This is a genomic window from Paenibacillus sp. TSM33 (assembly GCF_056099025.1).
On the sequence record NZ_JBLZXB010000008.1, the window covers coordinates 57,539 to 115,047 of the forward strand.

The following is a 57,509-nucleotide window of genomic DNA, read 5'->3' on the forward strand; positions in this document are numbered from 1 at the left end:
ACAAGATCATCCCAACGAATGCTGGTGAACTGGTTATTTATCGACAGCCGGAGCAAGGAAAAAGGTACATTCTAGCGGCTGATACTGCTAAGGGTAAGGAAGATGGCGACTATGATGCTGCTTACGTAATTGAGGAGCGCACAGGGGAAATGTGCGCAGCTCTGCATGGCAAATGGGACACCGACTTGTATGGTAAAAAGCTTAACACACTTGGTTTGTATTACCACATGGCACTATTAGCCGTGGAGAACAACAACACTGGGGAATCCGTCCTGAATACGTTGTTCAATACTTGCCACTATCCGTTGTTGTTCATGCACAAGAAGAGTTTAGGCTGGAATACCAACCAAGCGACCCGACCAGTCATGATAAGTGATTTCAAAGAAGCGATTCGGGACCAGCTCTATGATATCTACTGCCCCGAACTGTACAGCGAGTGCATGACGTTGATAGACAAGAATGGCAGAGCTGAGGCAGACAGTGGGTGCCATGACGATAGAATTCTTGCGTATTCCATTGCCTTGCAGGTGCGACAAGTAGCTGATAAATGGTTTGAATGGTTCAAGAAGAAACAGCAGCAGCGGGCAGAGTCCCGTGATGATTACAACGAGGAAGTGGGGTGGATTTAAACAATGAGTGAAGGAAATGCACAGTGGTTTCAGATCAGCAAGGCGGACGACGAACGGCATATACCGTCCAGTGCTCAATTGCCTGATTTATTTGATGATCTGTACGATCTTCACGGTCTGTTACCCTTCGCACTCGGCAATGACCCTGCTTCCTGCAAGCTGTTGGTCAAAAACTCAAATATCATACCTCAGTGCATTGAGGCGTACAAGCGTAACATAGCCGGTTATGGCATTGCTTTAGAGTATTTGCCAGGAGAGAGCGACGAAACTGCACTGGATGAATGGAACAAGGCTGAAAAGTTCCTTGAAACATGCAATCTGGAGGATACCCCGGACGAAATCATCAGCCAGTTGATTGACGATTTGGAAAGTACGGGGATGGCTCATGTCGAGGTAGCTTGGCCTGTAGGTTCGGAGTTCCCGACCATTTTCCGAATGAACCCGAAATATGTCCGCTGTACGAAGGAAAGTAACAAGGCGACTATCAAACGCAAGCGGCGTATCAGCTCCACAAAGCAAGTAGAGGAGTTTTCACAGGAGATTTACGCCCGACGTTATGCTATGAAGCGCAATACATCTGTCGTGTGGTTCCGACTGTTTGGGACGGAGGCAGAGGGAGGAAGGGAGGAAAATCAGATCATCCCGCTTCGTATCGGTCATGACGGCCCCTATGGGGAGCCGCGCTGGTTTGGCAATGCGCCTGGTGTGGTCGGCAGCCGGGAAGCTGAGGAATTGAATGTGAATTACTTTAGCAACGGACGGATGCTGTCCATGCTCTTGACTGTTACCAACGGCAAGCTGACCAAGCAATCTCTGGAACTGCTTAAAAATGTGAGAGGTTCCAACTCACAGGGCGGCATTCTCTATTTAGAGGCAAAAGGGGAAGAGACAGGCGGCCCGATGGACGAAAAGGTTGAAAAAGTGCAGATCAAGTTGGACAAGCTGAACGATCTACTTCAGCAGGATGCTCTTTTCCTCGAATACGGCAAGGAAAAGAAGACTGATATCTTGTCGGCCTTCCGTCTGCCTCCAATCTTGGTCGGTCAAAGTTCAGACTATAACCGCGCCACAGCCGATGCAGCTCTACGGTTTGCAGAGGAACAGGTTTTTGAGCCATACCGCAAGTGGATTATGGCAGAGATATTTAATAAACGCCTGTTCCCGGCTATGGACATTTTTCGAGTGCGTGCTGTGTTGAGAGGGCCGAAGATCATTGACCCTGCGGATCGCAAAGCTATGCTGGACTTTATCGCTGACCGGGGCATTATGCTGGTGCGGGATCTGATTCCGATTGCCGAGGATGTACTTGGCACAACGATTGATGAGACCAAGTTCAGCGAGGAATATCTGGATACGCCGATTGCGAAGCTTGCAGCCAGTCAGCCCACATTGCTTGAACCAGAGCCAGACACGGACACAGACGACATGCAAAATCGTATTGCTACAATTGCCAAGCGCTTGTTAAAACAGGCTGACAAGGAGGCAGCTTTGCATGTGTGAGTCTTGTTGGGCGTTGATCGCCAAAGCCGACGATGACGAATTTCTTGATAGCCTTGAGCTTAGCTATGTTGAGCGTAAGGTACTTGAGGAATTGTACAAGCAGGGCGAGGAAAAGATCATTGAGATTTTGGAGCTACAGGGGCAAGCCCTTCATGATGCCATATCAGAACTAAGCGAGGATGCCCTGGGCGACATTGGCGAGCTGGGTAAGGTGCTTATTGCTTTGCACACTACAGATGTGTTTGCCGAGCTGTTCGAGCAAGCCATACAGGAGGCTTTTGAACCGCTGTTTCATTTGGCCGGGGAAACAGAGCTGTCCGCGTTGGACAAGGAAAAGGTATGGAGCACTAGCAACAAGGCTGCTGGCCGCTTTACCAAGAAGCTAAAAAAGCTGGTTCCAGACATGAACAAAGCTTCTACGGATGTGTTGCTGCGTAGCTTCGGCAAAGCCATTGAGGAAGGGGCTACACCTTCCGAGCGGGCATTACTAGTGCAGGAGGTTAGTGCACAAGCGGCCAGCGGGGAAGATGGTCCATTTAGTATGCAGCGTGCGCAGCGGGTATCACGTACCATGAGCACCGCAGCCGCCAACGGTGGCAAGCTGGAAGGCTGGAAGCAGTCGGAAATCGCTAAGGGAAAGAAGTGGCGGTCTGCTGCTGGCACACGTACTCGCAAGAGCCATCGAAAGGCCAATGGTCAAGTGGTACCGTTGGATGAACCGTTTAAAGTGGGGGACAGCAATCTGATGTATCCCGGTGATCCGTCCGGGGAGGCGAAGGAAATCGTAAACTGTCGCTGTACGATGCAGTTGGTACTGGATTAATTAAGAGGGGAGGTGAAAGAGAACATGACCTTTAAATTGAAGGATGCAAAGATTACTCATATTTCGCTGGTTGATAAAGGAGCCAACGGTGTTCCATTTGCAATCATTAAATCTGCCGGGAAAAATGCCATCCAGAAGCAAGTACAGATTGCGAAAGTTGACGATGCCAAAAGGGTTGTAATAGGCGTGGTATACCAGCCGGACGTGGCTGACGCTCACGGGGATCAGATGGATGCGGAGGAAATTGAGAAGGCTGCCCATCTCTTCATGGAGAAACAGCATACTTATAACATCGATAAGCAACATGATTTAGACACGGACAAAGGCTATGTAGTCGAATCCTATATTGCTCCTTGTGACATGGAGATTGGTGAACAAACTATTATTAAAGGCTCCTGGGTGGCCGGGGTAAAGGTAACGGATGACGACACTTGGGATGATATTCAGAAAGGCGAGATTACCGGCTTCTCGATGTGGGGTGTCGGTAAGCGTGAAGAGATTGGGGATGACGGGGAGGTATCTAAAGGGCTCTTGAGTAAAATCGTTAAAGCGCTCGGTGCAATGGGATTGATTGAGAAAGGCGCAGTCGCTGACAAATACAATAAGAACCGTAAGAACCGCGAATTTTGGGCTGCTCAGGATGCCTTGAATGCGGTTCTTTTTCGTTGGGATAGTTGGGAGAGCGGCATGGAGAGCGACCCTGAATTAATCCGTGAAGCCCTTCAGGACTTTGTGGACATCGCTCAGGAAGTGCTCGTTCAAGAGGATATTGTAAAGGCAATCGGAAGCCCACCTGAACAGATCGCCAAGGCTGGAAAGAAGATCTCTGCCGACAATCTGAAACACATCGATGATGCCATTGCTTCATTAACCGAATTAAAAATAAAAACTGCTCCTGCTGAAGAAGCTGAGCCTAAGGAGGACGACGATTTGAACACAGAAGATATTGCAAAGGCTGTACAAGCTGCCGTAGCACCAATTGCCAAACAGGTAGAAGCCCTGTCGACGCAGGTTACTGAATTAAAGAAACAAGAAGGGGAAGAGCCTGGGCAGCCAGCAGGAACAGAACCACCTGCTGAACCGCAAACAAACGCGCTGACTGACGCGATTACCAAGGCACTAGCACCGCTGACTGAGCAGGTCCAAGCGCTGGCTACTGACGTACAAGTTGTAAAGAACAGCCGTGGTGGTTCCGCTCAAGGCGGTATCGTAGACGAAATTCAAAAATCTACTGGCGGCGTAAGCTTTGGCGGCCTGCTTTAATACCAAAAAGGGAGACTAGCAAATATGAGAACAAACGGACAAATCATCAAATCCACTATTACGAGCACGTTGGATCAAACAGCCCTGAACTATGAGCAGGTGGACAAGTTTACCGAAATGGCTTATGAATCTACGGAGTTTCTAAAGGGGATTCGTACGATTAATAAGCTCAGCTCTAAAGGTACAATTGACAAAATCGGTGTGACTGGCCGTAACCTGCGCAGCAAAAAAGAAAATATTATGGCTGACAATACGCCTACCCCAACATTACCGCAAGTTCCGTATGCCGTAGAGCCAGTTGTTTTGCCATTCGAAATCACCGAGGAATTTATCCGTCAAACCGCTCGTGTGCGTGGTCAGAATGGTGAGGATATTATTATGGCAGCCATGACCAAAAACTATGGTGAAAATATGCAGGATATTGGGTTTAACGGAGACACTGCTACGCCGAATACTGACCCGGATTATGCTTTCCTAAGTATGAATAACGGTTGGTTGAAACATGCGAAGACCAAAGGCAATTACATTGATTGGACGACGTTGAAAGACCCTCAGAAAAAGGGTGTACTGTTTGAACTGGAACGTGCGATTCCAACACGTCTGCGTACTGGTGGTGTATTCAAGTATTTTATGCACCCGAATACCTTTTCTAAGCGGCTTCAGGCTTTGGCTGAGAAGGACACCAGTGCATCCATTCAATTGCAAATTATGGGCGGAGTGAAGAAGGTGAACAGCTATGAGGTTGAGGAAGTAGCTCATATGCCTGAAGGAGCTATCATCTTTACGTATCAGCAGAACTTTGTCTTGGTCAATACGTACGATATGCAAATTCGTAAAACTACCGAGGGCAGAGAGGCCATCTATGCAGACAAGCGTTTCTACGCTATCCATTCCGATTACGACTCTATCTTCGAAGAGCCAGGGGCAGTTGCATATGTCGAAGGGGTGACGTTCTGATGGCATATATCACGTACCGAGGAGAGAACACTTCTTTAATGCTTTACGGCATCCGGTTCCCGGCCAAAGTCCCGGTGCAGGTTGAACAAGGTGAGGTCGTTAAAAAGCTACGTGAACGCTCGGATTTTGATATCAAGGAAGAAAAGGTTATTCCGCTGGAAGAGCTGACCATCGTCCAACTTAAAGACAAGGCTAAGGCTGCCAACATTGAAGGATTCGGCAGCATGAACAAGTCTGATCTAATTGCTGCTTTACGTGGCGGTGGTAAGCCTTCCGATAATACGCCACCTGCAGATAATCTGTCGAAACCGGAAGGGGCTGACAATAAAAGTGCTGACGCCAACAATCCTCCAACAGCGTAGCCGGGTAACCCCGATCCAAGAGGCACCGGCTGAGCTGCTACAGCAATACATTGATGACGCGCAAGTACGTATTGAATTGTATCTGCCAATTCCCTTCCCGGCCGAACCTGATAAGCAGATTATGCTGGCTTGGACCAAGCTGGCGGAGGGATTGGCATTGCAGGACAGCGAGGAATATCTTGCATCCGTGGCGCGTAATTATGCGTCCGAGAGCGATGGTGCTTGGACGTACACCCGTCAGGCTGTGGAAGGCAAAACAACGGGTAATGCTGATGTGGACGCTATCCTGTTTCTGTGGGTGAAAAAGCAGACTGGACCGGATGATGGTAACATCACCGCATACGTGCTATGAATCACCGGTTTAAAACGCCATTGGCCGTGTATCGTGTTGGTCAAAAACGAGATGATGACGACCTGTTCGACGATCGGAAATCCGGTAAGATAACTGACGTAAAATGCTTTGTCGTGACAACTACGACGGAAGCCAAAGCAGATTCTAAGCCGGTAATGTACATCGTCAAAAAGACGATAGGTATTCCGAAACAAGCTGATGTTAAACTAAGTGACGAAGTGGTGCTGCTAGGCCGCCGATACTTGGTGATCGACTCCATTCCGCGTCGTTACTGGCGCGAGCTGCTTGTAACATGTGAGGTGAAGGGAAATGACCATTCATGATTTCGATGGACTGGCCCGGCGGTTCCGTCGTATAGCTGATGAAGGGATGGAACGTATTTTGCGTAACATCGCGGAGGCAGCTGGGGAAACGTTGCTCAATCTAATTATTGATGAGATCGACCGACAGAACCTGATCGACACCGGAGCCATGTGGCAGTCCTTTTCCCGTGGCGACAATAACAACGTGTGGGAATGGGATGTAGACCGTAACGCGATCACATTGGAGCTTGGTTCCAATCTTCCCTATGCCCAACTTGTGAATGATGGTTACACCATTGAGAAGAAACATTTTGTGCCGGGTTACTGGAATGGTGGCGGCTCATTTGTCTATGATCCGTCAGCCAAGACTGGGTTTATGGCAAAGCCGCGCAGCTTCATCGGCAGGCATTATTTTGATATTGCTGTCGAGCACCTTGAGGGAGGAATGAACCAACTCATCATGCGGCGGTTAGAGGTTGAGCTGGAAAGGATGTTGCGCTGATGATGGATGTTGGTTTAAAAGCCTGGGCCGAGATTGTGCGACGGGTGTATCCTGAACTTTCTATCTTGCGGGATCGGTCTAAATGGCTGGCTGGTGATTTTAAACTGCCTGCCGTGTTTATCGAGACGGATCTTGTTTCGGACAAGGTTCACACGCCGCGAGCTGATCGGATCATTGAAGATGTGGGGCTGGTGTTCCACTATGACAAGGAACGAGCGGACGAGCAGGACGAGGGGGAGCCTATACCGCTTGATCTTGACCTGTTGTTCCTCTACTTGCGGCAGCAACGGTTTAACGTAGCATCCAAGCGTTTTGGGGTTGTGCTGGTCATTGAGCCGCCACGGACCCGGAAAAAGGCCGACCAAGTAGAGGTCACCTTTAGGTACTCGTATTTGCTCAGTGTACCGAAGCCACCGGTCAATGACGATGGCAGCCCAATTCAGAAGATTAACAATTTTTATATCAGTCACAACGGGGAGGAATTTGACGCATGACTGACGATTTAAACAAACGAAATAAGCAGGAATGGATAGAGAGCGCAGCGATCTTGAAGGCAGAGCCTTACGAGATTGCGGGCGCTCTTTTTGATTGCGCTGCTGACGTTTTACTTTCGCGGGCAGAAGTGGAGCAAAGACTGGATGCGTATTTGCATCCGGTCAAAGAAGCCCCTGCTTCTGTGCCTGTTAAACTAGAAGTACCACAAGTGAAAAAACCAAAGGAGGAAACGCCAAATGACAATTCAGCGGGTTAGGCCCAGCGCGTACATTGAATTGCTAGTAAAGGCACGGTCTCGGGTTGTTCCAACAACTGGTCGTGTACTAATACCGTATCAGGCCGAATGGGGCGCACCGAACCAAGCCGTAGATATGGCTAATGATTCGGAGCGCCTGAAGGAGTCCGGCAAGCTTGTTGATGTATTGGAGCTTGCTGCCGAAAGCGGGGCGACTGTTATTGGCTACCGGGTTACAAACGGGGAAGAAAAGGCTGCATCTGTCGCTGTTGCTGACAGCTACACTATTGAGGCACGTTATCCAGGGACACGAGGCAATGATTTCGAATACATGGTGCGTCCGGCTCTTATCGATGACACCAAGAAGGAGATCGTAGTCCGCGACACCAAGGGCGTGTATGACACGGAAACGTATCTAGTGGCTGACAAGGCCGCTGCTGTGGAAGCTCTTAAAAAGTCCGCTATGGTCCGTTTTAAAGATACTGGAGCTGCTGTCCTTGCAGACGTGGCTTACACCAAATTGGATGGCGGTACAACTGGCACGGCCGCATTGGCAGCCACCGACTGGAATCGTGTCTTTAACCGGGTGTACGGCCTGACGTTCGATACTATTTACCTCTCTGCTGTTGATCCGGCTGTACAAGCTGCCGCCAAACAATGGCTGCTAGATCGACGCGATAAGGGTCATAAGCTGGCCACGTTGGTTGTCGCTGGCCCGGCAGCTACGGACGGCGACATTGAGGCACACAACGCACGTTCACGGGCCATGAATGCCCGTTATGTAATTAATTGCTCGTTGGCTGGTGAACACACCAACGGCAAGACCTACACATCCGTCGAATGGGCTGCATGGGTGGCTGGGCTGGTAGCTGGTACGCCTGCCAATAAGTCATTTACAGGTGTCAAGGTTCCGATGACGCTGGCTAAAGTGGACTGGAGTCATAGCGAAGTGTTGAAAGGACTTGCAGAAGGTACGCTGATGGCCACGCGTGATGGGTACGACTACGTTATCGAGCAGGCCATCAACACACTGACCACGCTCGGACCAAATGAGCGTGAGGACTTCGGTAAAATTCGTGTCTCGGCCACAATTGACCAGGTGATGAATGATATCTATGATGCGGGCAAGAAGTGGAAAGCCAAGCTGGATAATGATAAGGAAGGACGCGGTATGTTTATTTCTGCAGTTCTGGAGTACCTCAAAATCCGTGCTCAACAGAAGGCCATTGCAGACAAATTCAGTTTTGGAGAAAACCCTAACAAGACAAGCGAAAATGATTATGCGTATTTCGTACTTGCCGCTAAACCGTTGGATGCTATCGAGATTTTCTATATTGATTGGGAGGTGGAATAATAGATGGAACGCGAACTCATTGGGCGAAATCTCTCGCTCCAAGACGACAACGGCGAGGACATTCATACTGTCAAAGAGGTTGAAGTCAAGCTCACCACGGAAACGCTGGATATCGTCAGAGCACGCCGTATGACGAAAACAAAGCAACTGACAGGTTATGAAATCCCGGTCAAAATCGTCATGTCCAAATTAGAATCACGGCTGCGTTACCGACTGCTGGAGGATTTTAAAGCGGGCAGGACCATGTTTTTGGCACGCATCACAGGCGGTCTTGAAGACCGAATCACTGGCAACACAGAGAAAGTGTTGATTACTGGTGTCCACATCCACGGAGAAATGGACATCTTGATTGCTAAAATTGATGATAACAACGGCATCGATATTACTTTAGAGGGCACGGCGACGGACTTCGATTTTGTTGAAAAGTTCCCGGATTATATGTGGGAGTAAGAGGGCGATTTATTCGCTCTCTTTTTGTTTTTTAAAATACAACCAATATGGAGGAAACAACAATGAGCAACCAACAAAACTACAAAAACGATAGATTGCAGAAGTACCTTTCCAAAGCGAAAGAAGACCGTAAAGACGACTTTATCTCAGTACCGGTTGATGGTGAGGATTGGTCTATAAAACGTTTGACTACATTGGAAACCCGTCGGGTTTATGAACTTGCTTACGACGAAGACGGAAAACCAACATCTCCCTTTTACACAGAAGTTGACGTGATGATCGTCAAAGCTACTGAACACGAATTTGATTGGAATAACAAAGACCTGTTAAAAGCATACGGTGCAACGAGTAAATTTGAACTGCCACCGCGCATTTTGGATGATGCGGATGATTATGCTGCACTCAGCAAGGCTGTACGTAATTTTAAAGAGACTCAGGAATCGCTTTTGGCCGAAGCAAAAAACTCATCCGGCGAGACGGAGAAGCGAGCTGGGTAGCCCACTTTTGGGTGAATCAGAAAAAGCTGCCTTCTGAGGTCTTGCCGTATGAAGTAGACGAACAGCGCCAGTATTATTTTTGCCTGGCTGCGTCGATGATCGCTGAGGAAGAAATGGCCCGTCTAAATAGGAAATAACCATGTCGAAACAGGAAGGGGGTGGGAACAATAGCAACTACGTCAGTTACGGTGCCATTTGAGGCACGGGATATGATAACCGGCACTGTCCGAAATATGCGTCGTATGCTTCAGGGCGCTCACGATGATCTGATGAATTTTCGCCGGGCTTCGGGCAACATGTTTGATGATTTTGTATCCGGTAGCCGCCGAGCGAGGGAATCTGCGGACGATCTAGGCAGACGGATCAATGGCGCGTCCGATGAAGTACGGCGTATGAATCAGATCCACCTGGACGATATCTTTCGTCGTGCACGTGCTGGAGCTGATGATCTTAGGCGTTCTGCTGATCGAGCGGATTCGGAAATACGAAGTATCCGGGACGCCCATGTTAAGCTACGGGCCGAGGATTCGATTAGTCCAGTCGTTGACCAGGTATCCGACAAAATTTCAGCGCTGGCAGCGTTGGCAGGTGGGATTGTGCTCGGTAGCGGTATAAGTGACTCTATGTTTGGGGGCGTGTCCGACTACAGCCGTGAGGCGGCGCGAAGTGCAGCATACATGCCAGAAAACTATCGTCAGCAAAGCCTTAGCACGGTGGATGATTTAGTTAAAAAGGCCATTATTCCAGATCGAGTAGAAGGCACCCGACAACTTGCCGATGCAGCTCCTTTAGTACAGGACAAATCCAAGATGAGTGACTTCGTTAGTGCGTCTGCTAAAATCCAGTACATTCGCCCGGATGCCGGAGCTGAGGAAGTACAGCGGTCGCTGTCTCAAACGTCGAACAGTTTTAAAGAATCCTACAGTCAAGTCGCTGATAGCATGATGTATGCCTATAAGGAGGTAGGTGACAAGCAACAGGATCTGTTCGATACGTTTTGGGAGTACAGTCCATACTTTGCAAGCAGCGGCACCGATTCAGCGCAAATGGCAAATTTTTTAACGAAAACTGTCCAGAATGGCGCATTTAACTTCGACAAGCCTGCCGACTTTTTCAAGGAGACGTTTGGTGTCAAAGCTCTGAATACAGGGGATATGGCGAATTACTTTATCAGTCGCGGAGCAGGCAAGGATGAAGCCCAACGTCAGGCGACGGCTTTTACAGACGATATCAATTCAGGTGACAAACAGCGTGCTCAAGGAGCCATAGCGGCATTGGTTGGCGATTTGGCTAGTCAAACGCGGAGCCAATTAAAACAATCCCTTGTAACTTTGGGTTCTGGCGCTGGTGAAGACAACGCTGATTCCATTCTGAAGACGTTCGGCACGGCGTTTCAAAAAGCACCAAACATGAAGGGCACCACTGATAATTTGCTTCGTAAGCAGCAGGCAGCGGACCCAATGACGGAAATGAAGCAAACTCGTGCTGAAATGAGCTTGCAAATGCAAGAGATTGGAACCAATATTTCTCAAGCAGCCCTTCCAGCTATGAAGGAATTTAACGCCTTGCTAGTGCAGAATAAGGATAACATTCAAACGCTTGGTACGGGGATAACCAATACGATAACTGGAGCGACTAGCATCTACAAAGATCATTTCAGAGCTATAAACACTGTACTAATGGGGCTGGCTGCTGTACTGGTAGCTAAGAAATTATGGGCCTTTGCACAAGGTGTAAAGAAGTTCAACGATGATCTTTCTACTGCTGCTAAATGGGTAGGAGAGAAGGGAAAAGCGGGTGCAAATGCGACAGGGAGGGGAGTCAAAGCCGGTTGGAACTGGATTCGGCGTAAACCTCCTGAACCTCCAGCTCCACCGCCCGAGGAAACACCAGCCCAACGAGCTGCCCGAATACGGGAGCGGATGGGTGGACGCGGTATTAGACGCCAATTGAGCGGAAACCGTAACCCTGATGACCGTATTGGTGGTTTACGCTCTGTTGCTTCCATGACTGTTAACGCCACAAAAGTCTATATAAATGGCACTGTGTCGGGTGGTGGAGACGGCGGGGCAGATGATGGCGGTGGCGATAGTGGCGACCGTGACAGAGATCGCCGCCGTAGAAGAAACCGTCGTGGAGGGCGTAGGGGAGCGGGAGGCGGTAGACGTCGTATACGCATTAATGGTCCTCGTCCCACTCCACCCCCTGATCTTAACCCAAGTCCTCGCGGATCGCGTGACAATCCATGGCGTGTTCGTCGACCTGCTCCACCAAATCCACCGCCACCACCGAGTCCGCCTTCTGGCGGTGGCCGTTTGCGAGGCTTCCTGAAAGGAGCAGGTAAAGCGGCTAAAGTTGGCGGTATTGTGGGTACGGTAGCAAGCGTAGCAGCCGGTGCATATGACCTTTACCAAGCATCAAAGGATAAGGGCTTGCGTGAGGCTGTATCTACGCAAGGCGGTGCTATGGTTGGCCGTGTAGCCGGAGGTGCTATTGGCGGGGCTTTTGGGTCTGTTCTTGGACCACTCGGCACAATGGCCGGTGCATACATCGGGAATATCGTAGGGGAGAAGATCGGGAAATTTGCCGATGAAAGCGGATTGACCCGGAAAGTGGTGGATGGTGCGGTTGGAATCTTTAATTCTGCCAAGGATACCTGGACTGGCGTGAAGAACTGGTTCACGGGCGACAAGAAGGAAGAGAAGCCCGGCCCCCCTCCTGAAGCAAAAATTACGATCAACAATCTGACTGAGCAGAAGCAGAAGCGTCTTCAGCAGATTGGCGACGATGTGCGCAAAAGCATAGTCGATAAAGGTCTTAAAGAGGGACTAAAAACCGTTGCTGAGCAACCAGAAGTTAAACAGCGCCTTAATGCACTTAAAAATGCGTGGGGTGTTGTCTGGAAAATGGGTGACAGCAGCAAAGCCCAGAAAAGTATTAAAGATGTAGGAACTGCTTCTAAGAGCAGCGCGGATGAGGTGGCCAAAGGGGCAGCAAAAAATAAACAGAGTTTTAATAGTGTCAGCGCTGTGGCTAAATCGGTCGTGGACAAAACAAGACAGTATTTGTTGTCACTCAAAAATGTTTCATCCCAGGGCAATAGCTGGGGAAGTGATCTTATGTCCCGTTTTATTGCTGGTATGCGCGACCAGTTCCCAACACTATCCTCTGTTGTCAGTAGTGTTGCCGTCGTCCTTAAAAAGATGAAGGATGCGAAAGACGCTAATTCTGGCGGCGGTGGAATTACACCGAAACCTAAGCCAAAACCATATGCTCAAGGTGGATATATCAATCGTCCGCACGTCGGCTTGGTCGGCGAAGCTGGTCCGGAAATGATCATTCCGCTGTCAGCCAGCCGCCGCAGTCGGGGCCGCGAGCTTTGGGAACGAGCTGGAATAATCATGGGTGTACGTCCTTATGCAAACGGCGGCCAAGTCGGACGGCCAAGCCTGATAGGTGCGTCCAGTATGATGCCAATGGCACAGATGCTTAATCCATCAGCTTCGACTGCCCCGAAGTCTGTCAGCATTGAGAATATTAATATTGATTTTGGTGAACTCGCGAAAGGAATAACCAACTTTGTAGAGTTTGCAAAAATGCTTAGTAGTCCGCAAGGTCGAGCTCTGATCCGCAAGGTGGTTGGCGAAGAGGTATTGAAAGCATTAGAGAATGGAGGATAAGCAATGCTGGCACTATCGCAAGGCAAGATCCGTCTTACCTTCCCGATCACCCCGGCAGAGATTCAAATAACCGGAGGCAACGAAGTTGAAACCTTCACCGTCATTACCAGACAGGAGCGCACAGGGAAACCCATTTCCAAGGTGAAACGGGTTTCTTTTTCTGCCATTCTTCCGCGCTATTGGGAAGAAATTTGGGAGACGGATAGCAAACAGACGGTCACCTATAAAACACCAGAAGTAACGTGGAAGCTGCTGGAGCAATGGAAAGGTAAGCCGGTTGTGATCAATTTTGAGAACCTGTTTAGCCAAACGATGCTATTTGAAAGCATGGATCAGACTTATAAGGATGGTCAGGCTAATCTACATGTAACGTACTCTTTTGTAGAGTACAAGCCCGTTAAGATCGTTTCCTACTCTAATTCCAAGCAGGTTCTCAAGCCAGGTACGGTTATTACCAAATCGTCCAAAAGCCGCCCGAACACAACGGGCAAGAAGGACAAAAAGAACGAAAAGAAAAAAGATGATAAAAAAAAGAAGGCCAAGGATAAAAGCAAAAAAGCCAAGGAGGACCCGAACGCTAGGGGCGCTTTTGACTATACCAGTTCCAAAAAGCGAATATCAGACAAGGTTTCCAAGGCTAAAGGGAAGTGATGTATTATGGACGGCTTTGCGGCTGTATATGGCAAGGAGAACGCCCGGCAGATGCTGACGGAGGGCATCGAGGAAGTGTCCTGGTCTTCTGGCCGTGATGAGATTGCCCGCAGCGCTACGGTACGACTTCGCAATGCGAGCAATATAAAGGTAGCTGGTATGCTGATGTGCTTTTCGCAAAAGGTCGGTGATGCTCTTTATCATCACAAAAACCAATTTTTTCACGGACCTATTATCAAATACGAGCAGGACGAATTTACAAACGCTTGGGAAATTGAGGCGCGGGAGATCGGCTGGTATTTGAGCAAGAACAAGGGTACGAGGCCATACCTTAAAGGAGAGGCTGGAGCGGAGTTGCAACGATACATCAAGAGCACGGGCATTGACTTTCGCTGCCCTGCTCTCGGCTTTAATTTGGACGAGCGTTATGGGACTATGGCCCATTCGGAAATTATCCTCGACGTATTGCAAAAGGCATATGAGCGTAGCGGCTACCGTTATTATATAGACCTTGTTAGGACGGAAAAAAGCTTTTATCTGCAGGTGATGCGCGAAGGGACCAATACCAAGGTCCCTATTTTTGTACCCAAACAGATGACCTCCAGCACGGCAGGATACAGCATCGAGGAAACTTATACAGTCATAACCGCGCAGAAATGGAAGGATGATAAGATCGCTTCTGCTGTTACTAAAACGGCAGCGGGTGCAGTGAAGGCAATGGGCCGAATGGAAGAGATCATCGAGGTTGGTGAGGATGAAAAGCCGGAGACCATCGCTGCTCAGCGGTTAAAGGTTTTGTCCGCTGCCAAACAGATCAAGAAAATTACAGTTCGGCACACGGACCATACGTTATCCGGCTTACGCTCCGGTTGGCTTGTCCTGACTAAGAGCGATCATACCTCAAAGTGGATTGTCGTCACGGCTGATAGCAGCTACAAAAATGGAACATATACCGTCACGTTGGAACTGGAAAGGAGGGAATAGCCGTGCTGAATGAAGCGCTCAAGCTTCTAAAAGATCAAACCAAAAACAAAATCGACGCACGGGACACCGAAAGGGCTACGCTTCTAAGTTGGCCCGGTAGCCCGTCAATACAAGTGGATGGTGACCCGGCACCTTTTCCAGCGGATAAACTGGTGTTTGCTGAGTATTTGTTGAATCGGGAAGTTAAAGCGGATTTCATAGCTGCTGAATATCTGGAGGGTGATGAAGCCAAAGGCAGCGTTACAGGCGTATTGGCTAACGGTGTGGTGTATGAAACAGGTGAACCTTACAAGCAGACTCCACGGACATCGTTACGTGGCAAACTGGTTATTCCTAGCCCTTTGCAGGTCGGTGATCGTCTGATTGTCTCCAGACTGAGCGGACAGCGGTACTATGTTCATGGAAAGGATGTGGGGGCTGGTGGCTGATGATGAAACGTTATTCCCCGATCTTGATCTTTCCACACTTGACGAGGTGGAGCTGACGGAGACAGTAGCATCTGAAACCAAATGGACGTATGTGATCGACTATCGCACGCGGCAGATGGCCACCACAGATGATGGACGTCCCAAGAAGACAGCCACCTATGCTGAATATTTAGTGCAGACGGCGATGAAAATCCTGAACACCGAGCGATTTCAATATGTGGTGTACGACGCTGATATTGGCGTCGAACGATCTGAATGGGCCAATTGGGAGGACGTTGAAATTAAACGCGACATCGAGGAAGCTTTGGCAGCTCATACGGAAATCACTCAAGCCGAGGTGCTGTCTATGGAGCGAGACGGCCAAAACATGCACCTACGAATTAAATTAACCGGGTTGATCGGAGAAACAGAACTGGAGGAGGCGATTGAACTGTGAATGTTAAGTTAACGGATCTGCCGGCGCTTCCTCCAATGGCAATTTTGGAGGAAACCCCCGAGGAAGTATACCGCCGATGGGTTAACCGTGCGATTACATTGGCACAGGAAAAAGGCTTGCCCCCGCCTCCTACTGATCCGGGAGAATATTTCTATGATCTGTGGTACCCGATAGCTATGGAATATTCCGAACAGCAGGAACTGTTAACGTATGCTTTCCTTCAGGGCTTCCCCATTTGGGCAGATGGCGAATTTCTGGATGGTCACGGGTGGTCGGATGGAATGCCTCGTAAAGCGGGCGAGGACGATGATACGTACCGATTGCGAATGCTTGAGCGTGCGTTTACTGAGGAAGGCAGCGGGCGTCGAAAGGATTATGAGACATGGGCAAAGGAGCTGGAGGGTGTTGGTGGTGCTGTGGCCGTGGAGAAGGCGCGAAGTGATGTGTCCATAGACCTGTATTTGACTGACCTGCAGGGTGAGCCTGTAACAGAAGAATTTGCTGCTAAGGTGAAGGCGGATATGTGGGAAACCAAGCGGATTGCCGGGCATGATCTGGCTGTACATCCTGCCCCAGTATTCACGTTGCAAGTAGCTGCGAAACTAAATACAGTTCTTCCGCTTCCAGAATTGGTGGAACCCATTAGGAAACGGATTGCCGACTACGCCATTGGTAGAACAAAGCTTGTCTTTAATTACGTAGGTGCTGCTTTGTTGGTCAAGGGCGTGGAGGATTATGAAAATCTCACGCTTAATGGAGCGACCAAAGACGTTGAGGTTCCAGTAACGTCCGTAGTAAAAATTGAGGTGAACCTGACATGATACCTCTGCGCTATCGGGAAATGTTGCCGCCGCACATGTATGAGATCGACATGGCCGAGCGGCATTTTGGTGTTATGGAGCTGGTGGTGGATGAGCGTGAAAAATCAATTGACGATCTGGGCAATCAGTTTATCTTACAACGGGCTACTTGGTCGCTACTGATATGGGAATGGATATATTTCCGACAAGAGCAAATTGGGACATTGGAGCAGCGGCGTGACGCGATACGTCGTAAACGTTGGGCAAAGCGGCCATTTACGCTGTCCACGTTGCGGCTAATCGGCAGGAAGTACGGTAATCTGTTGGACGTACAAGAGGACTTTCTAAAAAAGACTATTCTATTTGTCTATGCTGTTGATACCCCACTTGATGTAAAAAGCCTGATGGAAGACTTTGAGTACATTCGACCTGTCCACATCAATAAGGCTTCGCCCTCATTTAACATTGCATTTCATCATACGTTCAAGATCCGTTCCCGTATCCGATTACGTTCCAGAGTTCGCTTTTTCGGCGGGCAGCCTTGGTATCTGGATGGTGTGGAGCTATTAGATGGAATTGCTTCTTTGTCCGGATGGACCGGTGAACGCCAACGATATCGGAATAGATTGGAACTGAAGGTTCGACATCCAATTGAGAATCGACAGGAAGGCATTGTAAAGGTCCGGCAGAATTATTGGCTGCTGAATGGTAGTGTTATGCTCGATGGAAGCCGATTACTAAGCTCTACCGAAAAAATAGAAACTGTATAGGAGGTAACAATGGCTGAACAAGTATTAACGGTAACAACTGCCTACGCAAGAGAACAGATGGCCCGAGCGCGGGCCGAAGGCGGTACACTAACGAAGGTGACCAAGATGGCTTTTGGCGCTGGTGGAGTGGATGCGGCGGGCAAGCCGCTTCCCTTGGACGGAACAGAGCAGTCCTTAAAGTCTGAGTTGCTGCAAAAGGACATTTCCAGTTTTGAATTTATTGCCCCTGCAACTATTCGGTATGTCTGCTCGCTTGCAGAAAACGAGCTGGCCGGGAAGACGATTAATGAGCTGGCGTTGGTTGATTCGGCGGGCAAGGTAACTGCTGTTCGCACCATGACTAATAAAATTAAGGACAGCGATATGGAGTTTATATTCGAAATTGATGATATCTACTAAGGAGGAAATGGACGATGGCAATTAAGGAACCGCGAAAGTTTGTCACTTCGGATCAAGGCCATGCAGATGTCCTCAACATCCCAATCACAACGCTTTATGAAAACGACCAGGCGTTGGCTGCACAGATTGAAAACATTAAAAACGATCCGGCCGGAAATGACATTGCATCCAAGGCTGCACTGGACAATCACATTTCTGATACCAACTTACATGTAACTGCCGTCAAGCAAGCGACGTGGAATGCGGCAGAGGGAAATGCCAAGAAGTATACAGAGCAGTATGCAGCACCCAAGGCGCATACGCATCCTGCATCGGATCTGCCTTCCGCATCAACACAGGCGCGCGGAATTGTGCAGATTAATACATCGGTAAGCAGCACTTCTACAGATCAGGCAGCTGCGCCGATCGCGGTCAAGACGGCATATGATCGAGCCAATGAAGCATACAGCCGGGCAGACCAAGCTTTTACGCAAGCCGTTGATCTTAAAAATAAAATCGTAGGCGCGATCAACGGCAAATTTGGAGGCGCCAGTTCTGACATGAGTAGCGATCAGATAGCAGCAGCAATCACAAATGCACCTGTAAAACGATTCGCGAGCGGTACGTTCAATGGGCAGAGCGCTACATCCATCGGTATTAGTAGTGGTGCAGATTTATCCCTGGCAGCATCAGGTTTAGGTTTTTCTCCTATCGGGATATTTTTTAGAGTGGAATTGCGTGACACATCCAACAGAATTTTTTTAAGCGGAACAGTATACGATGTAAAATCGTTTGGAAGACAAGCTCTGGAAGACGGAGGCTTCAACAATCGGATTAATTCTCCTTACCTAACTCCACAAAACGGTGGTTTTGTCGTGAATGTATCAAGTGGAACGCTGCGAACTGGTGGCGGCGGCTCGCAGGCTGTTTTAAAAGCTTTTGAATGGTGGGCATTCGAATAATAGAAAGGGTGATTTATATGAAAATTGGACCAAAGGTTTACTGGAGAAAATCAAGCGGTGAGGTTATTTTTATGACTTCCCAAGTCGAATCAGAGTCAGCACGTGAGACCACTAAAGAGGATGATATGGGCTTTTATCCTCAGTTAAAAGGATACGATCCTGAACAGGTAGACGTCCTCAAACTTGAGTTTGATAAGTATACTGAAGACTTCTACCACGCGACCAGTTACAGAGTGAATCCAGATACTAAGACAATGGAATTCACATACCCGTCTAAGAGTGGCAGTGACTCGCCCCCTACGAAACCTCTTACGGATCAGGTAGCGGAGCTTAAACTGGCTGATTTGGACAATAAAGAAGCCATAGCCGGGCTTATTCAGCTAGTTATGTCACAGACCGATGCTAAATAGAATCCGGGAGCGGGTTCTACTTTTTATTCTCACGCAGTTCATGAGGGGAGGTGAAAAAATCATGAATGAGCAGATTAAAAAAGCTTTTGCGACGACACTTGTACATCTTATCCTTGCTGGCCGCCGTGAAATTGAGGATGTACCAGTAGGATTGCGAGACTTGGTTAAAGCAGACTTGGGCATTACTGAGCCTTCACAGGCAACTCTGACAGCTACACAGGCGGCAGAACAACCAACAGAACAAGAAGCGTAAGCGGTGTGTCCAATCGGATGCGCTATTTTTATGCCCTCGGAGTGGTCGGGGGCTTTATTTTTTAAGGGGGAAAAGGTAGTGAGCCAAATAAAAATATTTGGCAGCACCGTATGGACCGCAATCGTTGGGACATCGGAAAAGGAGGCGGCGGCAGGGGGAGTGACGGCGCTGACTGGTCTGATTGTTACATTTTTGGGTGGGTGGGACAAGCCGCTTCAGGTGCTGCTTATAGCAATGTTGCTGGATTACGTTTCTGGCGTAATTGCTGCTTTGAAAAATAAAAAGATGGATAGCGACGTGATGTTTTGGGGAGGTATCCGCAAAGTTACTGTGTTGATGGTGGTTGGATTATCTGCGCAAATGGATGATTGGTTACAACCAGGAGCTCCTCTTTTTAGGACAGCAGCCATTTACTTTTACGCTGGCCGTGAAGGATTATCATTAGCTGAAAACTTGGGAGCAATGGGCATCCCGCTTCCGTTCAAGCTAAAAAGTTTCTTGAAGCAGCTTAACGAGAAAGGAGATGGACAGGATGGTACAACTGACGCTGGAACAGATACAAAAAAAGTCTCTTAATCGACTTGTCGGGTTGAATCCAGTTTTTAAGATTGTAGTGGAAAAATTAATTGAGCGCTGCTATGCCCGTGGTGTTTGGATAGTAATTACTCAAGGACTCCGCACATATGCGGAACAGGATGCTCTCTATGCCCAGGGACGGAATGGAGATAAGCGTCCTAGAGTAACCAAAGCCCGAGGCGGTTACAGCAATCATAATTTTGGATTCGCTGCCGATTTTGCGTTGTTGCTTCGGGATGGCCGAACAGTGAGCTGGGATACGCTGCGTGATGATGATAAGGATTCGCTACCTGACTGGTCGGAAGTGGTCGAAGAAGCAAAGAAACTTGGGCTTGAGTGGGGAGGAGACTGGCGTACATTCAAGGACATGCCTCACCTACAAATGGCCTTTGGCTTGTCTACAGCAGACTTTCGGTCAGGTAAACGACCAAGTCAGGCGCAGCTTAATGCTGTGTTGTTCAGATTGAACAAAATGAATATGGAGGATGAGGAAATGACAGCAGAAGAAAAAGCAGCGTTTAAGGCATTACAGAAACGTGTGATCGCACTTGAATCTGCAAACAAACTTACAAAGGTTCCAGCGTGGGCCGAGCAAGCCTGTATTAATGCTAAAGTTGCAGGAATGCTGGACACGGCAAATGACGGTAGCTACGACTTTTACCGTATGATCACATTGCTTGACCGAGCTGGAGTATTCAAGAAGGGAGGCGTTGCATAATGACAGACTGGAAACGTAAATTGTCCAGCCGTAAGTTCTGGGCGTTACTGGCCGCATTGATCACGAGCTTGCTAACTGCTTTTGGTGCGAACAATGATACAGTTATTCAGATGACTGGCGTTATCGGTGCATTCGGCGCAGTGATTGCTTACATTCTAGCCGAGGCTTATGTAGATGGTAAGTCGGCTGAAACATCTACCACTGACGATTTGTAAATTTACAAACGTTTGGAAATACGAAGCACCCTGCTGGCGTAATGCCGGCGGGGTGTTTTTTTTTTTTTTTTTGTTTACAGAAGTGTGTTAGCAGAAGACAAAGTATTATCTGAAAAATAAAGTTGTAGACTTAGAAGATAAAGTACCAGACTGTCGAGAGCATTAAGCTAACGGTAGTATAGCTCAGTGGTTCCATTACAAAAACAGATGTAGTATATTTTCATAAATACGCTGAAAGGAGTTGTTAAAATGATCACGGTTTATACTGATAGATATAAAGAAGAAGTCATTAAACTAATATTGCATGTACAGAATGTTGAGTATAGTGTAGGGATTAGTGTCGAAGACCAACCAGATATACTAGATATTCAATCGAGTTATATTGAGGGTGGAGGGAACTTTTGGGTAGCGTTAAACGATAACGGTGAGGTTGTAGGTTCTATCGGTTTGCAAAAGAAAACTAACGATGTTGCCGTACTAAAGAAATTTTTTGTTTATAAAGATTACCGAGGCAAAGAACTAGGGATAGGAACAGGACTTTACGAAGCTTTGCTTGATTTTGTGGAGAAACACCGGTTTTCTAAGGTGATTTTGGACACTCCATCTAAAGCCACCAGGTCACACAGCTTTTACAAAAAGGTTGGCTTTAAGGAGATTGCTAAAGAGGACTTGCAAATTCAATATGATTACCCTGATAGGGATTCACTTATTTTTGAATTAGACCTATCTGATAAATGATTTTGAACTAACGGGGAACGTTAGTTCAATGAAACAGCGACAGTCTAGGACTTTATTTTTTCGTCCTTTGCTGTCGCTGTTTAATTTCTAAGGTCAGTCTAAAACTTATTTTATTGAGCCTGACGGTATGACAATTCGAAAAGCGTTTTGAATGAAGAATCCAGTCTATTAACTTTATTTTCTAATGACAGAGAGCCCTTATGACAAACGTAGCCTTTCCACACGATTCGCAAAAAAGATATTGACAATTGGTTAATTGCTGGGCAAAAATAGTAAAAGGTTATAAAATACTGGAATTTTTATGCGAGGGGTGGATATGGCATGGAACATACACCTACGATTCGAGCAGAATTAGACAGATTCCTACAACAAGAAGGTTTGAGCATGACGGAGTTTGGACATATAGCAGGCATGAATAGGGGAGCGGTAAGCGCCATTGTGTCAGGGAATAAGTCTATGTCTATTAACCAGCTTGACCTAATTACTGAGGCTATGGGCTTACCAGAAGGTCACTTTTATGATCTGTTTATAGAAAACTTTATCATCGACCATCCTCCAAATATGAGGCGAATCGAGCCATTTTTGTTTCGCTGTGCAGAGTTGGATAAGTTGGATGCGATCCGTCGAGTAGTGGGAGCCATCATGGATAATCTACTGTATTCACCCAAGCTATTTGAAATTGCAGAAGGGTTGTTGGCGCAGGGACGACATGAGGCTGCGTTGGTGCTCTATGAGGGAGTAGCTGAAGCGGAAAAATATCAACATTCTGAACGTTTGGCAGTCTGTCAATATCGCATATTCACGATTCAGATTGGAGACGATCAAAGCCAGAATCTTAAAGCTGCCACACTATTTGAACCCTTCGTGGAACGTCTGGATGAGATAGACCAGCTTGACGCGTTGAAGGATTTAGCTAACGTGTACAGGTCTTTGCGTAAATGGGACAAGGTTGACGAAATAGCTAAATTAATGAGAGCTAAAGCGGAAATTCAATATAATTTGAAACACGAACACAAGATTCGGGAATGTGAATCTACTAACAAGCTAACACGTCCTTTGTTTGTATACATTTCCTATGCTGATCTGCTGTGTGCAGGTGTCTGCGAAGCCCAAGGCGATTATCAACAAGCTCTAGATTATACATACACCTACGCTAATTTAGATTGGGTAAAAGAGACGGATGAGGATACCCGTCACTGGATTAACTTATTCAAAGGCTGGGCGCAAGCTAACGCTGTCGCAAATAAGCTATTATCTGGAGATATAAACGCCTTATATGATTATGTTGAATACATTGGTGCACCATCAGATACATCTGAACAAGATAAGGTTGCCCAACTGTTGAACATTATGATGACGGCAAACCGATACCAGATAGACGTAAGTGATATACTTCAGCGTTTTGAAACGGATGTTAATTCACTTTTGCAATTTCCGCAATCTAATGACATATATACGAAACAAGTTATACCAGAACAGTATGCACGTTTGAGTTATGAATTAGCATATTATCATTTATATCGAGGTACATACGACGATGGCTTCAAATACTTGATGTATTCAATGGTAAGTTATCATAGACTAAATAATGAGACTTATTTCATAAAATGTTTGGTGTTATTTGAGCGTTATCGAGCTTATGCAGTATCCGAAACCAAGGCAGCATATTTAGAATTTATTGAAAGGGTGTGGATAGCTGATGTTAAGAAAAATGGCGCTATTGATCGTCGCAGCTAGTTTTTTGTTTATCGTGACTATACCTGCTCAGACTCATAGCCACCATCAGAATATCGTACTTTTCGATCAACAAGGAGGGGCTTAAACGTAAGCAAATAAATTCCCCGCTAACCTTAATTGCTTGGCGGGGAATTTTTTACTTGCAGGAATTTACCACCATGCGCCGAATGAATTACTGAGGTGATCAGCATGAACCATACATATAAAGTATTAAAGTCGGATATCGAACTATTTGCAGCTGCATTAAGCCAGGTGAGAGTATATGTTGTACAGCCGTTAGGTGAGGATTTTATATCGGTTATAGACTATGGCGGCACTATAGAAAAGTTTTCGCCCGATACGATTAAGATTGCCGGAGCGTATTATATGCGGAATCAGTTTGAATTTAGAGTAGATATGAAAGGACCTACCAGATTGTAGTCGGTAGTCTCTTTAAGGTAAACCATAACAAAAAAATAGGAGGGGAAAATGATGAAGAAAAGAATATTTCTGTTCTCTATTTTATCTTTAGCTATAGTAACTACAGTAGGTGCTGCTTCAGCCTCACCAAGTACAACTAGCAATAACTCCATAATTAATCAAAGATCGGGCGGAAGCGCAACTGTAAGAGAATCCTTTAGTGTCCCTAAAGGATGGGGTCATGTTAAACTTTGTATGAAGAATCACTCTGATCATCCAGTAAAGGTAAGTTTAACTCACAGCGGTTCAAACAAAATATATATTAAAGGATTAGTAATCGCTCCTCACGACACAGTGGCTTGGAAATCTACTGACCAAGGTTTCAGCGAGGGTTTGCGTTCTGGAGACTACATACTTCAGTGGAGAGGCAGCGATTATAAAGTTGATGGAGAAACATGGGGAATAGCTGTTTCACAGCCTAGAAACCTCTGAATGATCCTAACTATACAACTTGTCCCACTAGCCATTGGGTGGGGGGAATTATGTGTTGTTCAAGCCAACAAACGAATTAATCCCCTTAATTGGTTGGTGAACTTTTTTCCTGGTTCAGTTTGAATTTAGAGTAGATGTGAAAAAGGACTCCGCTGGTATGTAACCAGTATGGAGTCCTTTGTTGTTTATTTAGTTGAATACTCGCTAACATCAAACGTAAGGATTTTGTTGAAGATTACGTAGTCTTTACGGGTACTAAATGGACCTTTGTTATTATTGTGCTTATCAATAGCATAAGATGCTGTACCTGATCCAGATTGTTTACCTTCGTACCAAGAAATGAAAGAGTTTACTTCTTTCATGCTCAGGTCGAATTCCTTCTCCAGCCCTGTATCCAGTGTCACAACCAAAATTGCGCGGTCACCACTTGGTTGTGTTGGTTCGGTTGGATCTGTAGGATTAGACGGATCAGGATTAGGACTTGGTGTAGGATTCGGTGTTGGTGTTGGCTCCACAGGATCAGGAGTTTGTGTTGCAGGATCGTACCCCCACATTTCCATTTCATGAATTGATAAATTAACCTGTCCCCCTGAGCCTCCATTGTTTTTTGACACATTTATTCTATATATCTTAAACGGTTGATCGTTTGAAATAACAAACTCGTTTTTTCCGGGCTTATAATCTTTGAGATAACTATAGTCTGCTTTGGAATCAAGTACTGTCCAGTCATTTCCGTTAATTGAGCCTTCAAAAGTCCAAGTACCTGGTAATTCTGCACCAACGCCATGGTTGTTAGTTTGGTAACCACCGTAATAAAGTACATATTTATTTACAACTTTTGGACTATCAAATTCATAAGATAACCAACCTGATGTAGAGGATGTCCCCCATGAAGTATAGTTTCCATTCACACTATAACTAGGAATCCCATCAAAGGCTCTTAAGCCTTCTAGACCTCCGAAAGCAGCACTATAAGTCACTTTACCTGAAGGGCTAGTGTTTGACGTCATTTTAGGTATTAGATTGGTCGCTTCTGGGGTCGCGGCATGCGTTACTTGTGCGAACCAAGGAAGTAAAAATAGAGAAAGTAGAATTGGTAATAGTCTTTTCATGGATATTCCCCTTTTTGTTTTATTTGCTCTGCAATAATATAAAAACAAAATAGGAATATCTAAACATTTATGTCTATATATTCAAAATAAAGTTTAATGGTGGATTTTAATTTTTATTATGCGACAAGCTATGCGATACTTCGACATGACTCTCCAATTAGTATAAAGAAGGCTAATTACTATGGAGGTGTCATATGATAAAAAGGATCGCAAAAGGATTAATTGTGTTTTTATTAGCTGCTATTTTTTCCGTTCAAGGTGTCTATGCTGAACCGGCAGCAATCAACCAACAAGCAACCGGGTATACGTTGGAGATTCCAAGTTCACGGTATCCTGAAACCGGGGCGCATATTAGAGATGCAATAGCAGCCGGACATTCTGCTGTATGTACGATTGATCGGGACGGAGCCGAAGAAAATCGAAGGGAGTCCTTGAAGGGGTATCCGACTAAAAAAGGGTATGATCGTGACGAATGGCCAATGGCAATGTGCGCTGAAGGCGGGGCAGGTGCTGATATCAGATACATAACCCCTAGTGATAACCGGGGAGCAGGATCATGGGTAAGTCATCAGTTAGATAAGTATGCTGATGGTACAAAGGTAAGATTCATAGTGAAATAAAGACAAGGACTCAACTAGTGTAGAAGCTGGTATGAGTCCTTTTTAATGTCCAATAAAAAATAAAAATGCAAATATTTAGATTATATTTATAGATCAGCAAGTTTATGTTTAGACAGACTTTTAAGAATGATTTATCTTCGTAATAGTTCAATATACTGCTAGGAGGAGATCGAGTGATAAGTAAAATTAAAGCATTATGGAGTATTTTAATTGTAGTGATAGTGTTCATGAATATGCCAGCTATTGAGGTAAAAGCAGAGGCTGTAAGCGATGAATGGTCGATTAAAACGACTATAGAAAATCCTAAGGCGGTAAGTGCTGTTTCTGAATTGAATGGTAAGATATATATGTTCGGAGGTTCTTCAGGATCAAACCCTTATAAGGATGTACAAATTTATGATCCGAAAAATAATATATGGGCCTCAGGAAGTAACATGCCTACGGCTCGTGCTGCGGCAACTTCCGTTGTTTATGGAAATGATATTTATGTTATCGGTGGCTATACAGGTAATGCTTTTAGCTGGACAGGAGGCTCCTCAGTAAATAATGTTGAAGTTTACAATACCCAGACAGATACATGGAGCGTTAAAAAAGCTATGCCACAGGCTTTAGGTTCGTTGACAAGCGTCTTATATAAGGGAAAGATTTATGTGTTTGGTGGGATGACAACAAATACACTTTCAGTTGCTACTGTCCAAGTATACGATCCAGCTTCCGACAGCTGGTCAACAAAGAAACCCATGCCGAATACAATTCATGGGTCCTCTGCAGTTGTACATAAGGACAAAATCTATCTTGTAGCAGGTAGACATATTGATAATAGTTCGAATGTTTCACTAAACACATTTCTTGAATATGATGCCGATAACGATAACTGGTCAACTAAGCCCAATCTTCTGACAGCACGTGGAGGGGCCCAAGCTGTCATTTATTCCAATAAAGTATTTGCTGTTGCTGGAAAAACTGAAGCAGGTGGACGTAGTTATGAACTTAATACAGTAGAATCCTTTGATTTTGAACAGAATAAATGGTCTCCTGAGGCTAGTTTAAAGCAAGCCAGAAGCGGGGCAGGGGCTATAACATTAGGTGGACAGATTTACGTTATCGGAGGAAGTCAGAGCACATTATCTAATTCTCCGGTTAATACTATAGAAGTATTCGGAAAGATTGATAGTTCCACACCAGCTCCCGAACCAACCGATCCATCTCAACCAACTGGGGACCGTGCAATCCTTGTAGTCACTATGACAACTGGTTTGGAAAAGGAATTTGACCTAAGCATGAAAGAGGTCAATGACTTTATCTCCTGGTACGAAGGCAAACAGGCTGGTTCTGGATCGGCTTCATATGCAATCAATAAACACGATAACAATAAAGGTCCATTCAGCAGCCGTAAGGACTACATGCTTTATGATCGTATCCTCACGTTTGAAGTAAGTGAATACTCTAAATAAATATAAAAAGCTCTGCTAACCTTAATGGGTCGGCAGAGCTTTTTAGTTGAGAGTTTTGATAACTACAATAAAAGAAACAACGGTAGGCTAGGACGAGAAAATATGCCCTAGACTGTCGCTGCTTCATCTGTTTCATTGAACTAACGTTTCCCGTTAGCGTAATGGGTTCATTGTCATTAGCCTCAACCGCTTACCTGTTTGCTCAGACTCCTGGCAACAGCTGGGGCATGATGCTTTTGCCATAATCCAAGACGTACTTATTAATCTCTGAGACAAGTTTTGTGTCCTTAGTTTTGTAGTGCACCTTGTTAATTACGAAGTAACCTGTACTAGAATATTGCTCATCACTCGAAAACATCAACGTAAAACGATAAAACAAAAAAGCCGCTAAAATAGCGACCTCAAATGGGACTATGCTCTTGTCCCCCGACAGTTAATCCAGATACAAAATCTCAATCTCGCCCGGAGCGAAGGATTGCTCTGCGTAATTCCCCCCCCAATCACAAAGCGATCTCAAAATGGGTTCAAGTGATTGACCCAGTTCCGTCGTTGAATATTCCACCTTAGGCGGTACCTGATTGTACATCTTTCTGCGAATTAATCCGTCTGTTTCCAGTTCCCGAAGAGTTTGAATCAGCATCTTTTGCGATATATTATGAACGAGTCGCTTAAGCTCTCCCGTCCGTTTGGGTCCTTTTATTAAATAGTACAGAACAAGCCCCTTCCACTTTCCTCCGATAACCTCTAGTGTAACTTCCAGTTCACAGAAAAATGTTTTCATATCAATGCACCATCTCCCGATCTAAGAATATCCCCTTCATGTATCGCTTGATCCTTCAAGGATCACTGAAGGAAAAATTGAACGTTACATGGAGGGGATAATACAATCGCATTTAAGTTGATTTAAAAATCTTTGTCGTTTGAAAATTATTATGTCCTGGTTAAACTTGAGCTACTCCGCCATCTACGAATAATTCAACGCCGTTCATATAGCTGCTTTCATTAGAGGCTAGGAACATGACAGCATTGGAGATCTCTTCAACCTGCCCCACTCTGCCGAGCGGAATATCATTTTTTGCCTCTTCCAGGAAATGATCTAGTTCAGAGCCAAATAACTCATCGTACGCCGGCGTTACGATTGTTCCCGGACTAAGGATGTTTATACGAATTTCGGTCCCTCTCATATCAAGAATCCAGCTGCGGACGAGCTGTCTGATCGCTGCCTTGGATGCACCATAGATACTAAACGCTGGCATCCCCGTCGAGCCAGCAGTGGATCCCGTTAGAATAATCGAACCTCTTTTATTTGGAAACAAAGCTAATGCCTTTTGTACTGTAAAGATGGTTCCTTTCACGTTGACATCGAAAGTCTTGTAGTAGTGTGCTTCTGTAATTTCTCCTAATGGAAGAAATGACCCTAGTCCGGCATTTGCAAAGAGAATGTCCAAGTGTCCCTTTTCTCGCTTAACTGTTTCGAATAATATATCTAGATCTTCCGATTTAGATATGTCACCTCGGACACCTGTAACATTCTTTCCGATCTGCTTTACTGCTTCATCCAGTTCACGTTGTCTGCGTCCCGTGATAAAAACGTAAGCCCCTTCTTTTACGAACTGTTGTGCCGACGCGAGACCGATGCCGCTTGTACCTCCGGTTACAACTGCTACCTTCCCGTCAAATTTCCCCATTCTATTACACTCCTTTTATAATGATTTATATGGTATAGAATGCTCTGTCTGCTTCATGAACCTCCTATGAACGATAGTATGGGGGAAAAGTTACAAGAAAAACAGTACCCACTTTTTTGTGATATAGTCACCAAAAAGTGATAATTGAGGCGGCACAAGCGTTTGTTTTTACAGCCTAACAGATGGAAGTGAGCTCCATTAAGTTTGAGATTGTATATGTGCTTTTAATTTCTGCCGGACTTATTTGTCCGGTTCTGTTGACCCAACAGGTGTCAATGCCCGACTGAAGACCACCTTTGATATCCGTATTTAATGAATCTCCAATGACAAGCGCATCCTTTCTATTAAATTCTGAAATATGACTTATGACGTAATTGAAAAATTCTTCCTTCGGTTTTTGATAACCAATGCTTTGCGAATCAAAGATATCCTCGAAAAACTTATATAGCCCAGACTGCTTCAAGCGTTTGATTTGCGTGTGAGTGATACCATTCGTGATTACGAACATTCGATGGGTCTTTGATAAGTGATGACAGACATCCATTGCGCCTTCCATAAGCAATTGGTTTCCATCTCCCAACAATTCTCTATACAAACCTTCCCATTCCAAGCCGACCACGATTTCCCCCATTCTCAACATTGTAAAAGAGGGCTCCATTAATTACTCACCACATGATACCACGTATTTGAACTATCCTGCCCGTTAGCTTAACGTCGCGGTTCAGTCTACAGTTTTCAGCAGGCGACCGTAGGATGCTGCTATGAAGGATCTGGAGATGAGACGGAGGGACTTGAGACCATTAAGGCATCTGCCTTGTACTTGTTGCCTCAATTATTTTCTTCTACCAAATCTTCTACCGAAATACGGATATCTGTAATACCTGACGGAACCCTATTTATTGTTGGACAGGCTATAGGAGCTTTGTAAAACCCATCAAAACTTTATTTCAACGCACTCGTAATGCGTAGGTCGGGGGTTCAATTCCCTTCACCAGCATAGCTATCAACTCAAGCACAGCGCGGCTTCCAAGCTTTTTGGAGGGCGCGTTTTTTTTTGTTGGAGTGAGCATTTTTTTAACAATCTTCTAACCTTAGTCTAGTAAAGTGTTTTTTTAGTGTTAATACTCTCACCTGTAATTGAATCGCCAATGTTTTTTAACACCGCTTCTTGGAGATTCGGAAGAACATGTGAATAGGTATCCAGAGTTACATTGATAGACGAATGTCCAAGTTGCTCTTGAACGATCTTCGGATGAATACCAGCTTCGAGAAGTAATGCCGGTTATTTTTACACCTTCAGGATTATGCGGTTCCAGAAATTAAAGCAGCATTTTTAAATCTTATTGTTACTGTGCCGGATCAAGCTTTTAACCACCATCATAGCGTTCACCCTCAAGTTACTATTGGAGGATTTTAAAGCAAAAGCTCTGCTAACCTTATGGTTGGCAGAGCTTGTTCGTAACCGGAATTCCGTATTTGTTTTCGCAGCCCTTATCGTTAGACACGCTTAATTTATTTCATTATATCGTTCGACTGCCTTGCTTAGCTTATAATTGAAATTCTCAGGTGTGCCATCCGTAGTGTTCAGGAACTGGCCGTTCAGGTCAGAATCAGATACAGGTTCCTTCTTGTTGATGCGTTCAATAATTTTCGAAGCAGCCGCTTTTGCCTCAGTGGCTGAATCAACATAGTTCCTGATACTGAAGCTGTTAATCCCTTCTTTTTGAACTCGATTCTTGTCTTTTGAGATTGTCATGAGCGCACTCAGATCTGCGGTCATAATGTCGTATTTGGCTTTAAACTTCGTCATATCAAGCTGCAGCACATTGTCGGCGGTGATACCCTGCTCATCCATTTCAATGGCCGTAGCCTCGGCATCTATCATGAACTTCAAGGCATTATACCTGATCTGCTGGTCTGAATCCTTGAGTTTTTGCAGTTCAGCCAGACGCTGCTCGTTACCCAATTTTTGCATAGCCGTGAAGTATTGTTTGGAGACAGTCTCGTAAGCGAGATTGGCATTTACCAGCTTGGTATGCAGCTGTTTTCCTTTTGCGAAATTATCATCCACGTAGCCTTTTGTATCATAGTAGGTTTTCATCTCGTCCAGGACGGATAACAGATCATTGATGACCGGTGTCAGTTTGATCACTACGGGGTCTGCGTTCGCAAAAGCAGGTTGGCTTGCGGTATAGCCGTTCGCTTTATCAATAACTTCCCGCTCAGTTTCAGCAACGCCGAGCATGATGAAGCTGAAGTTCTTCTCGATTACAGGCTGTGTATCAACTCCGAACTTCTCGAAATAATGAACCAGAACCTCATTGATTCTGCCTGTCATCAAGTTATTCAGCCTCACATACGCATTGTATTTTTCGATTTCTTTGCTCTCACCGGACGTAACGCCTGCAGTCGCTTGATCCACGGTGGATGTAATGGCAGAACAAGCGGACAACATTGCACCCAACATGATAATGGAAATAAAGAATGATAGCTTTCTCAAAATAGTGATTCCTCCGACTGAGTAATTTAACGTGCTTTTCTTTTGTAACATGTCTGAATAGAGAACAACTGACCTCTTCATGGCCGATTAAATTCCCATTCGCCGCATACTAATGTTGATTGTGAAACAATCTATTCAATTTTAAATTTATTTGGTGAATAGGTCTTGAGACTTGAGTAGCATAGTTTTATAAATTTCTTTGTTGTGACGATTGCTCTGCCAACTTCCTAAATGCTTGTATTCCTCTGGTCTCAGTGGTGGTTTCCCCATTGAAAATATTCCTGAATATGATTTCCCTTATTTCTTTACTAACCATGATCGTACTCCTCTCCTTCACATAAAAGATGATACCTTTGTTTACCTAGACGAACTCATTTCAGTATGATTTTACTATATATTGGAATTATCCTGCCCGTTAGTTTAACGTCGCCGTTCAGACTAGTCTACAACTTTTCAGCAGGCTGCTGTAATATGCCAGCTATGAAGGATCTGGAGATAAAGACGGGGAGGCGGATAATTCTACACTACGGGATATCCATCTGGAGGGCTGGGATCGCAATCAAAAGGTCATCCTGCTCGCAGGAGACGGAGAAGTACTTTAGAGAGCATTAGGCATCAATGCGTAGGACGGGGTTTCAATTCCCTTCACCAGCATTCTATAAAACTCAAGTACAGCGCGGCTTCCAAGCTTGCAATCCGTCGAGTGGTGAAACCATCATGGACAACCTACTCTATTCGCCTAAACTATTTGATATGGCAGAAGCGCTATTAGCACAGGGACGACATACTGCTGCGTTGCTGCTCTATAAGGATGTAGCTGAGGCGGAGAAGTACCAACATTCTGAGCGCTTAGCCATCTGTCAATATCGCATATTCACGATTCAAGTTGGAGACGATCAAAGCCGGAATCTCAGTGCAGCTACAATATTTGAAGTCTTTATTGAGCGCTTAGATGAATTAGACCAACTTGGCGCACTGAAGGATCTGGCTAACGTGTATCGTTTTTTGCGTAAATGGGATAAGGTTGATGAAACAGCAAAAAAAATGAAGCAAAAAGCGAAAGCACAATATTCGTTGAAACATCAACAGAAGAATCGAAAGTGTGACGAGACTAATAAGCAGCTTAGTCGTCCCTTGTTTGTATATATTTCCCATGCCTATTTATTGTGTGCGAGTGTCTGTGAAGCTCAAGGCAACTATCAACAAGCTCTAGAATATACATACACCTACGCTAATCTAGATTGGGTTTAAGAGACTGACGACGATACTCAACACTGGTTAGCTTGTTCAAAAGTTGGGCAGAAGGTAATACTTACGTATATAAACTGTTGTCAGGAGATAAGTGTGCTTCAAGATTATGTTGAATATATTGCAGCAACAAACGCCACTAACGAGAATGAGAAATTCATTAGTAAGTTATCATACACGAAATAATGAGACTTATTTCATTAATGGTATGGGGCTATTTTCGCATTTTCTGGATCATGCAGTTCCTGAAACCAAAGCTGGTTTTCTAAATCTTATTGAAAAGGTGTGGATGACTAATGTTGAAAAAAACGGTACTGCTGATTATCGCTGCTAGCTTTCTGTCGTTTATTGTAACTATGCCGGATCAAGCCTCTAACCACCATAGTATCTAGCTTCAAGTTACCATTGGAGGGGCTTAGACCCAAGTAAAACAAATCCCCGCTAACCTTCAATGGTTGGCGGGGATTTTTGTTGAACCATCTAAGGCATAGTGTGTTGAACACTCGTAAAGTAAATTTAGGCTTTAACTGGTTCAGGTCTTTTCAATTGAAGTGGGGGAGGTAACAGCCACCCTTTTTCTTTGTTCATTTTTAGAATACGAACTCCCAAAGCAGTCTTTGTTAGATGATATTTCGCGAATAAAGCTCCAATGTCTTCTCTAATGGATTGACCCATAGCTTGGCTGCAAGCTGTCAATCCGACAGAGGTATCTAGCTCGATTTTAGCTGCAATTTGGGGATCAGTAAACCTTGCACCAGCCGGGATATCCTCAAATTCACAGGAGGTCTTTCAGGCAAAATAGGGGCTGGGGCAATACCGTTATCAGTAAGCATTGCGTCGCATTCTTGGATTTCCAGTTTAGCTTGATCGATGAGATCATCCAATATTTTTTTGAGTTCTTTATCTCCTGCGTGGTTTAAATATGCTTGGTAAAACGAAACGCTGCCTTTGCCAAAGTTGAAAACTGCCACACGCTATTTATTTCTCCGTAGTGCAGAGGCTCGTCTTTTGGATTCCCGCTTAGGATACCCATTATTAAAAACACTCCGATAACCACCCTAAAAGGAACAACGGTAGGCTAGGGGGGAAATAAAGCCCTAGACTGTCGCTGTTTCATTGAACTGTGTAATCTGATATCCATCTAGGGTCTGCAAACTCCGACTATTTGTTCAAGATAACGTCCTTACTCCCTACTTAACTCCTCGAATACCCTTGTAGACAGACTCGCATAGCTCCGTTGTAAATCTGCCTGACATTCCTTCAAGCGCCGTATTGGTAAATGCTACAACACTAAGCTCCTCTCTTGGATCAACAAACCAGGAGTGGCCATAGGTTCCGCCCATCCGCCACGTTCCCGGCGATTCCGGTGTATTGGCATCCGCTGGGTCATTAAGCAGCGTGAAACCAAGTCCAAAGCCTCTCCCTGGCCAATAGGGCATCACAAGGTTACCAATTTGATTGGTTGTCATTTCCGTGACAAGGGCCTCAGGCAGAATCGGATTTCCTCCTTGCCGCAAAGCTTCCAGCAGTTTAAGAAAGTCTCCTGCGCTGCCAATCATGCCGGCTCCCCCGGAAGGATAAGCTGTCTTATCGGTAAACCTGTTGGGTGAAAGGAGGAATCCTGCCGTCCCCTCCACGAAAGGAACGGTATCAAAATCGCGCAACCGCCGGGGCTCTCCAGCGCTGTCTGCGTAAGCCGCGGTCAATCTGTCCGTGTCCACGGCCTTGAAATCCGTGTCCTTCATGGAAAGCGGATGAGTTACAAGCACCCGTACAGCTTCACTTAGCGGCATTCCAGTAACCTTTTCGATGACCGCCCCGAGAACGTCTGTTGCTATGGAATATCTCCACATTTTCCCCGGCTCATATAATAGCGGGACTGAAGCGAGTCTTTGCAGATTCTCTTCAAGTGTAATTCCCGCCAGATCCATACCGTCCGATACCCCGGCAAGCTCATAAGTTCCCTTTTCTTCTTGGAAGAAACGGTAGGTTAAGCCGGCGGTATGCGTCATCAGATGATGAACGGTCATGGAGGCATACTGCCCGTTTGGCAGTTTGGGACGAAAGACGGGCAACCATTTTTCCACCAGATCGTTTAACTGCAATCTCCCTTGCGAAATTAATACTAAGGCTGCCGTTGACACGACCGGCTTGGTTACTGAAGCATATCTGAACAAAGCGTTTTCCTGCATCGGCCGTTTCTGCTCGCGGTCGGCCCAACCAGCGGGCCTGCTGTAAATGAGGTTTCCGCCTAATGCAATTTGGACGACGGTACCCACGATCCTTTTTTCCTCAAGTGTATGGTCAATTACCTCATTGACGCTTTTATGCACCAATTCCAGATCTATATTTCTCATGCTTCTCATCCTCTCCTGCTGTAATTTACTTGATTTTTTATAGCAAGTGTGTTTATTATATAAATAATTTCTGGCGAATTATATAAAAGAAACAAGTTAAATAAAGAAATTTTCAATGATTCTAAAGGTATTTTTTGAAAAGAACTTTCAAATTAAAGGGGGCGATTTCTTTGGACGAAATCGATAAAAGCATCTTGCTCCATTTGCAGAACCAGGCGAGATTATCAATGACAGATTTAGGAAAGCTGGTGGGACTGTCTCAGCCAGCCGTAACTGAACGTGTGAAACGCATGGAAGAAAAGGGTGTTATCGAGGAATACCGAACCGTCATTTCTTCGCAAAAAGTGGGTAAGCAATGCACAGCTTATATGCTTATTCGGACCCGGCATTGCTATCCTTTCCTTGATTTTTGTCGTTCATCACCGGAGGTCACGGAATGTTATCGGATAAGCGGGGAGCATAATTATTTATTGAAGGTCCTCACGGAAACAACCCAGGAGCTGGAGGCGTTTGAAAACCGATGCGATCAATACGGAACCTATACGACTATGATCGTAATGTCTTCACCGATCGCTTATAAAAATCTCATTGGAGAAACGAATTTGCTCGCATAAGCTGTAATTCTATAATCCAAAAAAATGAATCCGCCTTGCAGCGGATTCATTTTTTGCTTATGTTACACATTTTCATAGATTCCTTTAGGATGGAAAGCCATGCTTTTTAGCTAGCCAAGCTGCAAGCAAGGAGGGAAGCAGCAGGATGATTAATGAGACCGGAAGAAATTCGGCTCCGAACAGTTCGAGAATAAACCCGCCGATTATGCCTCCTCCGCCGATTGCCACATTCCACGTGGTAACCAGCATCGATTGGGCTATATCTGCGCTTTTTCCTCCAGCTTGAGCTATTGCTGTTTGCAGTAAAGTGGCTGCCCCGCCAAACGTAAGCCCCCACGCCGTAACACTAAGAATGATGATTGCAGGTTGATCCATTCCGATTCCCAAGGCTGCAGAAGCCAAAGCGAATCCCGTGATGCTGATTAAAACCAGCACTCTTAGAAAACGGTCAATCAGCATGCCTATCACCCAAATGCCGACAACCGAGGTAATTCCGAAAATAAGAAGAACCAAATCCACTCGCTGAGCAAACGCGGTTTTCGCAAGATACGGTGCAATATAAGTGTACAAAATATTATGAGCCAGTACCCATGCCAAAACGACGAACAGAATCGACCGTACACCGGGAATCAGGAAAACCTTGTGTAAAGGGAGCTGGTCATCAGCAGGCTCACCTGCATAATCCGGCACCTTCCAAAGCACCCAGCCAATAAGGGCTGCAGTCAGTAATGATACAGCTCCGAAAATGAGACGCCACCCTGTATATGTACCGAAAAAAGTACCAAGCGGAACGCCCAGCGCCAATGCCAGCGGGGTGCCAACCATGGCTACGGCCATCGCTCTTCCTTTCAGCGAATCAGGCACCATGCGCCGCGCATAACCGGCTGTCATCCCCCAGAGAACACCTGCAGATATACCTGCGAAGAAACGCGCGACAAGCGTCAGCACATAAACGGAAGATAACGCGGTGATGGTGTTAAATACAAGAAAGCCGATGATGCACAGCAGCAGAAGCGGCCGGCGTCTCCACCCGCGGGTAGCTGTTGTCAAAGGAATGGCAGCCAGAAGAGATCCAACCGCATAGAGAGTGACTAATTGTCCGGCAAGAGCTTCTGTGACCCCGAGATCCTGTGCAATTTGCGGCAGTAATCCAGCGGGCAGGCTTTCCGTAAGAATGCAGATGAATCCCGCCATGGCTAAGGCCAGTAGCCCGACCCACGGAAGACGTTTGGAAGACGACATATTTGCGCCGCCTTTTTTTATAAGAGCAGTGTTTGAGTTCACGAAAAATTCTCCTTTGTTATTTTTTTGCGCTTATAAAAAGCTTTCGCTTTCGTATAAGCTTATATAAATAAAACACTTTTTTACATGGATGATTAAAGGATAGTGGGGTGAATTAAGAGGAAAATACTTTTATTTTCATAGAAATTCCATGATTTTAAAGGCACACATCGTCAGATGCCGCCTAGTGATAAATCGTAATCGACGAGCTTGAGACGGGCGGTGGAGATCCAGCTGCCGCTAGGCCGCTCTGGCTCTCCAGAATTAAAGGGGGCGTGAAGCTGAATGAATGTAAATACGGTAATTTTTCTTACCCTAAATTAAAAATAGGCGCTACCTTATTGCGCCTATCAGTAATCATTATTATTTTTCGCGAACAACCAAGCTATCCTGCCTGTTAGCTTAAAGAGGGCAGCCCAAAATACGTTGGCTACTTTTGTCGACATTAAGGAATACTCTTGAATGTGAACTATAGTAGGAATCTTCCACATATTTTGTTGTCGTAATATAGACGAATTAAAAAGATTTAGTTTTTCCGCGTGCTTCTCTTGCCATTAATATCTTCTGACAAATTTATTTTCTAGTGAGTGCCTGGTCCATCGTTGTCTAACCCTTTCGAAAAGTACTTAGGAGCCTCCTTATAACCCTGACGCTCATAAAATCGATGAGCATCTATTCTTCTAGAATGACAATGAACTTGAATTCTGTCACATCCCCTTTTTCTGGCAGAGTCAGTGGCAAATTCTTCTAATTTCTTTCCAATTCCTTTACTTCTAATTGTGGAATCAACAACAAGATAACTAATCACTGCGATGTCTTTTCTTATCCCTAATTGTGGAATAAAATGCAACGAAATACAGGTGATGATACACCCTTCATCTTCATAGACCATTAATTCTTCGTCAGGATGAGTAAGAAGTCGTTCCATATTATCTTTAATAAAAAATTCGGTATCTGGATAACCCAATTGTATTAATAGTTTGGATATACCTTTCCCATCCTCCATTTTAGCAGCCCTAATCATGATCTTTAACCTCCAATCAATTGTGAAAATTTATTAAGTACTAATTATTACATTATTTTAGCGAGATCACTATAACCACGGTGTGACCGTTTCAAAGCGGATGTGGTCGGGACCTCACTGCTCTTTTCTTTATATCTTAAATTACGAACATTATACTTTATAATCTTTAGTTCTTAAATTTGCAGCTCTTCCAAACCGTTTTTATTTACTCCGGATGGTTTAGCAGTAATCCCATTATCAAGTGTCTCCTCAACAAAGGATTGGAACAGCCTTTCACTTTATTTATTAACTAAAGCGGACAATTCACCTTCAAAGACTTTCTCTTCTTTGTCATTAAAAGTCGTCAGCAAAACAGTAACTATTCCTGTTTCACTTCGTTTTTCCCTAAGCTCAGTCACCTCCACAATTGTGTGTAATTCATCTCCCGGGTACACGGGTTTTATAAATCTGATATTGTTAAAAGCAGTTCCCGCAATGACATCGTCACCATAAATTCCTGTTTCAACCCAAAGCTTAAAAGAAACTGCTAGCGTTTGGATTCCTGAGGCGATGATTCCATTAAATCTTCCCCGCATTGCTTTATCTTCGTCCAAGTGCATGTATTGCGGGTCGAACTCAGCTGCAAATCTCGTGATATTCTCTTTAGTTATTTTTATGGACTTGGTTTTAAATGTTTGTCCGACAAAAAAATCATTAAATTTCATAAATGTACTCCTTTGCTGAGATTATGTGTTGGGTGGACTCCATTAAAAATTATGGCTTGATTATAACACTTGATAATAGTACTTAGTACTAATTTTAAAAATACGCCCATTTAGAAAAAACCACTAGAATATATTGAGCGACATCAGCGACTAACAAAACGAGAAGATATCAAATCTGCTCAGTGTAATAATTGCCGCAAACCAATATAGCATAGATGTAGGAGATATACTCTAACGATTTGAAGCGGAGATTAATCCGTTTTCTGAACAGGCTTTATGATTATCGCGGCTATTTTTTTGTTGTTTATTGTAACTGTGCCTAATCAAGCCTTTAACCACTACCATAGTATCCAGCCTCAAGTTACCGTTGGAGGAGCTTAAACGTAAGCAGGAAATTCAACATGCTTGTGACTACAGTAGCTGCTAACTATAAGTCCTTCTCTTCTTCTTCCGAATTAACATGGTCAGGAAAAGGAGGACAGGCAGTGCAATCTGAAAAATAGGCCAGACTTGAACCAAGGCAACATGAAGACCGAACCACAAAAATTCGGTTAACCTAGGGGAGAGAAACGTAAGGGCGTATATGATGATGCTTAGCAACAGTAAAGCAGTCTTATATCTAAAGGGGGTTATCGTTTGAAGCCCAATGACGGCACCAAACATAAAACCTGCCGTTTTGACTCCGATTCCAATAAATAGAATCATCGAAAACAGGACATCAGCTCTCTCAACGATCTTCGGTAGCTGAATTAGTTGAGTAACCTCAAATAAGGGATAGGTGCTTGCTGCAGCCCATTCCGGACCTAGAACCAGGACTGTTAGTTCATTCATTACAATAAGGAACACAGCAGTGACCCAGTAAACAATGATGATCGATCGCTTTAATTTACGCTTATCTGTGACGATCTTGAACAGGACAAGAAAAAGAATCGTCTGCCCGAAGGGAAAAGACATGATCTCGGGAATGGCAGCCTTCGCTACGGGAGTTAAACCGTTCTCCAATACAGGGAACAAAAATTCAAGGTGAATGAGTCCCGTAAGAGGAGTAAGCACTAGTATGAGGCCATAACCAAATACCAATAAAATGAGAAATATATTACATAGGAGGAACCAGACTCTCGGTCCAAACCAAACCACATCGGCACAGACAATTAACGCTATAAGCGTAATGACTTCAGTAGGAGTTCTGTTCAGCAATGTCAATGCGCCGAGTTCCCCCATGTCCCTGACACTCCTGGAAGCTTCGTAAGCAAAGTAACTGATGAACAGAAGCCCCCCCAGACTACCAACCCATTTTCCCCAATAATGACATAGGAGCTCGTACAAATCCCGATGTGGTTCAAGTTTATGTATGGATAAATACATGATTAGCAGTACAAAGCCTGCAAGTGCACCGATCAACATGGCTAGCCATGCATCCTGCTTGGCTTTACCTCCCAATAGGAATAATGTTGTACTGCCAACCTGAAACAAGGAAAAAGCGATAACTAACCCAGATACCTTGGTGACGGTTTTACTCATACTTTTATGCCCCTTTACTACAAAATGGGTTAGGTTTGACTTCCGATATGTTTCTGTAGGAGTCCAGGACGCTGAATTTGGGCATCTACTCGAATGTCCAGTTCTATCTTTTTGAACTCCTGCTCCCAGTCTTTTTTCACCATCTCCCACTCCTTTGGGAACCTTCGGTGAATCCGGTCAGCAAAACCCGTTACGTCTACACCCAGTTCCTGAAGTTTAGCCCAGCCCTCATTTATTGTTTTGGTCACTTCTTTTGAAATTTCTTTTTCCAGATCGTGTATGGCCCTCGTCTTGGAAATATCCTTAGTGCAAGTAGTTTCATTTAAGGTCCCGTTAATTTTAACTTCAACCTGCATAGTGTAATGAGAACTTGTTTTTCTGGGTGTAAGCTTTACATTAGCAGAGTTTACTAGTAGGGAAGAGTACATTTCCCTACTAGGTTGTTCGCCGCATGGGAACGAAACTTCAGTGTTGTTAACCTTTTGAGACAGATAAGATACTCCCAGACTCTCTTTCTTGTTGAGAAACCCTTTGAGCTTTCCGTTTTGGAACACCCCCAATTTAGTCAATGTCAGCCTGAGCGGAGCCGAGGTTTTTTTGAAGACATCCAGACTCTCTGCTTCCTGCTCGTTCTGAGGGTCTCTTTCTCCGATCAACTCGGCGACTGGTACTCCAATGGATTTGGAATCCGAGTTCATGCTTAATGCGAAATCATAAACCCTAACTTTCGGAAACAACGATAAAATATCGCTCTCTTTGTTGACCAATTCAGCCATGGCGGCGCCTTGAAGTTTTTCAGGAGGCAATAATTTCTTTAATAGATCGGATGCTAGTCCGTCCGTTACAATCATATTTACCATCTCCCTCGCTTCCGTATTACGAAGATAAAAATCGATTAAACGGTCCATTCCTTTCTCAGCAGCTCTTTTACCGATAAATACAACACGGTTATGTGCTACGTAAATTCGTCTTGATGTTTTTAAATTGCTGTACGATAACGCCTGGTTATAGGTTTTGGACTTTACAGAGAATACATGGGATGCTGGTTGAGAAGACCCTCCGGTTCCTCCTCCGGTACCATTTGCAATGGCAGAGGGAACAATAATCTGATAGGACACCATCCACTGTCCGTCGTCCATCATATCTACTCCTGTAGCCGCAGTTACCCATAGCTCATTCAGTTCGACTCGGTTCCAGCAACCCGCCAAAATAAATAAAATGGCCAATGCCAAAATCAACCTGCCTAATTGAGACATACTGGTTCCTCCTTACGCCATGGGATCTCGGCCATGTTCCCCTGCCTGTTCTGCATATGATTCCTGTTTCGTTGCCTGCTTTACTGGATTGGAATCCCCAATCATTATAGGCCGCTTCTTCATCTTCCACCTAGGTACACGCACAAACAGGTCTTTCATATTGCTCTTATAGAAAGGTGCTAGCGGCATCATATAAGGAACGCCGAACGAATTCACAGATACTAATCGAACGAGGATGGGAATCAAGCCCCCCAAAACGCCGTATAACCCAAATAAACCTGCTAACAGCATGAGTCCAAACCTGAGCAAACGAACAGCCCCCGCCATATTGATGGCAGGTAGCACAAAGTTGCAGATGGCTGTGAATGATACCACAATCACCATAGCTGCGGAAACCAAACCCGCCTGAACGGCAGCTTATCCAAGAACCAAAGCCCCAACGATAGAGATTGCAGGCCCTACGGCACGCGGCATTCGTACTCCTGCTTCGCGGATAACTTCGAAGGTGAGCTCCATTAGCATTGCCTCAAGTAGGGTTGGCAATGGTGTATTCTCTCTCTGTGCAGCCAAAGTGATGAGCATTGTTGTAGGCAGCATTTCCTGGTGAAACGTAGTTGTTGCAATAAAGAACGCGGGTAAAAGCAATGCCAAGAAAAAGGATGCCATCCGAACGATCCGAAGAAAAGATGCTAGATCATAACGCTGGTAGTAGTCCTCACTGGATGAGATGAAACGAAAAAAGGTTACGGGAGCAATCAGGGCAAATGGGGTGCCATCAACTAATATCGCTACTTGCCCTTCAAGCAAGCTGCCTGCTACAGTATCCGGCCGCTCGGTGTTAACCATGGTTGGAAAGGGTGTCCATACCCCATCTTGAATAAATTCCTCGATATATCCACTTTCGAGAATACTATCCGTGTTAATGGAATCTAACCGTCTGGAGATTTCCTTAACCACCTCTGGATCTGCAATGCCCCGAACATATGCTACCGATACCTTCGTCTGCGTGTATGCTCCGATAATTCGAGAATCAAAGTGGAGTTCAGTTGATTTGATCCTTCTCCGGAGGAGTGCGATATTGGTGGAAATATCCTCGGTAAACCCCTCTTTAGGACCGCGAATTACTGTCTGCGATGTTGGCTCCTCAACAGCTCTTTTAGCCCCACCACTGATAGAAGCAGCAAAGGCCTTGGAACTGCCTTCGACGAGGAGAGCAACCTGTCCATAAAGAACGGCGTGGATAAGCGCTTGCTGATTTTCAAGACAAGTTATACCCCCAATGGGGATACGATCCATCAACCAACTTTCGACATTACGATCAGAGACATCTCCATTTCGAATACCCGCAGTGAGCTCCTCCAGCAGTGTCGTTAAAATTTGCTGATCAATCAGGCCTTGAAGAAAGCCTACAGCGAGAACCGGATTGCCCTGTTTATCGTTCAAACAACGAAGAATGAAATCCGCGCTATGTCCTATTTCCTGGTTCAACAGGGTCACGTTGTCCTTAAGCGTGCCACTCAGCTCCTCGGATAGCTCAGTCGATTTTTCATCATCAACTGGCTTGAGGCTTCTGCTATTTCTAGATCGTGAAGGCTGTTTAAACAGCCATTTTTTTAACTTGTCAACCATGCCATATAGTTCCCTTCTAGATATCGGTCAACTGTAATATGCTGCTATTCCACAGTTTATATGTACTTTTCTTGTCAAAAGATGGTCGCATACCAATCCATTGCAACTATGTTTATATTGTTGAGATGCCCGGTAGCTTAACATTGTACTGGCAGTCTAATGTTAGTGTAGTGCTTAGAAAAATCTAAATGAGCCCATCGCCATAAGTAAGAAGCTTCTTTACTTCCAATTTACAGGGCGATGGGCTATTTATGTTTTATTTCAGGCAGATAAAAGACATCATCATCGACTAACTCATCTAACTCATCTGCCTGACGTTCGTAAACTTCTAAATTAACTGGGATGGTACTTCTATGTTACGTAGATGACTGATATCTCTCATCGGTGGGCGTCCGAATAAGCGGGCGTATTCTCGGTTGAACTGGGAAGGGCTTTCGTAACCGACGCGAAATCCTGCCGTTGCAGCATCGAATCCTTCCGTGAGCATCAGTCGGCGTGCACTCTGCAATCGAATGATTTTTTGATACTGAAGGGGGCTCATTCCTGTTACTCTTTTGAAATGTTTGTGAAAGGTTGTTGGGTTCATGTTCACTTTTTTTGCTAACTCTTCAATGACTAGATGTTCAGAATAGTCACGATTGATTACATGTATTGCATTTGAAATACCTTGTGCATAGCTTCCGATCACGGCGAACTGCCTGAGTAGCGCTCCTTGCTCTCCCTCTAGCACACGATAAAATATCTCCCGGATGTAGAGTGGAGCTAGTATCTCGATATCCGTGGGTGAATCTAAAAGATTGACGAGGCGAAGAATCGCATCTAACAGAAAGGAAGTGGACGGGTTAACCAAAATGCCCCTTCCCGTGTCTCCCTTTTTCTGCGAACTAGATTTCTTGGTTATATCTATAATGACATCGGGGCTAAGTGTTAATTGTAAACTTAGGTACGGCAACTGTGGAGAAGCATGAGTAATTTTCCCAATCACTGGTAGATGTACGGATGCAACCATATAACTGGACGAATCGCACATGAGGCTTTCCCCGACAAATGTGACGGTTTTAGAACCTTGGGCAATTATGTAAAGAGAGGGCATGTTAAGGGTATGCGTCGGTTTCGATTCTGCGGATGCGCGCCTAAAACAAAGCTCTGGAATCGCTGTTTGGTGTAAACCATCCGTAGGCGTATGCCGTGCAATTTGCTTAGCTAACTCCGTAATGAGTTGGTTCAAACTATTCACCAATCCTTTTTCGTTTAATCTGATTTGAATATTGTAACTCAAACCGGACAGGAATAGGCAAGGAAGGCGTATGAATGGTCTACCTGCTTCATTTGGATATTTCTTATAATTCAAGGCGAAAGACAAATATCCAGATGAAAGAAGGATTTGGCTATGAGTTTAATCCAAAATGCAACCTTGTCCGGAGTCAAAGATAAAGTTGTTGTCATTACGGGTGCTAGCAGTGGAATTGGTGAAGCAACTACGCTTTTACTGGCTGAGCATGGGGCAAAAGTCGTACTTGGGGCACGACGACCTGATCGCCTTGAAGCTCTAGCAGCCCGCATCGCGGAGGTTGGCGGTGAAGTCGTATATGCCAGCACAGACGTCAGACGGCGGGACGACGTAACCAAGCTCATCCATTTGGCATGTGAACGATTCGGTACGATTGACGTTCTCGTAAACAATGCCGGCGTGATGCCGATTTCTCCCCTTGATGACTTGCGTGTAGAGGATTGGGAGAATATGATCGACGTCAACATTAAAGGTGTTTTGTACGGTATCGCCGCAGCATTGCCTGTCTTTCGCAAGCTGGGTTCCGGACATTTTGTCAATATTGCTTCTACAGCGGGACATAAAACTGTACCAAACCAGTCCGTTTATTCTGCCACCAAATTCGCCGTCCGCGCCATCTCCGAGGGTTTGCGACAGGAAGCTGGTGATAAGGTGCGGGTAACGATCATTTCACCCGGTTTGGTTCGGACGAATTTCGCTGAAGGTGTGACGAATCTGGAGGTGAGGACCCGGCTCGAAGAGTCTCGTGACCAGTTCGCAATGCCACCAGAGGCGGTTGCCCGTGCCATTGCGTACGCAATCGAGCAGCCGGTTGACGTTGATGTGAACGAGATCGTGATTCGCCCCACGTCTCAAGTATAAGGGGAATAATAAATAAGCCAATGCTTCAGCGAAAGTAATGCGGATGCGGTTGCAAGAGTACTTAATCCTAAATAGGATAAAAAAAGCAGGCCAACGAGCAAATGTACTCGTTGAGGCTTGCTTTTTTTGCTCCTATAGGAGCTGAGCAGCCCACATTAGGAACCGGTTAAATGGCTTTTTATTTATTTTCAAAAAGACATTGAAATCTTTGTAACCCTTAGTTATAATACAAAACATAACAATTAAAAGCGCTTACATGGGAGGGGATGAAGCTAATGAAGATTGCGGGAATGAATATTACGTATAGGCATTTTCCTTTCGAGCACTTCCTAGATCAAGTGACTGAACTCGGAATCGAGCACATCGAGCTGTGGGCAGGCGAGCCTCATTTATACGTCTACCGGAATGTTCTTGGCAACTTGAGGCACATAAGGCAGCAACTGAAATCCCGAGACATGAAGGTTGTCTGTTATACGCCGGAACAATGTATCTATCCCTTCAATATTGCCGCTTCTGACCCCCAGCTGCGGCAGAAGAGCATAGATTACTTCATAGATAATCTGTACGCGGCGCTGGAGCTGGAGACCAACATGATGCTTGTGACTTCAGGAATAGGAGACTTTGCTGTATTACAATTGGAATCATGGAAATATGCGAGCGACTCCATCTATCAGATATCTAGGGTGGCTGAGAAGGAAGGGGTGACTTTAGCGTTAGAGCCTCTGACCCGATTCGAGTCGAATCTAATTATCGATGCTAAGGGAATCAAGAGGATGCTGGAGGAGATCCGTTCCCCGTCATTAAAAGGGATGATCGACACCGTAGTGATGCAGCTCGCTAATGAGACACCTGACGATTATTTCTCCCTACTCCCGGAGATGGTTCATTTTCATCTGATCGACGGTGACGGCTTGTCTGATGCGCATCTCGCTTTAGATGAGGGGGTGCTGAATTGGCGGGAATATCTAACCAGTCTTCAGAGCCATCATTACGAGGGAGCTTGTACACTAGAGATTATGGGGTTCAATTATTATCAGAATCCGCAGGAAGCACTTAGGGAATCGGTCAGGAAAATAAGAGGAATGGAATTCTTATCACCTTGATTTGGAGGAACTCGTTATGAGTAATAGCTCACTTACACGAAAACTGGGCTTTTGGTCGGCCCTAGCCATCGCTGTTGGAACTACGATAGGTTCCGGAATCTTTGTCTCTTCCGGTGATGTCGCAAAAGCTGCGGGTATGCCCTCGATCTCAATTCTAGCCTGGATTATTGGTGGGGTTATTGCGATTCCGCAGGTCATGGTGCTGGCCGAATTGGCGACTGCCTACCCGCAAAATGGAAGCGGTTACGTATACTTGAATAAAGCAGGATGGAGGCCTTTGGCTTTTCTATACGGATGGGCAACCTTCTGGGCCCTCGATCCTCCTTCCATTTCAATTATGGCTCTGGCCATTGTTGCATACCTGGCGAGCTTCTTCCCTTTCTTCGTTGGAATTGCCGGTAAACTGCTAGCAGTAGCGATCATTCTGATCATCACGTCCATCCATTACCGAAGTGTTAAGGCAGGCGGTAGTTTTCAGGTCATTATTACGGCTATCAAAATCATCCCTTTCCTGATTGTCATTGTGCTGGGCCTCATGTATATGAACTTTGACAACTTTACTTACACGCCTGCCGCAGGAGCGACAAGTTCAAGCTTAATTGGTGGCGTATCTGCCACGACGTGGGCTTACACGGGAATGGCCGCCATTTGTTTTATGGCTGGAGAATTCAAAAATCCAGGGAAAGTTCTCCCTCGGGCTTTAATTAGTTCGGTACTGATTGTATTGGGTCTATATACGCTGCTTGCGGTATGTGTCACCGGCCTAATGCCGTTCGATAAACTGATGGGTTCCAGCTCCGCTGTGTCCGACGCCGTCAAGTACATTCCCGGATTATCCGGCATGGCCTCATCCTTTGTAGCCGTTACCGCGATTATTGTTATCCTGGGTTCCTTGAGTTCTTGCATTATGTTTCAGCCTCGCCTGGAGTATGCCATGGCGAAGGATGGGCTGTTCTTTCAGCGTTTTGCGAAAGTTCATCCCAAATTCGAAACACCAAGCTTTTCGATTATTGCCCAGGTTACCTTGGCCTGTATTCTTGTGTTCTTCAGCAATTTAACCGAGCTGCTTGGTTATTTCACGCTGATTCAGCTTGTCATTAACATTCTAGATTTTGCCGCGGTCTATAAATGCCGTAAGAGAGAGGATTATAACCCGATTTACCGCATGCCAATGTGGAGAGTAACCACTATTCTGGCTATCCTTGGGGCAGGATGGCTGGCTTGGGGAACCTTTACGTGGGCTCCAGTGCAGGGCATGATTGCCGCGGCGATAGTCATCGCAACGGGTCTGCCTGTGTATTACTACTGGGAGAAGAAGTATGGATCTAAAAGCAGTCATGACAGCAGGAATATAGTCATTTAGCCCAGATGAAATGAAGGGAGCCAACTCTAACTCACTGATTTCCTTCAGATTGTACAAAAAGAGTTGTTATATTTGTAATGCCTGATTATACTACTGTATATAACAAATAAAATTGGATGATACTGGAGAGGAACTGCTCCAGTATAGGGAGGGAACGTAAATGTTGAATTTTGACGAACAGTTATTCCTTAAGCTTGTGGAACAAGAGGGCTTGGCCTTTAGAGGACAAATTGAAGAAATTGTAGACGGGATTGCCAAGAAAGGGTACAGCAACATTTTTCTGATTGGTGCGGGTGGCACAATTGCGATGATGTATCCATATGAGTATATTCTGAAATCAAACTCGACCATCGATGTGCATGCGGCGATTGCCGCTGAGTTTATGGTGATGAACAACAGACATTTCAGTAAGGATTCCATATGTATTTTCACATCTGTGTCGGGAACCACGCAGGAGACCGTTGCGGCAGCCGAGTTCTGTAAGGAACGGGGAGCGACTACGATTGCACTTGTGGCAGAAAGGGATACTCCATTAACCAAAATTGTAGATCACTGTATCACAACCGGCTCGGAGAAACATTCCTTCGATACATTCTTCATGCTCCTGTACATGGTTGTGTTCCGGTTCATGTATAACAACAATGAGTTCCCTCAATATGAACAGTTCACGAAGGAAGTTGCCTTATTGCCGCGTGCGATTCTGGACGCAGTCAAAACCTTTGACCCTAAAGCGGAAGCTTTTGCAAAAGAACATAAAGATACTGACTATCATATGATGGTTGGCTCCGGCAACCTGTGGGGGAACACGTACTCCTACGCGATGTGTATCCTGGAAGAAATGCAGTGGATTCATGCGAAGTCGATTCATGCGGCGGAATTCTTCCATGGCACGCTTGAGCTTGTGGTTGAAGATACCAGTGTTATTCTGCTCAAAGGCGAAGATGAGACAAGACCTCTGATGGACCGGGTGGAAAGATTCGCTGAGAAGATTACGAAGAAGCTGACCATTATTGATACCAAAGACTTTGTCATGGAAGGCATTAGCGAGGAGTTCAGAAAGCATTTTGCCGTAAGTATCAACTGGTCTGTACTAAGCCGTATCAGCGCCTATCTGGAGCGTGAGAGAAATCATCCATTAACACTTAGAAGATACTATCGCCAAATGGAATATTAAGATACACAGTCTTTAGTTCATTCTATAGTGATGCATTTGATTTGAGCACTACTTCGTAGTGCTCATTCTTTAATAGCAGGGAAGGCGGGAGCAAGATGAGAATCATTACAGTCGGGGATAACTGCATGGATGTCTATCAAGCAAGTGGCAAAGCCTATCCTGGAGGCAATCCGGTGAATGTGGCCGTCTATTTAACTGAAATGGGTGCAAAGACGGCCTATCTGGGCTGGGTGGGCACCGACATTTATGGGGAGATCATGATCCAGGCCATTCAAGACAAGGGCGTGGATACTTCCCGAATTTCGAAAAAGGATGGAAAAACAGCGGTAACCCATGTAGAGATGGTGGAGAATGACCGGAGGTTCGGCGATTACGACGAGGGAGTTATGGCACAGTTCTTCCTTACAGCAGAAGAGCTCGATTTTGCTGGCAATTATCAGCTTGTCCACTCGGGGATATGGGGTCATGCCGATCCGTACTTTCCTCTCTTTAAGGAAAAAGGCCTGATCACTTCCTTTGATTTCTCGGATCAGTTGCAGGATGATCGGGTACAAACGTTAACGCCCTACGTAGACTATCCGTTCTTTTCGTATACTCAGGATGATGACTATATCCGCCAACTTTTGGTAGAGGCCAAGCAAAGAGGAGCGCAGATTGCTGTGGCTACCTTGGGGGAGAACGGCTCGCTTGCTTACGATGGGGAACAATTCTTTCCGCAAGGAGTAGGTAAGGTGAACGTCGTGGATACGATGGGAGCTGGGGATTCCTTCATTGCCGGGTTCCTTTACGGGCAATTGAAAGGGTTTTCAACGGAGAACTGCCTGGAGCTTGGGACAATCACAGCTGGGAAGACGATAGGTTATTTCGGTGCATGGTGACTGGAGATGATCATCAATGTATAATACTTATTATAATCATTGATGGATAAGGATGAATTTACCATGAATTTGAATCCTTCAACCCCCCAGCCGCTGTATATGCAGATCAGGCAAATGTTGAAGAACGATATCCAGGACGGACGATACAAACCGGATGAACAGATTCCAACGGAAGTAGAGCTCTGTGATACTTATAGTGTAAGTAGAATCACCATACGGAAAGCGATTGAGGAGCTCGTGCGGGAAGGAACCCTGACGCGAATTCCTCGTAGAGGCACCTTTGTGGCCTCCAACAAATTTCATAATGAACTGTTATCAGTAAGCGGTTTCTCAGAGTTCAGCCACCAGCTGGGCATGATTCCGAACTCGCGGATATTAAGAAGCGAAGTAATTCCGGCGTCTGGAGAGGTGGCTGGACATCTTCTTATTGAAGAAGGCAGCCCTGTGTTGGAGCTTGAACGGTTGATGTATGTAGATGACCGTCCGCTTTTCTATGATATAGCCCATTATTCACTCACCCGTTTTCCAGATTTGGAAAAGAAGATCGCAATGAAAGAATCGACTTACAAGATTCTGTCGGAGGATTATAACACCGAGATCGTGAGCAATGATAAGATCATTGATGTAATCGGTGCGACCAAAGATTATGCGAAATTGCTTGAATGTGATATTGGGGCGAACTTGTTTCGGATATTGAAAATTGCTTTTGACGCAAACGATGAGCCTGTTCATCTCTCCACATTTATGTGTGAGACGAATCGGGTCAATCTGACGGTACACCGGGCAAAATAGTTCATGCCCATCGGCATGGCCTATTCTCCAAAAGGATCTAGCATCGAAACGAGTATACGGCTACTTCAGGACGTAGCTTTGTTCATCAGGATTGTTTCTTTTACTTGGACTATGGAATCATGGGCTCTGCTGGCTAAGCGCCGGCAGGCCTTTTTTGTGTTTTGAAATACGAAATCATGTTTTTGTAAGATGATTGCAAGGGTGGTATAGAATTAGATATTTCAAACATAATAAGACAGCCTGTTTTATTCCAAATGTAAGGGGAGCAGATGAATGTGAAAATTAAATGGTTGTTGGCGTTGCCGTTAACCTTGGTACTCGTTTTTAGCATGACCCCGGCAGTAGTTACGCAAGCAAAGGCAGGTGAGGAAAAGGGCTCCATTTGCCTAAGCCCCAAAATGGTGCAATTGAAAGTCGATATGCAGAAGGTATGGATCGACCATACGATATGGACGAGAAGCTATATTGTCAGCGCTATATCTAATCGTCCAGATCAGAAGGATGTATTGGATCGGCTTTTACAGAACCAGCAGGATATAGGCAATGTGATCAAGCCTTATTATGGGGAAGCCGCTGGTAATAAGCTGGCTGAACTTTTGAGAGAGCATATTCTGATCGCAGGGAAAATTGTAGCGGCTGCTAAAGCGGGCAATCAGGCGGATATGAAAAAGCTAGATGCGGATTGGCATGCAAACGCCGACGATATTGCTAAATTTTTAAGTGCAGCGAATCCGAACTGGCAGTTCAAAACGCTACAAGATATGCTGTATACGCACCTTCAGTTGATTACGGAGATAGTCCTTAACTGTATCAAAGGAGATTGGAAAGCAGATATTGCAGCAACCGATAAAAATGAGATCCATATGATTCATTTAGCGGATATCCTGACAGAAGGTATTGTCAAACAGTTTCCTGAAAAATTTTAAGCGAGCATTATAGACGCTGCAAAGCAGATTAGCTTTTTATAATCACCCCAAAGGTGGCTATGGAAAGCTTTTTTTCTATCCAATTCTCTACCAAAATACGGACAAAGGAAGAAAGCCCATCTAGCTAACAGCGAGGCTCCAAACCTTTTGAAGATCGCATTTTTTGTATAAAATTGGGACGTAATATGGTGCTAAAAAAAATAAATATTTTATATTATTTGTTTGTGCTAATATATCTCTATTCCATTACAACTAGAAATGAGGATATTGTGTGCACCATGACAAGGAATTAAAGCTTGTAGAAACAAATATTGCGAAAGGGATTGCTGTAATACTACTTTTGATTCATCATCTTTTTGCTTTTCCTGACAGATTAAAGTACGACTATGTTTCATTATTTAGTTTATTTCATGAAAGAGGCGAGTTCTATTTAGGGCATTTTGGCCAGATTGCAATTTCTATTTTCTTATTTTTAAGTGGTTATGGCTTATATAAGAGCAATGTGCAAAATCCACAGCATTTAATGCAGAAAAGCTTTACAAGATTAAGCAAAATCATGATAAACTACTGGGTTGTTTTTTTGCTTTTTATTCCGGTAGGTCTGTACTTCTTTGGAACTTCCGATAGATTTCAGCATAATTCAATAATGGATTTTTTGCGGAATTTTATAGCGCTATCCAGTTCATATAATGGTGAGTGGTGGTTTTTATATGATTACATTCTGCTGCTATTAATTTTTCCGGTCACCTTCCAAGCCTTCCAACGTAACGCATGGGTAACTCTTCTAATCGCTGGCCTAGTTTTTTATAATTCATATTCACAAGGAAACTATTACAGCATTATGTATTGGCAGTTGCCGTTTATGATAGGGCTATTCTTTGCGAAATATAAATTGTATTCATGGATGAATAAGATTTATAATTCTATTATTTTCAATAATATACTATTTGATATTATTGTTCTTGTGCTGTTATTCCGTTTTCGTACTACGAGTCAATGGTTTGAAAAGACAACGATTGATATGATAATAGCTCCTGTAGTTATCCTCGTTAGTATTCATTTAATGAATAAATTAAAACTAACCAGACCTTTCGCTTACCTAGGTAAAAATTCAATGAATATTTGGTTAACCCATACCTTTTTTTGTTATTATTATTTTCAAAGCATTGTTTTCTTCCCCAAGGTATCTATTTTGATTTTGTTGTGGTTAATTTTGTTAACGGTACTTACCTCAATTATTGTTAATAGCATCATCAGTCTCATTAATAACAAGGTGTACACTAAAAATATGGATCTTAATCCAAACCAAGTTGGAAGCCAAGTCTAGGTTGGTTATTTGCACTCATTCAAGAGCAGTTTAGTTAATATAAACGCAGCCTCCATGCTTTTTGGAAGCTGCGCTTTTTTATTGAAATGAGCAGGTTGCAACCCTATATTTATTTGGTTGAATACTCACTTACTTCAAATGTGAGTATTTTGTTGAAAATTACGTAGTCTTTGCGAGTGCTGAATGGGCCTTTGTTATTATTATGCTTATCAATGGCAAAGAATGAAGCACCTCTGCCCGCATCTTTTGCGTCGTACCAAGCGATGAAGGCATTCAATTCTTTCTTACTCAGATCGAATTCTTTATCAAATCCATTGTCCATCGTTACAGTTAGAATGGCGCGGTCACCAGTTGGTTGCGATGATCCATCTGTATCCGATGGGTCAGGTGTTGTAGATGGGTCGGGCTTTGTTGATGGATCAGGCGTTGTAGATGGGTCGGGTTTTGTTGATGGATCAGGTGTTGTAGATCCACCCGTAGCTTGATAAGGTAAGAACCCTTCAGGGATTGGATATTTAAAATCACTTGCCCCAAAATTAGCTGCAAAATTTATCTTCTCACCAGTTCCACTTAAAACCGCAGGGAAAATCTGTGTCCCTTCTAATTCAGATGGTTTTATTGAATTAGCTCCAAGGGAGACTCCATTTTTGTACCAGGCAATTTTATCGTTATCTAAATCTAATGCAATGCCGATAACGTCACCTGTTCCAAAGCCAGGACTGTAACCTATAATAACAGGTGATTTGATGCTGTTATAAATCGAACCATTGTTTCCATAAATAGTTTGAGCCTGTTGATCTGATTCACCTGTTATTCCTACGAATGATGCAACATTAGTTACTTTTATTTCCCAGTACCATTTTCCATTTGTTTTCCCAACTGTTGCTCTGTCTCTTGTTCCTGAACCATCAAGAGAAGTTACTAAAGAACCATTTGTCCAAGTCACATTTGTTGTCTCAGCTTTTGTAACTGTAGGGAACAATGAGAACACCGAAACTCCAATAAGAAGAGCTAATGCTATTGTTCCTAGGTTTTTATAAATATTTTTCATGAGTTCCTCCTAAATATATGTATTAACAGGTGAATTATAAAACTGGATTGGGATAATTGTCCAAACATTAAATGATATATATTCAAATGTAAGTAATATTTTGGAATTTAATTTTTGAATAAGGAAAATGAGATAACATACGCAGAAATGCTTGTTGCAGAAGGAATCTATATATAATCTACCGAATGAAAACATTTGAGGTGATCGTTGTGAAACGTACATATAAAGTATTGAAGACAGATATGGAACTGTTCGGAGCCGCTTTGGTCCAGGCGCATGTATATGTGGTATCCGTTGATGAGGAATTACGCGTGACATTTGAGGATTATGGGGGAATAGTAGAGGAGATTAAGCCAGAATCGGTCAAGATAGCAGGTAAAATTTTTATGAGAGACCAGCTTGAGTTTCGGGTAGACTTGGTAACGGAAGAAAATCCTGAATGATTTAATAACTCCGGCTCAATTTCGGAATTGGATTCGTATGAGACATTGAACTTCGATATTCATAATGACCTGTCATATCCCATATGACTAAGTAAGTACTTTTTTGCTCATTTAGAGGAGGGATATCATTGGATGCATTTGTTTCACGCTCATTAGATGAAATACGTTTTTGGTCCAGGATTATGAAGGAGCATTCCTTTTTTCTGGGGTTAGGCTTTAGAGCGGAAGATACTCAACTTAAAACAGAAGCCAATCGGTTTTACGCTATCTTTGAGGATATTGAGAAAAGATCGTATGAATTTAATATCAATACAGATCCTTATACAATCAAAGAGTTTAATACGGAAGTACAGAATGCGGCGACAAATATTTGGGCATTTAAGAGGATGGTATTGGGGCTTATATTACAATGCAAACTTCCTGGACAAACCAATTTCCCCTTGCTGGTAGATCATGTAAGCCGGGAAGCGAATTATTTCAGAAATCGTTTAGGGGAACTCAATTCAGGAACGCTTGAACCCTTACCTGATGCTATTATTGATGAAAATATTTTTTTCTTAAAGATCATGGCTGATCACGCAAAATTCATAGGCCATTTGCTGGATCCATCCGAACGCAAACTGGTTGAACAAGCTAGGGAGTTTAGTAATGACTTTGATACACTAATGTTTCAAGCGATTGATTTAAGTTATATGCGCCCACAGTCGCAGACCGTTCCACTTCTGAGTCAATTTGTGGATGAAAACCATATCTCTGTTAAGTCCTTGCGAGATTTTAAGAAAACAGCGCGTGATTTGATTGACGAGTGCCGAATAAAAAGCATTATTCACCCTTTATTAGCTGATCATGTATTTCGTGAAGCTGAACGCTTCCTCTTTATTCTCGAAATGTTTGATCAGTCCTTATCCGGCGTTAAGGTGAATAAGAAAGAAATCATGCACTGAGATCCTTAGCAAAACGAATACAGTTTCTGTAAGATGTGCAGTGGAAATAGAGCTTTAGATTGAGCAAAAATTCAAACAGCGGCAGACCAAGACTTAAAAAATAAAGTCTTAGACTGTCGCTGTTGTCATTCAACTAACGCATTCTAATAGGTATCATAACCTTTCTTTTCCATTAACTTTCGAGACCAATATTCACTAAACTTAGATATCCTCTGATGGATTGATAATCGCCAGAACCTGATGGTCCTCCCACTTTCCATTAATTTTTACGTTGCTTCGAGAAATGCCTTCTTTGTGAAAGCCAGCCTTCTCAAGCACACGGATGGACCCTGGATTCCGAGGAGAGGCTTCTCCGACGATCCGATGAAATTTTAGTTCATCGAAAGCGTAGCGAACCACCTGCTTCACCGCCTCCGTCATATAACCTTTGCCGTTATAAGCTTGGTCTAGGCTGTATCCGATCATACAGCTCTGAAGTGGTCCCCTCACCACAAAAGATAGACCTATGCTGCCTATAATCTGATCGTCTTCCTTGTGGCACACCACGAAGGAATATTTCCGATCCTCCATCATGTCAGCCTTACTCTTAATAATCGTTTGGAGCTGGTGCTCCTCCGTATAGTGCTCTTCTTGGTGGTTTGGCGAAAACGTATCAAAAAACTCCCGATTGCGTCTGTACATTGCTGTCAATTCTGCAACGTCCACCTCTTCTGGGAACCGGACGTATACTTGCTGCTCCGACATCTGCACCATCCTTCCATACAATGATATTGAAGGAATTATATCACAGGATGAAGATGCAAAATGGATTGGATGAGTGGTGTATGTTAGGTAGCATTTTCTGGATTTTAACTAAAAATATATAGCGAAATAATCATATTGGATATAGTATTTTCTAAAAAGGGAGGTTAGAAAGTATGAATAGTGCCTACGAAATGCTCGAAGCACATATATCCGAATGGGGAATTTCTAATGATGAAATTACTGCTATTTATATCGTAGGGTCCCGGGTAAGAGAGAAAAAGCGTACTCCTTCAATATCTGAAGGGGCTTTTCTACAGGTTGTTAATATAAGAGTATAAATATGCGTATCCGGTTGAATTATTTTCCCATATTCAAACCTAGTTAGGGGGGCAACATGATAAGCATAGATAAAAAGTCGGACACCCTCATTGTTGTGCTGCATGAGATTTATGGAATTAACCGGCATATACAAAATTTTTGCCGCTTATTATCGGATGAGAATTACGACGTCATTTGTCCAAATTTAATAGGCAAAGAAACGCCTTTTGACTACTCGCAAGAGGAAGCTGCCTATGCCCATTTCATAAAAAATATAGGATTCGAACGTGCTTCTTATCATATTGAAAGTTTATTGTTAAGTATTCAAGCTCGCTATAAAAAGGTATTTATCGTCGGGTTTAGCATCGGGGCAACGATTGCCTGGCTGTGTAGCAAAGAAAAATATGTTGATGGAATCGTAGGATACTATGGCTCTCGTATTCGAAATTATTTGGAAATAACTCCACATTGCCCAACACTACTTTTTTTCCCACAGGAAGAAATATCATTTAGTGTGGATGAGCTCATTTCAGCTTTAGACAACCATAATATCCGGGTACATAAATTCAGCGGACAGCACGGATTCAGTGATTCGTACTCTCCCCGATATCACGTACATTCAGCTCAGCAATCATTTATCGAAATGGTAGAGTTCTTCAGGAAGACTGATCAATAAAAGCAGTCGTTTGCTTCCAGCCCACACCTTTTTCACTGTTCTGGGGAAACGCACAGTCATGATGTGTGGATTAGTCATATGTATATACATCATTGACTATGAAAAGGAGATGTATGTGGCTGTGGCTACCTTTTATCAAGCTTTCAAGCTGAAGAGTCGGATATGGCGAACGATGCTAAAACGGAACGGAGTAACAGGGATTGGAGTAGGTTATGCTGATCCCAATAGACCGGCAAAGGGCGCGGCGATTGTGGTATACACC

The 57,509-nt window shown here is 44.5% G+C and carries 63 protein-coding genes, 1 tRNA gene and 3 pseudogenes (2 of these 67 running past the window's edge); 51 read left to right on the top strand and 16 right to left on the bottom strand.

Translation table 11 applies throughout. The annotated features are described in order from the left end of the window. The 33 genes from ACN6NF_RS02430 to ACN6NF_RS02590 form a co-directional block, all read left to right on the top strand. Window positions 1-629 carry the 3' end of a terminase large subunit gene (locus ACN6NF_RS02430; protein WP_474314794.1) on the top strand. 1,057 nt of this gene lie to the left of the window's left edge, so the window shows 629 of its 1,686 coding nt (coding positions 1,058-1,686); its start codon lies beyond the left edge, outside the window; its stop codon occupies window positions 627-629. Between the two features lie 3 nt (window positions 630-632). Continuing rightward, window positions 633-2,129: a phage portal protein gene (locus ACN6NF_RS02435; RefSeq protein ID WP_474314795.1), complete on the top strand. Its 1,497-nt coding sequence runs from the start codon at window positions 633-635 to the stop codon at window positions 2,127-2,129. Continuing rightward, complete coding sequence (locus ACN6NF_RS02440) at window positions 2,122-2,952, top strand: phage minor head protein (RefSeq protein ID WP_474314798.1); 831 nt, start codon at window positions 2,122-2,124, stop codon at window positions 2,950-2,952. The genes ACN6NF_RS02435 and ACN6NF_RS02440 overlap by 8 nt, the downstream gene beginning before the upstream one ends. 24 nt (window positions 2,953-2,976) lie before the next feature. Then, complete coding sequence (locus ACN6NF_RS02445) at window positions 2,977-4,215, top strand: XkdF-like putative serine protease domain-containing protein (RefSeq protein WP_474314800.1); 1,239 nt, start codon at window positions 2,977-2,979, stop codon at window positions 4,213-4,215. A gap of 24 nt (window positions 4,216-4,239) precedes the next feature. Next, entirely contained in the window at window positions 4,240-5,172 is a 933-nt protein-coding gene (locus ACN6NF_RS02450; RefSeq protein ID WP_474314801.1) for a phage major capsid protein, P2 family, read from the top strand. Then, on the top strand, window positions 5,172-5,534 hold the full coding sequence (locus ACN6NF_RS02455) for a Rho termination factor N-terminal domain-containing protein (protein WP_474314803.1): 363 nt from the start codon (window positions 5,172-5,174) through the stop codon (window positions 5,532-5,534). The genes ACN6NF_RS02450 and ACN6NF_RS02455 overlap by 1 nt, the downstream gene beginning before the upstream one ends. Next, window positions 5,503-5,886 (top strand): head-tail connector protein, encoded by a 384-nt coding sequence (locus ACN6NF_RS02460; protein WP_076158954.1) that lies wholly within the window; start codon window positions 5,503-5,505, stop codon window positions 5,884-5,886. The genes ACN6NF_RS02455 and ACN6NF_RS02460 overlap by 32 nt, the downstream gene beginning before the upstream one ends. Further along, entirely contained in the window at window positions 5,883-6,209 is a 327-nt protein-coding gene (locus ACN6NF_RS02465; protein ID WP_474314805.1) for a hypothetical protein, read from the top strand. Before ACN6NF_RS02460 ends, ACN6NF_RS02465 begins: the two co-directional genes overlap by 4 nt. Continuing rightward, window positions 6,196-6,690, top strand: a complete 495-nt coding sequence (locus ACN6NF_RS02470) for an HK97 gp10 family phage protein (protein ID WP_474314808.1) — start codon at window positions 6,196-6,198, stop codon at window positions 6,688-6,690. Before ACN6NF_RS02465 ends, ACN6NF_RS02470 begins: the two co-directional genes overlap by 14 nt. Further along, on the top strand, window positions 6,690-7,184 hold the full coding sequence (locus ACN6NF_RS02475) for a hypothetical protein (RefSeq protein ID WP_474314810.1): 495 nt from the start codon (window positions 6,690-6,692) through the stop codon (window positions 7,182-7,184). Before ACN6NF_RS02470 ends, ACN6NF_RS02475 begins: the two co-directional genes overlap by 1 nt. Beyond that, window positions 7,181-7,441 carry a hypothetical protein gene (locus ACN6NF_RS02480; RefSeq protein WP_474314811.1) on the top strand — a complete coding sequence of 87 codons (261 nt, stop codon included), beginning with the start codon at window positions 7,181-7,183 and terminating at the stop codon, window positions 7,439-7,441. The genes ACN6NF_RS02475 and ACN6NF_RS02480 overlap by 4 nt, the downstream gene beginning before the upstream one ends. Beyond that, the gene (locus ACN6NF_RS02485) at window positions 7,422-8,774 is read left to right on the top strand and encodes a phage tail sheath subtilisin-like domain-containing protein (protein WP_474314813.1); all 1,353 of its coding nucleotides are present in this window, start codon (window positions 7,422-7,424) and stop codon (window positions 8,772-8,774) included. The genes ACN6NF_RS02480 and ACN6NF_RS02485 overlap by 20 nt, the downstream gene beginning before the upstream one ends. A gap of 3 nt (window positions 8,775-8,777) precedes the next feature. After that, window positions 8,778-9,224 carry a phage tail tube protein gene (locus ACN6NF_RS02490; RefSeq protein ID WP_064796729.1) on the top strand — a complete coding sequence of 149 codons (447 nt, stop codon included), beginning with the start codon at window positions 8,778-8,780 and terminating at the stop codon, window positions 9,222-9,224. 62 nt (window positions 9,225-9,286) lie between these two features. Further along, a complete protein-coding gene (locus ACN6NF_RS02495) occupies window positions 9,287-9,721 on the top strand; it encodes a hypothetical protein (protein ID WP_474314816.1) in 435 nt (144 codons plus the stop codon). 11 nt (window positions 9,722-9,732) lie between these two features. Next, window positions 9,733-9,858 carry a hypothetical protein gene (locus ACN6NF_RS02500; protein ID WP_256703291.1) on the top strand — a complete coding sequence of 42 codons (126 nt, stop codon included), beginning with the start codon at window positions 9,733-9,735 and terminating at the stop codon, window positions 9,856-9,858. A 21-nt stretch (window positions 9,859-9,879) separates the two neighbouring features. After that, window positions 9,880-13,401, top strand: coding sequence for a lysozyme family protein (locus ACN6NF_RS02505; RefSeq protein WP_474314819.1), 3,522 nt, complete (start codon window positions 9,880-9,882; stop codon window positions 13,399-13,401). A gap of 3 nt (window positions 13,402-13,404) precedes the next feature. After that, complete coding sequence (locus tag ACN6NF_RS02510) at window positions 13,405-14,052, top strand: hypothetical protein (protein WP_474314820.1); 648 nt, start codon at window positions 13,405-13,407, stop codon at window positions 14,050-14,052. Between the two features lie 6 nt (window positions 14,053-14,058). Then, window positions 14,059-15,036: an XkdQ/YqbQ family protein gene (locus tag ACN6NF_RS02515; RefSeq protein ID WP_474314821.1), complete on the top strand. Its 978-nt coding sequence runs from the start codon at window positions 14,059-14,061 to the stop codon at window positions 15,034-15,036. Between the two features lie 2 nt (window positions 15,037-15,038). Beyond that, the gene (locus ACN6NF_RS02520) at window positions 15,039-15,464 is read left to right on the top strand and encodes a hypothetical protein (protein ID WP_474314822.1); all 426 of its coding nucleotides are present in this window, start codon (window positions 15,039-15,041) and stop codon (window positions 15,462-15,464) included. Next, window positions 15,436-15,900, top strand: a complete 465-nt coding sequence (locus ACN6NF_RS02525; RefSeq protein ID WP_474314824.1) for a DUF2634 domain-containing protein — start codon at window positions 15,436-15,438, stop codon at window positions 15,898-15,900. The genes ACN6NF_RS02520 and ACN6NF_RS02525 overlap by 29 nt, the downstream gene beginning before the upstream one ends. Beyond that, window positions 15,897-16,721, top strand: a complete 825-nt coding sequence (locus ACN6NF_RS02530; RefSeq protein WP_474314827.1) for a baseplate J/gp47 family protein — start codon at window positions 15,897-15,899, stop codon at window positions 16,719-16,721. The genes ACN6NF_RS02525 and ACN6NF_RS02530 overlap by 4 nt, the downstream gene beginning before the upstream one ends. Then, window positions 16,718-17,470 (top strand): putative phage tail protein, encoded by a 753-nt coding sequence (locus ACN6NF_RS02535; protein WP_474314829.1) that lies wholly within the window; start codon window positions 16,718-16,720, stop codon window positions 17,468-17,470. Before ACN6NF_RS02530 ends, ACN6NF_RS02535 begins: the two co-directional genes overlap by 4 nt. A 9-nt stretch (window positions 17,471-17,479) precedes the next feature. Next, complete coding sequence (locus ACN6NF_RS02540; RefSeq protein ID WP_474314831.1) at window positions 17,480-17,869, top strand: phage tail-collar fiber domain-containing protein; 390 nt, start codon at window positions 17,480-17,482, stop codon at window positions 17,867-17,869. Window positions 17,870-17,883: 14 nt separating this feature from the next. Beyond that, complete coding sequence (locus ACN6NF_RS02545) at window positions 17,884-18,810, top strand: phage tail protein (RefSeq protein WP_474314833.1); 927 nt, start codon at window positions 17,884-17,886, stop codon at window positions 18,808-18,810. A gap of 17 nt (window positions 18,811-18,827) precedes the next feature. Then, entirely contained in the window at window positions 18,828-19,220 is a 393-nt protein-coding gene (locus ACN6NF_RS02550; protein ID WP_474314836.1) for a hypothetical protein, read from the top strand. A 61-nt stretch (window positions 19,221-19,281) separates the two neighbouring features. Further along, window positions 19,282-19,473 (top strand): CD1375 family protein, encoded by a 192-nt coding sequence (locus ACN6NF_RS02555; RefSeq protein WP_474314838.1) that lies wholly within the window; start codon window positions 19,282-19,284, stop codon window positions 19,471-19,473. Between the two features lie 78 nt (window positions 19,474-19,551). Next, entirely contained in the window at window positions 19,552-20,049 is a 498-nt protein-coding gene (locus ACN6NF_RS02560) for a phage holin family protein (protein WP_474314840.1), read from the top strand. After that, a complete protein-coding gene (locus ACN6NF_RS02565; protein ID WP_474314843.1) occupies window positions 20,006-20,767 on the top strand; it encodes a M15 family metallopeptidase in 762 nt (253 codons plus the stop codon). Before ACN6NF_RS02560 ends, ACN6NF_RS02565 begins: the two co-directional genes overlap by 44 nt. Further along, window positions 20,767-20,982: a hypothetical protein gene (locus ACN6NF_RS02570; RefSeq protein ID WP_474314845.1), complete on the top strand. Its 216-nt coding sequence runs from the start codon at window positions 20,767-20,769 to the stop codon at window positions 20,980-20,982. Before ACN6NF_RS02565 ends, ACN6NF_RS02570 begins: the two co-directional genes overlap by 1 nt. A gap of 249 nt (window positions 20,983-21,231) precedes the next feature. Then, a complete protein-coding gene (locus ACN6NF_RS02575; protein WP_474314846.1) occupies window positions 21,232-21,720 on the top strand; it encodes a GNAT family N-acetyltransferase in 489 nt (162 codons plus the stop codon). 321 nt (window positions 21,721-22,041) lie between these two features. After that, window positions 22,042-23,457, top strand: coding sequence for a transcriptional regulator (locus ACN6NF_RS02580; protein WP_474314848.1), 1,416 nt, complete (start codon window positions 22,042-22,044; stop codon window positions 23,455-23,457). Window positions 23,458-23,646: 189 nt separating this feature from the next. Beyond that, window positions 23,647-23,877 (top strand): hypothetical protein, encoded by a 231-nt coding sequence (locus ACN6NF_RS02585; protein WP_474314850.1) that lies wholly within the window; start codon window positions 23,647-23,649, stop codon window positions 23,875-23,877. A 51-nt stretch (window positions 23,878-23,928) separates the two neighbouring features. After that, window positions 23,929-24,348 (top strand): hypothetical protein, encoded by a 420-nt coding sequence (locus ACN6NF_RS02590; RefSeq protein WP_474314851.1) that lies wholly within the window; start codon window positions 23,929-23,931, stop codon window positions 24,346-24,348. A 185-nt stretch (window positions 24,349-24,533) separates the two neighbouring features. On the opposite strand, the gene ACN6NF_RS02595 is transcribed toward ACN6NF_RS02590, so the two are convergent. Further along, entirely contained in the window at window positions 24,534-25,460 is a 927-nt protein-coding gene (locus ACN6NF_RS02595; protein ID WP_474314852.1) for a ran-binding protein 10, read from the bottom strand. A 194-nt stretch (window positions 25,461-25,654) separates the two neighbouring features. Here ACN6NF_RS02595 and ACN6NF_RS02600 point away from each other — a divergent pair, with 194 nt between their 5' ends. Together ACN6NF_RS02600 and ACN6NF_RS02605 are read left to right on the top strand one after the other, a co-directional pair. Further along, window positions 25,655-26,080, top strand: coding sequence for a NucA/NucB deoxyribonuclease domain-containing protein (locus tag ACN6NF_RS02600; RefSeq protein WP_474314853.1), 426 nt, complete (start codon window positions 25,655-25,657; stop codon window positions 26,078-26,080). A 173-nt stretch (window positions 26,081-26,253) separates the two neighbouring features. Continuing rightward, on the top strand, window positions 26,254-27,534 hold the full coding sequence (locus tag ACN6NF_RS02605; RefSeq protein ID WP_474314855.1) for a Kelch repeat-containing protein: 1,281 nt from the start codon (window positions 26,254-26,256) through the stop codon (window positions 27,532-27,534). A 433-nt stretch (window positions 27,535-27,967) separates the two neighbouring features. Here ACN6NF_RS02605 and ACN6NF_RS02610 read toward each other — a convergent pair whose 3' ends face one another. The 3 genes from ACN6NF_RS02610 to ACN6NF_RS02620 form a co-directional block, all read right to left on the bottom strand. Next, complete coding sequence (locus ACN6NF_RS02610) at window positions 27,968-28,315, bottom strand: winged helix-turn-helix transcriptional regulator (protein WP_019685981.1); 348 nt, start codon at window positions 28,313-28,315, stop codon at window positions 27,968-27,970. 160 nt (window positions 28,316-28,475) lie between these two features. Beyond that, on the bottom strand, window positions 28,476-29,222 hold the full coding sequence (locus ACN6NF_RS02615) for an SDR family NAD(P)-dependent oxidoreductase (RefSeq protein WP_474314857.1): 747 nt from the start codon (window positions 29,220-29,222) through the stop codon (window positions 28,476-28,478). 175 nt (window positions 29,223-29,397) lie between these two features. Beyond that, window positions 29,398-29,862, bottom strand: coding sequence for an HAD-IA family hydrolase (locus ACN6NF_RS02620; protein WP_474314858.1), 465 nt, complete (start codon window positions 29,860-29,862; stop codon window positions 29,398-29,400). Between the two features lie 270 nt (window positions 29,863-30,132). Here ACN6NF_RS02620 and ACN6NF_RS02625 point away from each other — a divergent pair. Then, a tRNA-Thr gene (locus ACN6NF_RS02625) sits at window positions 30,133-30,219 on the top strand. 510 nt (window positions 30,220-30,729) lie between these two features. Here ACN6NF_RS02625 and ACN6NF_RS02630 read toward each other — a convergent pair. Next, a complete protein-coding gene (locus ACN6NF_RS02630; protein WP_474314860.1) occupies window positions 30,730-31,722 on the bottom strand; it encodes a YiiG family protein in 993 nt (330 codons plus the stop codon). A 691-nt stretch (window positions 31,723-32,413) separates the two neighbouring features. Here ACN6NF_RS02630 and ACN6NF_RS02635 point away from each other — a divergent pair. Continuing rightward, a pseudogene (locus ACN6NF_RS02635) lies at window positions 32,414-33,304 on the top strand (hypothetical protein); the annotation flags it as partial. Between the two features lie 182 nt (window positions 33,305-33,486). Here ACN6NF_RS02635 and ACN6NF_RS02640 read toward each other — a convergent pair. Continuing rightward, window positions 33,487-34,003, bottom strand: a pseudogene (locus ACN6NF_RS02640) (DUF3231 family protein). 157 nt (window positions 34,004-34,160) lie between these two features. After that, on the bottom strand, window positions 34,161-35,327 hold the full coding sequence (locus ACN6NF_RS02645) for a serine hydrolase domain-containing protein (RefSeq protein ID WP_474314862.1): 1,167 nt from the start codon (window positions 35,325-35,327) through the stop codon (window positions 34,161-34,163). Between the two features lie 170 nt (window positions 35,328-35,497). Between ACN6NF_RS02645 and ACN6NF_RS02650 the strand changes: the two genes are divergently transcribed. Continuing rightward, window positions 35,498-35,941, top strand: a complete 444-nt coding sequence (locus ACN6NF_RS02650; protein WP_474314865.1) for an Lrp/AsnC family transcriptional regulator — start codon at window positions 35,498-35,500, stop codon at window positions 35,939-35,941. Between the two features lie 84 nt (window positions 35,942-36,025). Here the strand turns inward: ACN6NF_RS02650 and ACN6NF_RS02655 are convergent, their stop codons facing one another. The 7 genes and pseudogenes from ACN6NF_RS02655 to ACN6NF_RS02685 form a co-directional block, all read right to left on the bottom strand. Next, window positions 36,026-37,225, bottom strand: coding sequence for an MFS transporter (locus ACN6NF_RS02655; protein WP_474314866.1), 1,200 nt, complete (start codon window positions 37,223-37,225; stop codon window positions 36,026-36,028). A 577-nt stretch (window positions 37,226-37,802) separates the two neighbouring features. Then, a complete protein-coding gene (locus ACN6NF_RS02660) occupies window positions 37,803-38,246 on the bottom strand; it encodes a GNAT family N-acetyltransferase (protein WP_474314868.1) in 444 nt (147 codons plus the stop codon). 278 nt (window positions 38,247-38,524) lie between these two features. Continuing rightward, on the bottom strand, window positions 38,525-38,950 hold the full coding sequence (locus ACN6NF_RS02665) for a MaoC family dehydratase (protein WP_474314871.1): 426 nt from the start codon (window positions 38,948-38,950) through the stop codon (window positions 38,525-38,527). A gap of 423 nt (window positions 38,951-39,373) precedes the next feature. Then, window positions 39,374-40,471, bottom strand: a complete 1,098-nt coding sequence (locus ACN6NF_RS02670; RefSeq protein ID WP_474314873.1) for a GerAB/ArcD/ProY family transporter — start codon at window positions 40,469-40,471, stop codon at window positions 39,374-39,376. A 29-nt stretch (window positions 40,472-40,500) separates the two neighbouring features. Next, window positions 40,501-41,727, bottom strand: a complete 1,227-nt coding sequence (locus ACN6NF_RS02675) for a Ger(x)C family spore germination protein (protein ID WP_474314875.1) — start codon at window positions 41,725-41,727, stop codon at window positions 40,501-40,503. 12 nt (window positions 41,728-41,739) lie between these two features. Beyond that, window positions 41,740-43,356, bottom strand: a pseudogene (locus ACN6NF_RS02680) (spore germination protein). Between the two features lie 328 nt (window positions 43,357-43,684). Further along, a complete protein-coding gene (locus ACN6NF_RS02685; RefSeq protein ID WP_474315055.1) occupies window positions 43,685-44,584 on the bottom strand; it encodes an AraC family transcriptional regulator in 900 nt (299 codons plus the stop codon). Window positions 44,585-44,746: 162 nt separating this feature from the next. Here ACN6NF_RS02685 and ACN6NF_RS02690 point away from each other — a divergent pair, with 162 nt between their 5' ends. The 8 genes from ACN6NF_RS02690 to ACN6NF_RS02725 all read left to right on the top strand — a co-directional run bounded on the left by ACN6NF_RS02690 (window position 44,747) and on the right by ACN6NF_RS02725 (window position 53,071). Further along, a complete protein-coding gene (locus tag ACN6NF_RS02690; RefSeq protein ID WP_474314877.1) occupies window positions 44,747-45,508 on the top strand; it encodes an SDR family oxidoreductase in 762 nt (253 codons plus the stop codon). 275 nt (window positions 45,509-45,783) lie between these two features. Further along, window positions 45,784-46,611 carry a TIM barrel protein gene (locus tag ACN6NF_RS02695; RefSeq protein WP_474314880.1) on the top strand — a complete coding sequence of 276 codons (828 nt, stop codon included), beginning with the start codon at window positions 45,784-45,786 and terminating at the stop codon, window positions 46,609-46,611. A 16-nt stretch (window positions 46,612-46,627) separates the two neighbouring features. Continuing rightward, a complete protein-coding gene (locus tag ACN6NF_RS02700) occupies window positions 46,628-47,974 on the top strand; it encodes an amino acid permease (protein ID WP_474314883.1) in 1,347 nt (448 codons plus the stop codon). 160 nt (window positions 47,975-48,134) lie between these two features. After that, window positions 48,135-49,148, top strand: a complete 1,014-nt coding sequence (locus ACN6NF_RS02705) for an SIS domain-containing protein (RefSeq protein WP_474314886.1) — start codon at window positions 48,135-48,137, stop codon at window positions 49,146-49,148. 95 nt (window positions 49,149-49,243) lie between these two features. Further along, window positions 49,244-50,026, top strand: a complete 783-nt coding sequence (gene frlD / locus ACN6NF_RS02710; protein WP_474314888.1) for a fructoselysine 6-kinase — start codon at window positions 49,244-49,246, stop codon at window positions 50,024-50,026. 63 nt (window positions 50,027-50,089) lie between these two features. Next, window positions 50,090-50,818 carry a GntR family transcriptional regulator gene (locus ACN6NF_RS02715; protein WP_474314890.1) on the top strand — a complete coding sequence of 243 codons (729 nt, stop codon included), beginning with the start codon at window positions 50,090-50,092 and terminating at the stop codon, window positions 50,816-50,818. A gap of 275 nt (window positions 50,819-51,093) precedes the next feature. Continuing rightward, the gene (locus ACN6NF_RS02720) at window positions 51,094-51,744 is read left to right on the top strand and encodes a glycosyltransferase (RefSeq protein ID WP_474314893.1); all 651 of its coding nucleotides are present in this window, start codon (window positions 51,094-51,096) and stop codon (window positions 51,742-51,744) included. A 271-nt stretch (window positions 51,745-52,015) separates the two neighbouring features. Further along, a complete protein-coding gene (locus ACN6NF_RS02725; RefSeq protein WP_474314896.1) occupies window positions 52,016-53,071 on the top strand; it encodes an acyltransferase family protein in 1,056 nt (351 codons plus the stop codon). A gap of 109 nt (window positions 53,072-53,180) precedes the next feature. Here the strand turns inward: ACN6NF_RS02725 and ACN6NF_RS02730 are convergent, their stop codons facing one another. Then, window positions 53,181-54,122 carry an SPRY domain-containing protein gene (locus ACN6NF_RS02730; RefSeq protein WP_474314898.1) on the bottom strand — a complete coding sequence of 314 codons (942 nt, stop codon included), beginning with the start codon at window positions 54,120-54,122 and terminating at the stop codon, window positions 53,181-53,183. A 185-nt stretch (window positions 54,123-54,307) separates the two neighbouring features. Here ACN6NF_RS02730 and ACN6NF_RS02735 point away from each other — a divergent pair, with 185 nt between their 5' ends. Continuing rightward, window positions 54,308-54,565, top strand: a complete 258-nt coding sequence (locus ACN6NF_RS02735) for a hypothetical protein (protein ID WP_474314901.1) — start codon at window positions 54,308-54,310, stop codon at window positions 54,563-54,565. Between the two features lie 128 nt (window positions 54,566-54,693). After that, on the top strand, window positions 54,694-55,509 hold the full coding sequence (locus ACN6NF_RS02740) for a DUF2935 domain-containing protein (RefSeq protein WP_474314903.1): 816 nt from the start codon (window positions 54,694-54,696) through the stop codon (window positions 55,507-55,509). A gap of 201 nt (window positions 55,510-55,710) precedes the next feature. Here the strand turns inward: ACN6NF_RS02740 and ACN6NF_RS02745 are convergent, their stop codons facing one another. Continuing rightward, complete coding sequence (locus ACN6NF_RS02745; RefSeq protein WP_474314906.1) at window positions 55,711-56,253, bottom strand: GNAT family N-acetyltransferase; 543 nt, start codon at window positions 56,251-56,253, stop codon at window positions 55,711-55,713. Between the two features lie 173 nt (window positions 56,254-56,426). Here ACN6NF_RS02745 and ACN6NF_RS02750 point away from each other — a divergent pair, with 173 nt between their 5' ends. From ACN6NF_RS02750 to ACN6NF_RS02760, 3 genes are all read left to right on the top strand, one after another. After that, window positions 56,427-56,591 carry a hypothetical protein gene (locus ACN6NF_RS02750; RefSeq protein ID WP_474314907.1) on the top strand — a complete coding sequence of 55 codons (165 nt, stop codon included), beginning with the start codon at window positions 56,427-56,429 and terminating at the stop codon, window positions 56,589-56,591. 56 nt (window positions 56,592-56,647) lie between these two features. Next, a complete protein-coding gene (locus tag ACN6NF_RS02755; RefSeq protein WP_474314909.1) occupies window positions 56,648-57,247 on the top strand; it encodes a dienelactone hydrolase family protein in 600 nt (199 codons plus the stop codon). A 109-nt stretch (window positions 57,248-57,356) separates the two neighbouring features. Continuing rightward, window positions 57,357-57,509, top strand: partial view of a hypothetical protein gene (locus ACN6NF_RS02760; RefSeq protein WP_474315057.1) — the 5' portion only. 963 nt of this gene lie beyond the right edge of the window; 153 of the gene's 1,116 nt are visible here — the first part of the coding sequence; the start codon lies at window positions 57,357-57,359; its stop codon lies beyond the right edge, outside the window.

Coding starts and splice junctions, on each gene's coding strand:
- ACN6NF_RS02435 (WP_474314795.1), top strand. CDS start 633: ATGAGTGAAGGAAATGCACAGTGGTTTCAGATCAGCAAGGCGGACGAC.
- ACN6NF_RS02440 (WP_474314798.1), top strand. CDS start 2,122: ATGTGTGAGTCTTGTTGGGCGTTGATCGCCAAAGCCGACGATGACGAA.
- ACN6NF_RS02445 (WP_474314800.1), top strand. CDS start 2,977: ATGACCTTTAAATTGAAGGATGCAAAGATTACTCATATTTCGCTGGTT.
- ACN6NF_RS02450 (WP_474314801.1), top strand. CDS start 4,240: ATGAGAACAAACGGACAAATCATCAAATCCACTATTACGAGCACGTTG.
- ACN6NF_RS02455 (WP_474314803.1), top strand. CDS start 5,172: ATGGCATATATCACGTACCGAGGAGAGAACACTTCTTTAATGCTTTAC.
- ACN6NF_RS02465 (WP_474314805.1), top strand. CDS start 5,883: ATGAATCACCGGTTTAAAACGCCATTGGCCGTGTATCGTGTTGGTCAA.
- ACN6NF_RS02470 (WP_474314808.1), top strand. CDS start 6,196: ATGACCATTCATGATTTCGATGGACTGGCCCGGCGGTTCCGTCGTATA.
- ACN6NF_RS02475 (WP_474314810.1), top strand. CDS start 6,690: ATGATGGATGTTGGTTTAAAAGCCTGGGCCGAGATTGTGCGACGGGTG.
- ACN6NF_RS02480 (WP_474314811.1), top strand. CDS start 7,181: ATGACTGACGATTTAAACAAACGAAATAAGCAGGAATGGATAGAGAGC.
- ACN6NF_RS02485 (WP_474314813.1), top strand. CDS start 7,422: ATGACAATTCAGCGGGTTAGGCCCAGCGCGTACATTGAATTGCTAGTA.
- ACN6NF_RS02490 (WP_064796729.1), top strand. CDS start 8,778: ATGGAACGCGAACTCATTGGGCGAAATCTCTCGCTCCAAGACGACAAC.
- ACN6NF_RS02495 (WP_474314816.1), top strand. CDS start 9,287: ATGAGCAACCAACAAAACTACAAAAACGATAGATTGCAGAAGTACCTT.
- ACN6NF_RS02510 (WP_474314820.1), top strand. CDS start 13,405: ATGCTGGCACTATCGCAAGGCAAGATCCGTCTTACCTTCCCGATCACC.
- ACN6NF_RS02515 (WP_474314821.1), top strand. CDS start 14,059: ATGGACGGCTTTGCGGCTGTATATGGCAAGGAGAACGCCCGGCAGATG.
- ACN6NF_RS02525 (WP_474314824.1), top strand. CDS start 15,436: ATGGAAAGGATGTGGGGGCTGGTGGCTGATGATGAAACGTTATTCCCC.
- ACN6NF_RS02535 (WP_474314829.1), top strand. CDS start 16,718: ATGATACCTCTGCGCTATCGGGAAATGTTGCCGCCGCACATGTATGAG.
- ACN6NF_RS02540 (WP_474314831.1), top strand. CDS start 17,480: ATGGCTGAACAAGTATTAACGGTAACAACTGCCTACGCAAGAGAACAG.
- ACN6NF_RS02545 (WP_474314833.1), top strand. CDS start 17,884: ATGGCAATTAAGGAACCGCGAAAGTTTGTCACTTCGGATCAAGGCCAT.
- ACN6NF_RS02550 (WP_474314836.1), top strand. CDS start 18,828: ATGAAAATTGGACCAAAGGTTTACTGGAGAAAATCAAGCGGTGAGGTT.
- ACN6NF_RS02555 (WP_474314838.1), top strand. CDS start 19,282: ATGAATGAGCAGATTAAAAAAGCTTTTGCGACGACACTTGTACATCTT.
- ACN6NF_RS02565 (WP_474314843.1), top strand. CDS start 20,006: ATGGTACAACTGACGCTGGAACAGATACAAAAAAAGTCTCTTAATCGA.
- ACN6NF_RS02570 (WP_474314845.1), top strand. CDS start 20,767: ATGACAGACTGGAAACGTAAATTGTCCAGCCGTAAGTTCTGGGCGTTA.
- ACN6NF_RS02575 (WP_474314846.1), top strand. CDS start 21,232: ATGATCACGGTTTATACTGATAGATATAAAGAAGAAGTCATTAAACTA.
- ACN6NF_RS02580 (WP_474314848.1), top strand. CDS start 22,042: ATGGAACATACACCTACGATTCGAGCAGAATTAGACAGATTCCTACAA.
- ACN6NF_RS02585 (WP_474314850.1), top strand. CDS start 23,647: ATGAACCATACATATAAAGTATTAAAGTCGGATATCGAACTATTTGCA.
- ACN6NF_RS02590 (WP_474314851.1), top strand. CDS start 23,929: ATGAAGAAAAGAATATTTCTGTTCTCTATTTTATCTTTAGCTATAGTA.
- ACN6NF_RS02595 (WP_474314852.1), bottom strand. CDS start 25,460: ATGAAAAGACTATTACCAATTCTACTTTCTCTATTTTTACTTCCTTGG.
- ACN6NF_RS02600 (WP_474314853.1), top strand. CDS start 25,655: ATGATAAAAAGGATCGCAAAAGGATTAATTGTGTTTTTATTAGCTGCT.
- ACN6NF_RS02610 (WP_019685981.1), bottom strand. CDS start 28,315: ATGAAAACATTTTTCTGTGAACTGGAAGTTACACTAGAGGTTATCGGA.
- ACN6NF_RS02615 (WP_474314857.1), bottom strand. CDS start 29,222: ATGGGGAAATTTGACGGGAAGGTAGCAGTTGTAACCGGAGGTACAAGC.
- ACN6NF_RS02620 (WP_474314858.1), bottom strand. CDS start 29,862: ATGTTGAGAATGGGGGAAATCGTGGTCGGCTTGGAATGGGAAGGTTTG.
- ACN6NF_RS02645 (WP_474314862.1), bottom strand. CDS start 35,327: ATGAGAAATATAGATCTGGAATTGGTGCATAAAAGCGTCAATGAGGTA.
- ACN6NF_RS02660 (WP_474314868.1), bottom strand. CDS start 38,246: ATGATTAGGGCTGCTAAAATGGAGGATGGGAAAGGTATATCCAAACTA.
- ACN6NF_RS02665 (WP_474314871.1), bottom strand. CDS start 38,950: ATGAAATTTAATGATTTTTTTGTCGGACAAACATTTAAAACCAAGTCC.
- ACN6NF_RS02670 (WP_474314873.1), bottom strand. CDS start 40,471: ATGAGTAAAACCGTCACCAAGGTATCTGGGTTAGTTATCGCTTTTTCC.
- ACN6NF_RS02675 (WP_474314875.1), bottom strand. CDS start 41,727: ATGTCTCAATTAGGCAGGTTGATTTTGGCATTGGCCATTTTATTTATT.
- ACN6NF_RS02690 (WP_474314877.1), top strand. CDS start 44,747: ATGAGTTTAATCCAAAATGCAACCTTGTCCGGAGTCAAAGATAAAGTT.
- ACN6NF_RS02695 (WP_474314880.1), top strand. CDS start 45,784: ATGAAGATTGCGGGAATGAATATTACGTATAGGCATTTTCCTTTCGAG.
- ACN6NF_RS02700 (WP_474314883.1), top strand. CDS start 46,628: ATGAGTAATAGCTCACTTACACGAAAACTGGGCTTTTGGTCGGCCCTA.
- ACN6NF_RS02705 (WP_474314886.1), top strand. CDS start 48,135: ATGTTGAATTTTGACGAACAGTTATTCCTTAAGCTTGTGGAACAAGAG.
- frlD (WP_474314888.1), top strand. CDS start 49,244: ATGAGAATCATTACAGTCGGGGATAACTGCATGGATGTCTATCAAGCA.
- ACN6NF_RS02715 (WP_474314890.1), top strand. CDS start 50,090: ATGAATTTGAATCCTTCAACCCCCCAGCCGCTGTATATGCAGATCAGG.
- ACN6NF_RS02730 (WP_474314898.1), bottom strand. CDS start 54,122: ATGAAAAATATTTATAAAAACCTAGGAACAATAGCATTAGCTCTTCTT.
- ACN6NF_RS02735 (WP_474314901.1), top strand. CDS start 54,308: ATGAAAACATTTGAGGTGATCGTTGTGAAACGTACATATAAAGTATTG.
- ACN6NF_RS02745 (WP_474314906.1), bottom strand. CDS start 56,253: ATGTCGGAGCAGCAAGTATACGTCCGGTTCCCAGAAGAGGTGGACGTT.
- ACN6NF_RS02750 (WP_474314907.1), top strand. CDS start 56,427: ATGAATAGTGCCTACGAAATGCTCGAAGCACATATATCCGAATGGGGA.
- ACN6NF_RS02755 (WP_474314909.1), top strand. CDS start 56,648: ATGATAAGCATAGATAAAAAGTCGGACACCCTCATTGTTGTGCTGCAT.